47 protein-coding genes and 1 riboswitch (1 of these 48 only partly in view) are annotated in these 57,671 nt (G+C 63.8%); of the genes, 22 read left to right on the forward strand and 25 right to left on the reverse strand.

Annotation, left to right across the window (positions count from 1 at the left end; all coding sequences use genetic code 11):
* The 9 genes from NKH28_RS09295 to NKH28_RS09335 form a co-directional block, all read left to right on the forward strand.
* On the forward strand, positions 1-513 hold the 3' portion of the coding sequence (locus NKH28_RS09295; protein ID WP_352453795.1) for a GltB/FmdC/FwdC-like GXGXG domain-containing protein. 222 nt of this gene lie to the left of the window's left edge; the window shows 513 of its 735 coding nt (coding positions 223-735); its start codon lies off the left edge, out of view; it ends in the stop codon at positions 511-513.
* 6 nt (positions 514-519) lie between these two features.
* Complete coding sequence (locus NKH28_RS09300) at positions 520-1,848, forward strand: FMN-binding glutamate synthase family protein (protein WP_023673984.1); 1,329 nt, start codon at positions 520-522, stop codon at positions 1,846-1,848.
* A 33-nt stretch (positions 1,849-1,881) separates the two neighbouring features.
* On the forward strand, positions 1,882-3,189 hold the full coding sequence (gene glnT / locus NKH28_RS09305) for a type III glutamate--ammonia ligase (protein ID WP_023673983.1): 1,308 nt from the start codon (positions 1,882-1,884) through the stop codon (positions 3,187-3,189).
* 36 nt (positions 3,190-3,225) lie between these two features.
* Positions 3,226-4,479, forward strand: coding sequence for a sarcosine oxidase subunit beta family protein (locus tag NKH28_RS09310; RefSeq protein ID WP_352978555.1), 1,254 nt, complete (start codon positions 3,226-3,228; stop codon positions 4,477-4,479).
* A 17-nt stretch (positions 4,480-4,496) separates the two neighbouring features.
* A complete protein-coding gene (locus NKH28_RS09315; protein WP_352970938.1) occupies positions 4,497-4,772 on the forward strand; it encodes a sarcosine oxidase subunit delta in 276 nt (91 codons plus the stop codon).
* The gene (locus NKH28_RS09320) at positions 4,772-7,756 is read left to right on the forward strand and encodes a sarcosine oxidase subunit alpha (RefSeq protein WP_352978557.1); all 2,985 of its coding nucleotides are present in this window, start codon (positions 4,772-4,774) and stop codon (positions 7,754-7,756) included. Before NKH28_RS09315 ends, NKH28_RS09320 begins: the two co-directional genes overlap by 1 nt.
* Positions 7,749-8,378, forward strand: coding sequence for a sarcosine oxidase subunit gamma (locus NKH28_RS09325; protein WP_352978559.1), 630 nt, complete (start codon positions 7,749-7,751; stop codon positions 8,376-8,378). The genes NKH28_RS09320 and NKH28_RS09325 overlap by 8 nt, the downstream gene beginning before the upstream one ends.
* Before the next feature lie 261 nt (positions 8,379-8,639).
* Positions 8,640-11,009: a trimethylamine N-oxide demethylase gene (locus NKH28_RS09330; RefSeq protein WP_352978561.1), complete on the forward strand. Its 2,370-nt coding sequence runs from the start codon at positions 8,640-8,642 to the stop codon at positions 11,007-11,009.
* 397 nt (positions 11,010-11,406) lie between these two features.
* A complete protein-coding gene (locus tag NKH28_RS09335) occupies positions 11,407-13,116 on the forward strand; it encodes a trimethylamine N-oxide permease (RefSeq protein WP_352542214.1) in 1,710 nt (569 codons plus the stop codon).
* A gap of 146 nt (positions 13,117-13,262) precedes the next feature.
* On the opposite strand, the gene msuE is transcribed toward NKH28_RS09335, so the two are convergent.
* The 9 genes from msuE to NKH28_RS09380 form a co-directional block, all read right to left on the reverse strand.
* Positions 13,263-13,823: an FMN reductase gene (msuE, locus tag NKH28_RS09340; protein ID WP_352455213.1), complete on the reverse strand. Its 561-nt coding sequence runs from the start codon at positions 13,821-13,823 to the stop codon at positions 13,263-13,265.
* Positions 13,824-13,935: 112 nt separating this feature from the next.
* Positions 13,936-15,291, reverse strand: coding sequence for an LLM class flavin-dependent oxidoreductase (locus NKH28_RS09345; protein ID WP_352502051.1), 1,356 nt, complete (start codon positions 15,289-15,291; stop codon positions 13,936-13,938).
* 133 nt (positions 15,292-15,424) lie between these two features.
* Positions 15,425-16,918, reverse strand: a complete 1,494-nt coding sequence (locus NKH28_RS09350) for an aldehyde dehydrogenase family protein (protein ID WP_352978563.1) — start codon at positions 16,916-16,918, stop codon at positions 15,425-15,427.
* Positions 16,919-16,988: 70 nt separating this feature from the next.
* Positions 16,989-20,129, reverse strand: a complete 3,141-nt coding sequence (locus NKH28_RS09355) for an efflux RND transporter permease subunit (RefSeq protein WP_352978565.1) — start codon at positions 20,127-20,129, stop codon at positions 16,989-16,991.
* Between the two features lie 208 nt (positions 20,130-20,337).
* Positions 20,338-21,486 carry an efflux RND transporter periplasmic adaptor subunit gene (locus NKH28_RS09360; protein ID WP_352978567.1) on the reverse strand — a complete coding sequence of 383 codons (1,149 nt, stop codon included), beginning with the start codon at positions 21,484-21,486 and terminating at the stop codon, positions 20,338-20,340.
* A gap of 62 nt (positions 21,487-21,548) precedes the next feature.
* Entirely contained in the window at positions 21,549-22,157 is a 609-nt protein-coding gene (locus NKH28_RS09365; protein ID WP_352978569.1) for a TetR/AcrR family transcriptional regulator, read from the reverse strand.
* A gap of 237 nt (positions 22,158-22,394) precedes the next feature.
* Positions 22,395-24,035 (reverse strand): acyl-CoA synthetase, encoded by a 1,641-nt coding sequence (locus NKH28_RS09370; protein WP_352978571.1) that lies wholly within the window; start codon positions 24,033-24,035, stop codon positions 22,395-22,397.
* A gap of 90 nt (positions 24,036-24,125) precedes the next feature.
* A complete protein-coding gene (locus NKH28_RS09375) occupies positions 24,126-24,440 on the reverse strand; it encodes a type II toxin-antitoxin system RelE/ParE family toxin (RefSeq protein WP_352970966.1) in 315 nt (104 codons plus the stop codon).
* Between the two features lie 17 nt (positions 24,441-24,457).
* Positions 24,458-24,703: a type II toxin-antitoxin system ParD family antitoxin gene (locus tag NKH28_RS09380; RefSeq protein ID WP_352453248.1), complete on the reverse strand. Its 246-nt coding sequence runs from the start codon at positions 24,701-24,703 to the stop codon at positions 24,458-24,460.
* A 146-nt stretch (positions 24,704-24,849) separates the two neighbouring features.
* Here NKH28_RS09380 and NKH28_RS09385 point away from each other — a divergent pair, with 146 nt between their 5' ends.
* Entirely contained in the window at positions 24,850-25,815 is a 966-nt protein-coding gene (locus NKH28_RS09385; RefSeq protein WP_352978573.1) for a sugar-binding transcriptional regulator, read from the forward strand.
* Positions 25,816-25,896: 81 nt separating this feature from the next.
* The gene (locus NKH28_RS09390; protein WP_352978575.1) at positions 25,897-27,951 is read left to right on the forward strand and encodes a bifunctional aldolase/short-chain dehydrogenase; all 2,055 of its coding nucleotides are present in this window, start codon (positions 25,897-25,899) and stop codon (positions 27,949-27,951) included.
* Between the two features lie 69 nt (positions 27,952-28,020).
* Here the strand turns inward: NKH28_RS09390 and NKH28_RS09395 are convergent, their stop codons facing one another.
* The 3 genes from NKH28_RS09395 to NKH28_RS09405 form a co-directional block, all read right to left on the reverse strand.
* Positions 28,021-29,076, reverse strand: a complete 1,056-nt coding sequence (locus NKH28_RS09395; protein ID WP_352978577.1) for a substrate-binding domain-containing protein — start codon at positions 29,074-29,076, stop codon at positions 28,021-28,023.
* 46 nt (positions 29,077-29,122) lie between these two features.
* A complete protein-coding gene (locus NKH28_RS09400; protein WP_352978579.1) occupies positions 29,123-30,118 on the reverse strand; it encodes an ABC transporter permease in 996 nt (331 codons plus the stop codon).
* Positions 30,119-30,201: 83 nt separating this feature from the next.
* Positions 30,202-31,713, reverse strand: a complete 1,512-nt coding sequence (locus NKH28_RS09405) for a sugar ABC transporter ATP-binding protein (protein WP_352472280.1) — start codon at positions 31,711-31,713, stop codon at positions 30,202-30,204.
* Positions 31,714-31,848: 135 nt separating this feature from the next.
* Here NKH28_RS09405 and mtnK point away from each other — a divergent pair, with 135 nt between their 5' ends.
* The 10 genes from mtnK to dhaL all read left to right on the forward strand — a co-directional run bounded on the left by mtnK (position 31,849) and on the right by dhaL (position 42,541).
* The gene (gene mtnK, locus NKH28_RS09410; protein ID WP_352978581.1) at positions 31,849-33,120 is read left to right on the forward strand and encodes an S-methyl-5-thioribose kinase; all 1,272 of its coding nucleotides are present in this window, start codon (positions 31,849-31,851) and stop codon (positions 33,118-33,120) included.
* The gene (gene mtnA / locus NKH28_RS09415; RefSeq protein ID WP_352612266.1) at positions 33,117-34,211 is read left to right on the forward strand and encodes an S-methyl-5-thioribose-1-phosphate isomerase; all 1,095 of its coding nucleotides are present in this window, start codon (positions 33,117-33,119) and stop codon (positions 34,209-34,211) included. Before mtnK ends, mtnA begins: the two co-directional genes overlap by 4 nt.
* A 181-nt stretch (positions 34,212-34,392) precedes the next feature.
* Positions 34,393-35,277 (forward strand): helix-turn-helix domain-containing protein, encoded by an 885-nt coding sequence (locus NKH28_RS09420; protein WP_352768467.1) that lies wholly within the window; start codon positions 34,393-34,395, stop codon positions 35,275-35,277.
* 130 nt (positions 35,278-35,407) lie between these two features.
* Positions 35,408-36,067 carry a 2Fe-2S iron-sulfur cluster-binding protein gene (locus NKH28_RS09425; RefSeq protein WP_352472278.1) on the forward strand — a complete coding sequence of 220 codons (660 nt, stop codon included), beginning with the start codon at positions 35,408-35,410 and terminating at the stop codon, positions 36,065-36,067.
* 3 nt (positions 36,068-36,070) lie between these two features.
* Positions 36,071-37,057: an FAD binding domain-containing protein gene (locus NKH28_RS09430; RefSeq protein WP_352978583.1), complete on the forward strand. Its 987-nt coding sequence runs from the start codon at positions 36,071-36,073 to the stop codon at positions 37,055-37,057.
* A gap of 71 nt (positions 37,058-37,128) precedes the next feature.
* The gene (locus NKH28_RS09435; protein WP_352978585.1) at positions 37,129-37,599 is read left to right on the forward strand and encodes a nuclear transport factor 2 family protein; all 471 of its coding nucleotides are present in this window, start codon (positions 37,129-37,131) and stop codon (positions 37,597-37,599) included.
* 97 nt (positions 37,600-37,696) lie between these two features.
* Positions 37,697-40,006 carry a xanthine dehydrogenase family protein molybdopterin-binding subunit gene (locus NKH28_RS09440; protein ID WP_352978587.1) on the forward strand — a complete coding sequence of 770 codons (2,310 nt, stop codon included), beginning with the start codon at positions 37,697-37,699 and terminating at the stop codon, positions 40,004-40,006.
* Positions 40,007-40,122: 116 nt separating this feature from the next.
* Positions 40,123-40,268: riboswitch (FMN riboswitch) on the forward strand.
* 77 nt (positions 40,269-40,345) lie between these two features.
* Entirely contained in the window at positions 40,346-40,819 is a 474-nt protein-coding gene (locus NKH28_RS09445; RefSeq protein ID WP_352978589.1) for a 6,7-dimethyl-8-ribityllumazine synthase, read from the forward strand.
* A gap of 66 nt (positions 40,820-40,885) precedes the next feature.
* Positions 40,886-41,893 carry a dihydroxyacetone kinase subunit DhaK gene (locus NKH28_RS09450; RefSeq protein ID WP_352978591.1) on the forward strand — a complete coding sequence of 336 codons (1,008 nt, stop codon included), beginning with the start codon at positions 40,886-40,888 and terminating at the stop codon, positions 41,891-41,893.
* A 9-nt stretch (positions 41,894-41,902) separates the two neighbouring features.
* Complete coding sequence (gene dhaL, locus NKH28_RS09455) at positions 41,903-42,541, forward strand: dihydroxyacetone kinase subunit DhaL (protein ID WP_352472272.1); 639 nt, start codon at positions 41,903-41,905, stop codon at positions 42,539-42,541.
* Here the strand turns inward: dhaL and derI are convergent.
* From derI to NKH28_RS09470, 3 genes are read right to left on the reverse strand one after another with little or no spacing between them, the layout of a single operon-like run.
* Positions 42,538-42,981 carry a D-erythrulose-4-phosphate isomerase gene (gene derI, locus NKH28_RS09460; protein WP_023676015.1) on the reverse strand — a complete coding sequence of 148 codons (444 nt, stop codon included), beginning with the start codon at positions 42,979-42,981 and terminating at the stop codon, positions 42,538-42,540. The two genes, dhaL and derI, sit on opposite strands and share 4 nt — an antisense overlap.
* Positions 42,982-43,006: 25 nt before the next feature.
* Positions 43,007-43,765: a triose-phosphate isomerase gene (locus NKH28_RS09465; protein WP_352978593.1), complete on the reverse strand. Its 759-nt coding sequence runs from the start codon at positions 43,763-43,765 to the stop codon at positions 43,007-43,009.
* 10 nt (positions 43,766-43,775) lie between these two features.
* The gene (locus NKH28_RS09470) at positions 43,776-44,540 is read right to left on the reverse strand and encodes a DeoR/GlpR family DNA-binding transcription regulator (protein ID WP_023676017.1); all 765 of its coding nucleotides are present in this window, start codon (positions 44,538-44,540) and stop codon (positions 43,776-43,778) included.
* Between the two features lie 256 nt (positions 44,541-44,796).
* On the opposite strand from NKH28_RS09470, the gene fba reads away from it, so the two are divergent.
* Positions 44,797-45,861: a class II fructose-bisphosphate aldolase gene (gene fba / locus NKH28_RS09475; RefSeq protein ID WP_352978595.1), complete on the forward strand. Its 1,065-nt coding sequence runs from the start codon at positions 44,797-44,799 to the stop codon at positions 45,859-45,861.
* Positions 45,862-45,908: 47 nt separating this feature from the next.
* Here fba and NKH28_RS09480 read toward each other — a convergent pair whose 3' ends face one another.
* From NKH28_RS09480 to NKH28_RS09525, 10 genes are all read right to left on the reverse strand, one after another.
* Complete coding sequence (locus tag NKH28_RS09480; protein ID WP_352472317.1) at positions 45,909-46,847, reverse strand: sugar phosphate isomerase/epimerase family protein; 939 nt, start codon at positions 46,845-46,847, stop codon at positions 45,909-45,911.
* Entirely contained in the window at positions 46,847-48,364 is a 1,518-nt protein-coding gene (locus tag NKH28_RS09485; RefSeq protein ID WP_352542233.1) for a glycerol-3-phosphate dehydrogenase, read from the reverse strand. The genes NKH28_RS09480 and NKH28_RS09485 overlap by 1 nt, the downstream gene beginning before the upstream one ends.
* A 19-nt stretch (positions 48,365-48,383) precedes the next feature.
* A complete protein-coding gene (locus tag NKH28_RS09490) occupies positions 48,384-49,424 on the reverse strand; it encodes a 2-hydroxyacid dehydrogenase (protein ID WP_352978598.1) in 1,041 nt (346 codons plus the stop codon).
* Between the two features lie 7 nt (positions 49,425-49,431).
* Positions 49,432-50,994, reverse strand: a complete 1,563-nt coding sequence (locus tag NKH28_RS09495) for an FGGY-family carbohydrate kinase (protein WP_352978600.1) — start codon at positions 50,992-50,994, stop codon at positions 49,432-49,434.
* Complete coding sequence (locus tag NKH28_RS09500) at positions 50,994-52,118, reverse strand: ABC transporter ATP-binding protein (RefSeq protein WP_352978602.1); 1,125 nt, start codon at positions 52,116-52,118, stop codon at positions 50,994-50,996. Before NKH28_RS09500 ends, NKH28_RS09495 begins: the two co-directional genes overlap by 1 nt.
* Positions 52,115-53,233: an ABC transporter ATP-binding protein gene (locus tag NKH28_RS09505; RefSeq protein ID WP_352978604.1), complete on the reverse strand. Its 1,119-nt coding sequence runs from the start codon at positions 53,231-53,233 to the stop codon at positions 52,115-52,117. The genes NKH28_RS09500 and NKH28_RS09505 overlap by 4 nt, the downstream gene beginning before the upstream one ends.
* Before the next feature lie 4 nt (positions 53,234-53,237).
* A complete protein-coding gene (locus tag NKH28_RS09510) occupies positions 53,238-54,095 on the reverse strand; it encodes a carbohydrate ABC transporter permease (RefSeq protein ID WP_023676025.1) in 858 nt (285 codons plus the stop codon).
* Between the two features lie 9 nt (positions 54,096-54,104).
* Entirely contained in the window at positions 54,105-55,028 is a 924-nt protein-coding gene (locus tag NKH28_RS09515) for a carbohydrate ABC transporter permease (RefSeq protein ID WP_352452414.1), read from the reverse strand.
* A gap of 152 nt (positions 55,029-55,180) precedes the next feature.
* Positions 55,181-56,626 (reverse strand): ABC transporter substrate-binding protein, encoded by a 1,446-nt coding sequence (locus NKH28_RS09520; RefSeq protein ID WP_352455241.1) that lies wholly within the window; start codon positions 56,624-56,626, stop codon positions 55,181-55,183.
* A 44-nt stretch (positions 56,627-56,670) separates the two neighbouring features.
* Positions 56,671-57,645: a sugar-binding transcriptional regulator gene (locus NKH28_RS09525; RefSeq protein ID WP_023676028.1), complete on the reverse strand. Its 975-nt coding sequence runs from the start codon at positions 57,643-57,645 to the stop codon at positions 56,671-56,673.
* Positions 57,646-57,671: the final 26 nt, after the last annotated feature.

The raw sequence follows: 57,671 nt of genomic DNA on the forward strand, positions 1-57,671 counted from the left end.
TATTATTGCGGCGGCATGAACGACGGCGGCACCATCACCGTGCATGGCTCGGCCGGGCCCGGCGTCGGCGAGAACATGATGTCCGGCCAGATCGTCGTCAAAGGCGATGCCAGCCAGTATGCCGGCGCCACCGGCCGGGGCGGGTTGCTCGTCATCGAAGGCAACGCGTCGTCGCGCTGCGGCATCTCGATGAAAGGCATCGACATCGTCGTCCATGGCAATATCGGCCACATGTCGGCCTTCATGGCGCAATCCGGCAATCTGGTGGTGCTGGGCGACGCCGGCGACGCGCTCGGCGATTCCATCTACGAGGCGCGGCTTTTCGTGCGCGGCAAGGTCGAAAGCCTCGGCGCCGACTGCATCGCCAAGGAGATGCGGCCCGAGCATCTCGAATTGCTGCAAGGCTTGCTCGACCGCGCCGGCGTGACCGGCGTCAAGGCGGCGGAGTTCAAGCGTTATGGCTCGGCTCGTACCCTCTACAATTTCAATATCGACAACGCCGACGCGTATTGAGGCTCAATGACCTATCGCAACCCGCCGACGACGCCGCGCAAATCCGCGACCTTCGACGACTACACGCTTTCCGAGATCCGCCGCGCCGCGGCGACCGGCATCTATGACATCCGCGGCGCCGGCGCTAAGCGCAAGCTGCCGCATTTCGACGACCTTCTGTTCCTCGGTGCCTCGATCTCGCGCTACCCGCTCGAAGGCTATCGCGAGCGCTGCGACACCAGCGTCGTGCTCGGCTCGCGCTATGCGAAAAAACCGATCGAACTGAAAATCCCGATCACTATTGCCGGCATGAGCTTCGGCTCGCTGTCCGGCCCGGCGAAGGAAGCGCTTGGCCGCGGCGCGACGCTGTCCGGCACCTCGACGACGACCGGCGACGGCGGCATGACCGAGGAAGAGCGCGGCCATTCGAAGACGCTGGTCTACCAGTATCTGCCGTCACGCTACGGCATGAACCCGCGCGACCTGCGCCGCGCCGACGCGATCGAAGTGGTCGTCGGCCAGGGCGCCAAGCCAGGCGGCGGCGGCATGCTGCTCGGCCAGAAGATCTCCGACCGCGTCGCCGAAATGCGCACGCTGCCGAAAGGCATCGACCAGCGCTCGGCCTCGCGCCACCCCGACTGGACCGGGCCGGACGACCTCGAGATCAAGATCCTCGAACTGCGCGAGATCACCGACTGGGAGAAGCCGATCTACGTCAAGGTCGGCGGCGCGCGGCCGTATTACGACACCGCGCTTGCGGTGAAATCGGGCGCCGATGTCGTCGTCGTCGACGGCATGCAGGGCGGGACTGCGGCGACCCAGGAAGTGTTCATTGAAAATGTCGGCCAGCCGACGCTTGCCTGCATCAGGCCGGCCGTGCAGGCGCTGCAGGATCTCGGCATGCACCGCAAGGTGCAGCTGATCGTCTCCGGCGGCATACGCAACGGCGCCGACGTCGCCAAGGCGCTGGCGCTCGGCGTCGACGCGGTGTCGATCGGCACGGCAGCGCTTGTCGCGCTCGGCGACAACGACCCGCGCTGGGAGGCGGAATACAACGAGCTCGGCACCACCGCCGGCGCCTATGACGACTGGCATGAGGGTCGCGACCCGGCCGGCATCACCACGCAGGATCCCGAGCTAATGAAACGGGTCGATCCGATAGCGGCCGGCCGACGGCTGGCGAATTATCTTAAGGTGATGACACTTGAGGCTCAGACAATCGCCCGCGCCTGCGGCAAGAACAGCCTGCACAATCTCGAGCCCGAGGATCTTGTGGCCTTGACGATCGAAGCCGCCGCCATGGCCGGCGTGCCGCTGGCCGGCACCAACTGGATACCGGGCAAGAACGGCTTCTAAGACAAACCAAATGCCAGTAAGCGAGGAACTATAATGGGGAACGATCTCGCCGCCTTCGCCAAGGAAAAGGGCGTCAAATATTTCATGATATCCTACACCGACCTGTTCGGTGGACAACGCGCCAAGCTGGTGCCGGCGCAGGCGATCGCCGACATGCAGCGGGACGGTGCCGGCTTTGCCGGCTTTGCCACCTGGCTCGATCTGACGCCGGCGCATCCCGACATGCTGGCGGTGCCGGATCCGGCCTCGGTGATCCAGTTGCCTTGGAAGCCGGAGGTCGCCTGGGTCGCCGCCAACTGCATCATGGACGACAAATCGGTCGAGCAGGCACCGCGCAACACGCTGAAGCGGTTGATCGCGGAGGCTGCTGGCGACGGCATGCACATCAAGACCGGCGTCGAGGCCGAATTCTTCCTGATCTCGCCGGACGGCAAGACGATTTCCGACGAATATGACACGGCGTCGAAACCCTGCTACGACCAGCAGGCGGTGATGCGCCGCTACGACGTGATCGCCGAGATCTGCGACCACATGCTGGCGCTCGGCTGGGGCGCCTACCAGAACGACCACGAGGACGCCAACGGCCAGTTCGAGATGAACTGGGCCTTCGACGATGCGCTGGCGACCGCCGACAAGCATTCCTTCTTCAAATTCATGGTGAAATCGGTCGCCGAGAAGCACGGCCTGCGCGCAACCTTCATGCCTAAACCCTTCCAGGGCCTGACCGGCAATGGCTGCCATGCGCATATCTCGGTGTGGGACAAAGATGGCAAGACCAATGTCTTTGCCGATAATGCGATGGAGCTCGGCCTGTCGGCCAAGGGCAGGAATTTCCTCGGCGGCATCATGAAACATGCGTCCGCGCTTGCCGCCATCACCAACCCGACGGTCAATTCCTACAAGCGCATCAACGCACCGCGCACCATCTCCGGCGCCACCTGGGCGCCGAACACGGTGACCTGGACCGGCAACAACCGCACCCACATGGTGCGCGTGCCCGGCCCCGGCCGCTTCGAGCTGCGCCTGCCGGACGGCGCGGCAAACCCCTATCTGCTGCAGGCCGTCATCATCGCCGCCGGCCTTGACGGCGTCCGCTCGAAGGCCGACCCCGGCAGGCGCTACGATATCGACATGTACCAGTTCGGCCATACGGTCGAGGGCGCGCCGAAGCTGCCGCTCAACCTGCTCGACGCGTTGCGCGAGTTTGACAACGACAAATCGCTCAAGGCGGCGCTGGGTGAGGAATTCTCGTCGGCCTATCTAAAGCTCAAGCAGCAGGAATGGAATTCCTATGCTTCCCACTTCACCCAGTGGGAGCGCGACCACACGCTCGACATCTGATCCGGAATTGTTGCACGCCCGGCGCGAAACAGGTTCATGAAATACTCGATCTTCTCCCTCGCCCGGGCGGCATTTTCCGGCCATAAGAACTGGCAGCGCACCTGGCGCGACGCCAGCCCGAAGAGCCACTACGACGTGGTGATCATCGGCGGCGGCGGCCATGGCCTGGCGACGGCATGGTTCCTCGCCAGCGAATACGGCATCAGGAATGTCGCCGTGCTGGAAAAAGGCTGGATCGGCTCCGGCAATGCCGGCCGCAACACAACCATCATCCGCTCCAATTACGGGCTGCCCGGCAATACCGGTTTTTACGAGCTTTCGATGAAGCTGTGGGAGCGGATGGAGCAGGACCTCAACTACAACACCATGGTCAGCCAGCGCGGCGTCATCAACCTCTACCATTCCGACGCACAGCGCGACGCCTATGCGCGGCGCGGCAACACCATGCGCATCAACGGCATCGATGCCGAACTGCTCGATCTGGCGGCGGTCAGGAAGATGATGCCGTTCCTGAACTTCGACAATGCGCGCTTTCCAGTGCAAGGCGGGCTTTTGCAGCGACGCGGCGGCACGGCACGACACGATGCCGTGGTCTGGGGCTACGCGCATGCGGCGAGCGCGCTCGGCGTCGACATCATCCAGAACTGCGAAGTGACCGGTTTTGTCCGCGATGGCAGCGGCAAGGTGACCGGTGTCGAGACGAGCCGCGGCAGGATCGGCGCAGGCAAGGTCGGCATGGCGGTCGCCGGCTCCTCGTCGCGCGTCGCGGCGATGGCCGGCATGCGGCTGCCGATCGAAAGCCATGTGCTGCAGGCATTCGTCTCCGAGGCGATCAAGCCGCTGATCCCCAATGTCATGACCTTCGGCGCCGGCCATTTCTACGTCAGCCAGTCCGACAAGGGCGGCCTGGTCTTCGGCGGCGATATAGACGGCTACAATTCCTACGCCCAGCGCGGCAATCTGCCTGTCATGGAAGACGTCTGCGAAGGCGGCATGGCGCTGATGCCGATGATCGGCCGGATACGGCTTCTGCGTCAGTGGGGCGGCATCATGGACATGTCGATGGACGGCTCGCCGATTATCGACAAAACACCGGTCGACGGGCTCTATCTCAACGCCGGCTGGTGCTATGGCGGCTTCAAGGCGACGCCCGGCTCCGGCCTGGTCTTTGCGCATCTGCTGGCGCGCGACCAGCCGCACAAGGAGGCTGCCCGCTTTCGTCTCGACCGCTTCCGGCGAGGTGCGATGATCGACGAAAAGGGCCAAGGCGCCCAACCGAACCTGCATTGAAGGCTGGCTGAAGAAGCATGCGCATTGTCTGTCCCTTCTGCGGCGAACGCGAACTCGGGGAGTTCACCTATCTGGGCGACGCCAAGCCGGTGCGTCCGGCGGCCGGCGCCACCGACGACGAGGTCTTCGACTACGTCTATCTGCGCGACAACATCGCCGGGCCGATGAGCGAATACTGGTACCATGGCGGCGGCTGCCGGGCCTGGCTGAAGGTCGCCCGCAACACGCTGACGCACGAGATTTCGGCGGTCGAACCGGCTGCAGGCATTGGTGCCGCCGAGGTTGGGCGCTGATGGTTGGGCCCGCGCAGACACACCGGCTGGAGAGCGGCGGTCTCATCGATCGCGCCGCGCCGCTGGCCTTCCGCTTCGACGGCAAGAGCTTTGCCGGCTTCCAGGGCGACACGCTGGCCTCGGCGCTGATCGCCAACGGCGTCAAGCTGGTCGGCCGCTCGTTCAAATACCATCGGCCGCGCGGCATCCTGACCGCTGGTTCGGAGGAGCCCAACGCGCTGGTCGAACTGCGCAGCGGAGCGCGGCGCGAGCCGAACACCAAAGCGACCACGGCCGAACTCTATGACGGGCTCGAAGCCGCCAGCCAGAACCGCTGGCCGTCGCTGCGCCACGATCTGATGGCGGTCAACCAGCTGTTCGCGCCGATCTTCGTCGCCGGCTTCTACTACAAGACCTTCATGTGGCCGGCGAAATTCTGGGAAACGATCTACGAGCCAACGATTCGCCGCGCCGCCGGCCTCGGCCGCGCCCCCGGCGTCGCCGACCCCGACCATTACGACAAGGCCTGGGCGCATTGCGACGTGCTGATCGCCGGCTCCGGCCCGGCCGGGCTGGGTGCGGCACTGGCGGCCGGGCGCGGCGGCGCCCGCGTCATCCTGTGCGAGGAAGATTTTGCGCTTGGCGGCCGCCTGCTCGCCGACGGCGGCATGATCGACGGCGCGCCGGCGGCCGAATGGATTACGCGCACGCTGGCCGAACTCGCCGCACTGCCCGATGTCCGCATCATGACCCGCACGACATTGTTCGGCGTCTATGATGGCGGCACCTATGGCGCCATCGAGCGGGTCAACGACCACCTGCCCTCGCCGCCCGAGCACCAGGTGCGCCAGCGGCTGTGGCGGATCGTGGCCAAGCGCTGCGTCGTCGCCGCCGGCGCCATCGAGCGGCCGATCGTCTTTGCCGGTAACGACTTGCCGGGCGTGATGATGGCTTCGGCGATGCGGACCTATGTCGCGCGCTACGCGGTTACCCCTGCCAAGAGGATCGCGCTGTTCACCAACAATGAGGATGGCTGGCGCACGGTCGAGACCGCGCTTGGCGCCGGTTTGCAGATCGCGGCGGTCGTCGACGCGCGCCCGGACGTCTCCGCCGCGCATCGCGCGCTTGCCGCCAAGGGCGGCTTTGCCGTGCTCAACGGCTCGGTCAGCGGGGTCGAAGGCGGCAAGGACGGGGTCCGGAAAATCGTGGTGGCGCTGACCGGCGGCGCACGGGCGGAAGTCGAAGCCGACGGGCTTGCCGTGTCCGGCGGCTGGAACCCAGCGGTCGGGCTGACCTCCTATCATCGCGGCCGGCCGAAATGGCAGGACGATATCGCAGCCTTCGTGCCGGATGGTGCGCCGCCCGGCATGATGGCCGTCGGCGCCGCCAACGGCGCCTTCGGGCTGGGCGACTGCCTGCGCCAGGGCTTTGCCGCGGGTGCTGCGGCAGCGCAGAGTGCTGGACGCGGCGGCAATGCCGGCACATCGCCGGTCGCCGACAGCGAGGCGTTTTCGCTGACGCCGCTTTGGTATGTGGCCGGCAAAGGGAAAGCCTTAGTCGATTACCAGCATGACGTGACCGCGTCCGACATCGAGCTGGCGCAGCGCGAAGGTTTCGAATCGGTCGAGCATCTCAAGCGCTATACGACGCTCGGCATGGCCACCGACCAGGGCAAGACCTCGAACGTCGCCGGTCTCGCCATCATGGCGGCAATCAGCGGCAAATCGATCCCCGAAACCGGCACGACGATCTACCGCCCACCCTATGTGCCGGTCGCCATCGGCGCCTTCGCCGGCCATCATCGCGACGAAGACTTCCATGCGACGAGGCTGACGCCGTCGCATCACTGGGCAGCCGAACAGGGCGCGGTGTTCGTCGACACCGGCCTGTGGAAGCGCGCGCAATGGTATCCGCGCGCCGGCGAAAAGGACTGGCTGGAATCGGTCACCCGCGAGGTCAAGGCGGTGCGCTCCGGCGTCGGCTTCTGCGATGTCTCGACGCTCGGCAAGATCGACGTGCACGGCCCGGATGCCGGCGCCTTTCTCGACCGCGTCTACATCAACACCTTCTCCAGTCTCGCCGTCGGCAAAGCCCGCTACGGGCTGATGCTGCGCGAGGACGGCATCGTCTATGACGACGGCACGACGTCGCGGCTGGCCGAGGACCACTATTTCCTGACCACCACCACCGCCAAGGCCGGGCTGGTGATGCAGCATCTCGAATTCTGCCGGCAGGTGCTGTTCCCCGAATTCGACGTGCAGCTGACATCCGTCTCCGATCAATGGGCACAGTTCTCGATCGCCGGGCCGAAGACCCGGGACCTGCTTCGGGAAATGGTCGATCCGGCGGAGGATTTGTCGAACGAGGGCTTTCCCTTCATGGGGGCGCGGGAAGTCGCGCTTCGCGGCGGCATCAGAGCGCGGCTGTTCCGCATCTCGTTTTCGGGCGAAATGGCGTTCGAAATTTCGGTTCCCGCCCGCTATGGCGAGGCGCTGGTGCGCAATTTGATGCTGGCCGGCAAGCCGTTCGGCGTTACGCCCTACGGTACCGAGGCGCTCGGCGTCATGCGCATCGAAAAGGGCCATGTCGCCGGACCGGAGCTGAACGGCACGACGACCGCCGCCGACCTCGGCCTCGGCAAGATGATGTCGACCAAAAAAGATTTCATCGGCCGCGTCATGGCCGGGCGCGAGGCGCTGATTGCCCCAGACCGGCAGGTCGTGGTCGGCCTCAAGCCGGTCGATAAGACGCGCCGCCTGCGCTCCGGCGCGCATATCATTCCGAAAGGCGAGACGCCCGGTCCCGGCAACGACCAGGGCTATGTCACTTCGGTCTGCTTCTCGCCCATGCTCGACCAGTGGATCGGGCTGGCGCTTGTTGAGCGTGGCCGCGAGCGCATTGGCGAGATCGTCCATGCGCATGACCCGCTGCGCGGCGAAGACTACGACGTCGAGCTGTGCAGCCCGGTCTTCTACGATCCGGATGGAGGGCGCCAGCGTGGCTGAGTTTTCCTGGATTGCCCGCAGTCCGCTGGAGAAAGCGCTTGTTGTCGGCGCCAATGGCGCGCGCGGCACGGCGGCCGGCGTATCGCTCACCGAGATCCGCAATTTCGACCTGATCCAGGTGATGGCGCGGCGCGGCAAAGCGGCAGAACTGGCGAAGGCCGCCGAAACCCGCTTCGGCGTTGCCGCCCCGGAAACGCCCAAGGCGACCCGAACTCCCGACGCTACGTTGATCTGGTCGGGACCGGATCAGTTCCTGGTCCTGTCCAATGGCGGCAAGCACGCGAGCGAACCGCTGAACCAGGCGTTTGCGCAATCCGCCTCGTTGTCCGACCAGTCGCATGCGCGCGCGCTGATCAGCGTTTCCGGAGAAAAGGCGCGCGCGATGCTGGCCAAACTGTCGTCGCTAGACCTGCACCCCGCGGTGTTCCCGGCCGGCACCGCTGCGGCGACCTCGGTCGATCACACCAGCATCAATCTCTGGCGCGGCAATGACCGGCCGGACGGACAGGCGGTGTTCAATCTTCTGGTGTTCGCCACCTTCGCGGAAAGCCTGTGGCATACGATACTGGACGCTGCCGCCGAGTATGGCGTCGAGATCGGGCATTCCGAGGAATTGGGGTAGGATTGTGCGCCACCTTCCCTTCTCCCCTTGTGGGAGAAGGTGGCCGAGCGAAGCTCGGTCGGATGAGGGGTGCTCCAGCTTGGCTATGACGGCACTCCGTCCAACACCCCTCATCCGTCGCCTTCGGCGACACCTTCTCCCACAGGGGGAGAAGGGGGAGCTTGTGCCACCTTCACCTTGCCAAACCCGATCCCCCTGCTATTCTTCCCGCTAAAATAATTTCACACACAGGCAAACTTGTTTCTCGAAACCAAGGTTGAGATGAGCCAGTCGCCCTACCCCGCCGTCGTCGCCGGACCGCCCCGGCCGAGCCTGATCCTGCGGCCAGGCCAGATTACGCTGCCGGCCGGGATGGAGCGCTACTCGGTTCAGGGCAATGGCGCGGTGCTGATCGAGGTCGAGGCCGGCGACATTGTCACCGTGCGCGATGTCGAGGGCGGGCAGGCCTGCGAGCTGCTGGCATGGGACAGCAGCGAGGCGACCGATCCCGGCATTCTCGGCGAGAAATCGAACAGCAATGCCGCCGGCATCAAGGCGCTGCTGGCCGAAGGCGACCACAGCCTCGCATCCTTGCGCCGGGGGCTCGACCGGCGCCAGGTGCAGCTCGACCAGGCGAAGGCGGTTCGCGTTTTCGGCGGCGCCACCCCTGCCGGTACCGAACAGGCTTTTACCGTCGCCCGCGATGGGTCGATGCTGATTGCCGCGCCCGGCGGGCCGATGCTGGTCGACGGCCACGATACGGCGACGCCGCTTAGCGTCATCGTCCGCCGCGCCACCATCCGCCCGGCAGCGAAATCCAGGCTTGCCGACCCGCTGGCCGATCCCGTGCTCGACCTGCGCGTCCATTCGGCGACGGCGGAGGCCTACTTCGTCAAGGCGGGCGACTATCTGCAGATCATCGATGTCGACGGGCGCCAATGCACCGACTTCCAGTGCTTTTCGGCGCGCAAGCTGGACAAGGGCCGCGATCATCCGCTCGACGTGACGACGACGCGCACGCTGATGGGTTCGAGCTATCCGATGCCCGGTCTGCACTCAAAATACTACGACCAGGACATGGAGCCGCTGGTCGAGGTTGTGCAGGACACTTGCGGCCGCCACGATGCATTCGCGCTCGCCTGCGCGGCCAAATATTACGACGACATCGGTTATCCCGGCCATCCCAACTGCTCGGAGAATTTCAACCGCGCGCTGGCCGACAAGGGTGTCACGCCTCGCGCCGGCTGGATGGCGATCAACTTCTTCTTCAACACGGCCATCGACGCGCATAGCGTCGTGGTATCGGACGAGCCGTGGTCGCGGCCGGGCGACTATGTGCTACTCAAGGCGCTCACGGACATCGTCTGCGTCTCGTCCGCCTGCCCCGACGATACGACGCCGGCCAATGGCTGGAACCTGACCGACATCCATGTGCGAACCTATCCCGGCCAGCACAAATTCTCGCGAGCGATCGCCAGACGCATGACGCCCGATTCGGAACCGAAAATGACCCGCGAGACCGCCTTTCATTCGAGCTTTGCCAAGCACACCCGCAACTTCGTCGAGTACAAGGGCTATTGGCTCGCCAATTCCTTCGCCAAGCAAGGCCCGATCGATGAATACTGGGCCTGCCGGCAGGACGCCGTGATCATGGACCTGTCGCCGCTGCGCAAGTTCGAGGTCACCGGGCCGGACTCCGAGGCGCTGCTGCAATACACGCTGACCCGCGACATCAAGAAGCTCGGCGTCGGCCAGGTCGTCTATTCCGCCATGTGCTACGAGCATGGCGGCATGATCGACGACGGCACGCTGCTCAGGCTCGGCAAGGATAATTTCCGCTGGGTCGGCGGCGACGATCTATCCGGCCAATGGCTGCGGGAAACGGCGCAAAAACTCGGCCTCACCGTGCTGGTGCGCTCCTCGACCGACCAGATGCACAATGTTGCCGTGCAGGGACCGAAAAGCCGCGACGTCCTGCGGCAGATCATCTGGACCTCGCCGCTGCAGCCGTCGATCGACGAACTCGAATGGTTCCGTTTCGCCGTCGCCCGCATCGGCGGCGGCAACGGCATTCCGGTCGTTGTCTCGCGCACCGGTTACACCGGCGAACTCGGCTACGAGATCTGGTGCCATCCGCGCGACGCCGAAAAGGTGTTCGACGCGATCTGGCAGGCCGGCCAACCGCACGGCCTGAAGCCGATGGGGCTGCAGGCGCTCGATATGGTGCGCATCGAGGCCGGGCTGATCTTTGCTGCTTACGAGTTTTCCGACCAGACGGATCCGTTCGAGGCCGGCATCGGCTTCACCGTACCGCTGAAGACCAAGAGCGACGATTTCATCGGCCGCGAGGCACTGATCCGGCGCAAGGAAAACCCGCAGAAGAAGCTGGTCGGCCTCGACGTCGACGCCAATGTCGCCGTCGGCCACGGCGATTGCGTGCATATCGGCCGGGCGCAGATCGGCGTCGTCACCTCCGGCATGCGTTCGCCGGTGCTGAACAAGACCATCGCGTTGGCCAGGCTCGACGTCACGCATTCGGCGATCGGCACCGAGGTCGAGATAGGCAAGCTCGATGGTCACAGCAAGCGGCTGCCGGCGCGCGTCGTCGCCTTCGCCCATTACGACCCGCAAAAGACCAGGCCGCGCTCCTGACCGACGCTGCCTGGTTCTTCCCTTCTCCCTTGTGGGAGAAGGTGGATTGGCACGCAGCGCCAAGACGGTTGAGGGTGCTGGACGAAGTGCGGTTTTGCCAATCTGGAACACCCCTCATCCGACCGAGCTTCGCTCGGCCACCTTCTCCCACAAGAAGGGGAGAAGGAAAGACCGCACCCGTTGGCAGCGCCAGCGAAGCTCGACTGTTTCACAAACGCAATGTGCACAGCGTCACAAACCACTTGACGTGAAAGCGCCTTGGGTCAATCTTCACTGCTAAGAAAAAAATACTACTGAGCGGAAAACGCCTGAGGCCGTTCAACGTGAGCGTCGATGACGCCTCGCGAGATTGCGGCTGTTGCCGATGGGGAACATCAAAAATGGGGAATCCACGTAAATGAGCACGATAGTCACCACCTTGGTGCCGCCTGCCGAAGGGCAGCTGCACCGGAACATCGATTGGCGCGGCGCCTTCTGGGTGGCAAGCGGCGTTCCGGCCCTTGTCTTGTTTTCGATCGGCGGCATCGCCGGCACCACCGGAACACTGGCCTTCCTGATCTGGGCCGTATCCATGGTCATGGGCTTCCTGCAGTCCTTCACCTATGCGGAGATCGCCGGGCTGTTCCCGAACAAATCCGGCGGCGCCTCGGTCTACGGCGCCACCGCGTGGCTGCGCTATTCGAAATTCATCGCGCCGCTTTCGGTGTGGTGCAACTGGTTCGCCTGGTCGCCGGTGCTGTCGCTCGGCTGCTCGATCGCCGCCGCCTATATCCTCAACGCACTGGCGCCGGTGCCGCTGTTCACCGACACGTCGCCGGAGGTCGCCGCCTATATCGCGGCCCATGCCGGAACCAGCGCCGCCGACGCCATCACCGCGGTCACCGCGGCGGCGACGCCGGCGATCCGTAACTGGACGCTCTACGGTCACACGCTTGGCCCGGTTTCCTTCACCTTCAACGCCACCTTCTTCATCGGCGCGGTGCTGATGCTGATCATCTTCTCGATCCAGCATCGCGGCATCCTGGGCACGGCCAACGTGCAGAAATATATCGGCCTGCTGGTCATCATCCCGATGCTGATCGTCGGCGTGGTGCCGATCGTCACCGGCCAGATCAACTGGGCAAACTTCTCGCCGCTGGTGCCGCTCGCGGCAGCCTATGCGCCGGAGCCCGGCGCGTGGAACATCGCCGGCTGGACGCTGGTGCTCGGCGGCATGTTCATCGCGGCGTGGTCGACCTACGGCTTCGAGACCGCGGTCTGCTACACCTCCGAGTTCAAAAACCCGGGCACCGATACCTTCAAGGCGATCTTCTATTCCGGCCTGTTGTGCATGCTGCTGTTCATCCTGGTGCCGTTCACCTTCCAGGGCGTGCTCGGCTTGAACGGCATGCTGGCGACGCCGATCGTCGACGGCTCCGGCGTTGCCGATGCGCTGGCCGGTATGGTCGGCGGCGGACAGCTGATCCACAGCCTGCTGGTGATGCTGATGATCCTGGCGCTGGTGCTCTGCATCATGACGGCGATGGCCGGCTCCTCGCGCACGCTCTATCAAGGCTCGGTCGACGGCTGGCTGCCGCGCTATCTCAGCCATGTCAACGAGCACGGCGCCCCGACGCGGGCGATGTGGACCGACCTGATCTTCAACCTGATCGTGCTGGCCATCGCCTCGGCCGATGCAACAAGCTTCTTCTTCATCCTCGCCGTGTCGAATTGCGGCTACATCATCTTCAACTTCCTTAACCTCAATGCCGGCTGGATCCACCGCATCGACAATGGCCACATCGCGCGGCCATGGAGGGCGCCGAGCTGGCTGCTCGGCCTCGGCGCCATCTTTGCCTACGTCAACGCGGTCTTCATGGGCGCCGGCGCCAAGGTCTGGAACCCGATGGCATTGTGGGCCGGGCTGATCACGGCAGCCTTGATCATCCCGGTGTTCTGCTTCCGGCACTACATCCAGGACAAGGGCAAATTCCCCGACCACATGCTGGCCGATCTCGGCATGAGCTCGTCCGACCTTGCGGTGAAAAAGGCGGGGATGCTGCCCTATCTGACGCTGGTCGCCGGCGTCGTGGTGATGCTGCTCGCCAACTGGCTGTTCGTCATCTGACGGCTGCGTTGAGGGATCGGGCACGCAAGGCGCGCTCGATTCCTGCATTTTGTTCTTGCTTTGTGCCGGCAGCTATGCTACTAATTTTGGTATGGTGCTGATTCGCCCCGAGACCCGCCGCTGAGGCGGGTTTTTCTTTTTAGGGGCTATTCGGCAGCGGTGCCGGCGCGGGAGCGACCGCCAAGCGCTGCACCGATATCCTCGAGGACCTGTCCGACGCGCGCCTGGATCGTCTCGGACGCAAGCACGCCGTCGATGAAATCCCTGTCCGAAGCGTAGATCGCGGTCGGCAGCGTAAAGGCCTCGAAGAAGCCGAACAGCGGTCTCAGCTGGTGCTCGATGATCAGCGCATGCCGGTCGCCGCCGCCGGTCGCCAGCAGCACCACCGGCTTGCCCCTGAGCGCCGTTGGGTCGACAAGATCGAAGAAGTGTTTGAACAGGCCGGTATAGCTGCCCTTGTAGGTGGGCGAGCCAACGACGAGCACGTCCGCCGCGACGACGCGCTTGAGGATATCGCCCGCTTGCGCATCCAGTTCACGCGCCCATTTGGCGCCACCGAGGCTGGGGCCGAGGTCGACGACGTCATGCGTGCTGGCGGCCAGGCCATATCTGCCGGCTACCTCGTTCACGATACGATCGACGAAGCCGCGCGTCTTGGACGGCCGGGTGAAATTGCCTGAGAAACCGACAACGGCCGGATTGGTCATGATGCAAAGCCCTCGCGATGATTTCGGGCTGCCAGCCCGCTGCTGACCCTATGGACATTCGGGCCGAACGAAAAGAACGGATGCTTGCCACGGTCTAAAATCATTACCGGTTCTAGCCAGCTTTGCGGATCGCTGCCGTCTCAGGTTGGAAGAACCGGTTTGGCGGCCGCTTCAGGCCAAGATTTTCGCGCAGGGTCGATCCTTCGTATTCGCTCCTGAAAATGCCGCGCCGCTGCAATTCGGGCACGATTTTCTCGACGAAGTCATCCAATCCGGCGGGAAGATAGGGGAACATGACGTTGAACCCGTCCGAGCCTTCGGTGACCAGCCATTCCTCCATCTCGTCGGCGATGGTTTTCGAAGTGCCGACGAAGGCAAGACCGGAATAGCCGCCCAGCCGCTGCGCAAGCTGCCTGACGGTCAGGTTTTCCTTGCGCGCCAGTTCGATGACGCGCTCGCGGCCGCTCTTGCTGGCGTTGCTTTCCGGGATTTCGGGCAAGACTGAATCCGGATCGAACCGCGACGCGTCGTGGCCGAGCGCGATCGACAGCGAGGCGACGCCGCTCTCGTAGTAGACGAGGCTGTCGAGCTTGGCCCGCTTCGTCTGCGCCTCCTCGACGGTCTCGCCGACAATGACGAAGGCGCCGGGCAGGATCTTGATGTCGTCGCGCGACCGGCCAAGTTTTTGCGCACGTCCCTTGACGTCGGCAAAGAAGCGCTGCCCCGAGGCGAGATCGGCATGGGCGGCGAAGATCACCTCGGCCGTTTCCGCCGCGAGCTGCCGTCCGGCCTCCGACGCGCCGGCCTGCACGATGACCGGCCAGCCCTGCACCGGCCGCGCGATATTGAGCGGTCCCCGCACCGAAAGATATTCGCCCTTATGGTCGAGCACATGCAGCTTCGCCGGATCGAAATAGAGCCCGCTTTCGGCGTCGCGGATGAAGGCATCGTCGGCAAAACTGTCCCACAGGCCGGTGACGACATCGTAAAACTCCCGCGCCCGGCGATAGCGCTCGTCGTGCTCGACATGCTCGTCGAGGCCGAAATTCAGCGCGGCGTCGGGATTGGATGTGGTGACGATATTCCAGCCGGCGCGCCCGCCGCTGATATGGTCGAGAGAGGCGAAACGACGGGCGATGTGGTACGGCGCGTCGAACGTCGTCGAGGCGGTTGCGATCAGCCCGATACGATCGGTGACGGCGGCAAGCGCCGACAACAGCGTGAACGGCTCGAAGGACGTGACCGTGTGGCTGCGCCGCAGCGCCTCGATCGGCATGTTGAGCACGGCCAGGTGGTCGGCCATGAAGAAGGCGTCGAACTTTGCCGCTTCCAGCCTTTGCGCGAAGTGCTTGAGATGCGCGAAATTGAAGTTGGCGTCGGGATAGGCGCCCGGGTAGCGCCAGGCGCCGGTATGAAGGCTGACGGGCCGCATGAAAGCGCCAAGCCGCAATTGTCGATTTTCTGCCATGGAAAAACGCACCGATGACGACGAGCGTAACGCTCCAATTGCTCGAGCATGGGATGGCTTTGCGGCCATGGGAAGGAATTCTGTTTTGCAAAACCGGCGTCGGGGAGCATTTTTTGTGCGGGCGGCGGACAAATCAATCGATCTTGATGAACACGCCCTTGGTGTTGAGATATTCGGCGAGGTGCTCGGCGCCGCCCTCGCGGCCGTAGCCGCTCATCTTGTAGCCGCCGAAGGGCACGGCCGGATCGATGGCGTGATAGGTATTGACCCAGACCGAGCCGGCGCGGATCTTGCGCGACAGCTGGTGGGCGGTGGCGAGATTTTGGGTGAAGACCCCTGCAGCCAGGCCGTAAGGCGTGTTGTTGGCCCGCTCGACCGCCTCGTCCAGCGTATCGAACGGCAAGGCTGAAATCACCGGCCCGAAGATCTCCTCACGGGCGATCTTCATGTCGTCCGAGACGCCGGCAAAGACAGTCGGCGCGACGAAATTGCCGGCGCCAAGCGCGCCTTCCACAAGCCGGGTGCCTCCGGTGACGAGTTTCGCCCCTTCCGCGGTGCCGGCCTCGAGGTAACCGGTGACCCGTTGCAGCTGCTTTTCGGAGACGAGCGGACCGATCTCGGTCGCCGGGTCGATGCCGTCGCCGACCCTGAGACCCTTGGCGTATGCCGCGAGCCGCTCGACGAACTCGTCATGGACGGCGCGTTCGACGAAAAGGCGCGAACCTGCGATGCAGATCTGGCCGGAATTGGCGAACACCGACATCGCCGCCACCGGCACCGCCTTGTCGAGATCGGCATCGGCGCAGACGATGACCGGCGACTTGCCGCCGAGCTCCAGCGAGACGCGCTTGAGGTTGCCGGCCGAGGCCCGCACGATCGACTGGCCGGTCGCCGTCGAGCCGGTGAAGACGATCTTGTCGACGCCCATATGCTCGGCGAGTGCGGCACCTGCCTCGGTGCCGGTGCCGGTGACGATGTTGACGACGCCTTCCGGAACGCCGGCCTCGTTCATGATGTCGGCGATCAAAAGCGGCGTCAGCGGCGCCTCTTCCGATGGTTTCAGCACGATGGTGCAGCCGGTCGCCAGCGCCGGGCCGATCTTCCAGATCGACGCCGCCGTTGGCGCGTTCCAGGGAATGATGGCGCCGACGACGCCGACCGGCTCCTTGTGGGTGAACGAGACGATTTCGCCGGGCAGCGAGTTGTCGATCGTCTCGCCGTGCAGCGCCGTCGCCATGCCGGCATAGTAGCGCAGCATGCCGATGACCCGGTTGCGATTGGCGCGGGTGCGTATGATCGGCATGCCCATGTCGGTGGTGTCGGAGCGGCTGATCTCTTCCCAGTGCTTTTCGAAGAGGTCGGCGATCCTCAGCAGCAGCACCTGCCGCTCGTAAGGCTTGAACCGGCTCCACGGGCCCTCGAACGCCTTGCGCGCAGCAGTCACCGCCAAGTCGATGTCCTGGCGGTCGGCGCGCGGCACCGTGGCGATGACCGCGCCGGTGGCGGGATTGCGGCTCTCCATGGTCCGGCCGGAGCGGGCATCGACCCAGCCGCCGCCGATGAACATCTGGCGATGGCGCCCGTCGATCGGCAGCCGCAGCGGTGCCTTTGTCTGAGCCATGGTCATGACGGTCCTCCTCCGGCGCCTACGCCTGGTGGGCGGATTAAACCGCCGGAGGTCACATTTGCCAACAGCTCTATTCGGCCGCCAGGGCCAGTTGCGGCCTTTCGCTTTCTTCTGCTACCTTGGCCGCCTCTTCCGTTGCCACCACCTTCTTGGGCTCCCTGCCGAAGAACAGCGCATAGGCTGCCGGCAGGACAAGGATGGTCAGCACCGTGGCGACGAGAATGCCGCCCATCATGGCGTAGGCGAGCGGCCCCCAGAAGACGCCGCGCGAGATCGGGATCAGCGCCAGCACCGCCGTCAGCGCCGTCAGCACGATCGGCCGGAACCGGCGCACCGCCGAGCCGATGATGGCCTCGGAACGCTCCACGCCGGCGGCGATGTCCTGGTCGATCTGATCGACCAGGATGATCGAGTTGCGCATGATGATGCCGAGCAGGGCGATGACACCGAGGATGGCGACGAAGCCGAACGGCGCGCCGCTGATCAAAAGTGCCGCCGCCGCGCCGATGATGCCGAGCGGACCGGTCGCCAGCACCAGCATGGCCTTGCCGAAATGCTGCAGCTGGATCATCAGCAGCACGACGATGACGGCCAGCATGATCGGCGCTTTCGCCGCAATCGAGGCTTGGCTTTCGGCCGCATCCTCGGCGCCGCCCTGGATCTCGATCTTGTAGCCGGGTGCGAGGCTGGCGCGCAGGCCCTGCATCTCGCTGTACATTTTCATGGCGACATCGTTCGGCTGCACGCCGTCCGGCAGCGTGGCGCGTACGCTGATGGTCGGCAAGCGGTCGCGCCGCCATTCGACGCCTTGCTCCAGCACCGGGACCACCTTGGCGACCTGCGACAGCGGCACGGAGCCACCGAAATCGGTGGGGATGTAGACGGAGTCGACCGCCGACAGCAGGTGACGGCTTGCCTCCGGCTCACGGGCGACGATCGAAACCGTCTCCTCGCCGTCGCGGAAGTCATCGAGCGGCGCTCCCGACATGGCCGCCTGCAGCGTCTGGCGGATGCGCTGCGAGGTGACGCCGAGCGCACGGGCGCGATCCTGGTCGATCACCAGCTTCATCGTCGGCACCGGCTCCAGCCAGTCGTCGTGGATGGCGCCGAGCAGCGGATTTGCCTGGAACTTCGCCTTCACCTCGTCAGCGATGCGGCGCACCTCCTGGCGATCCGGACCCATGACGCGCATCTGCACCGGCCAGCCGGTCGGCGGACCAAGGAACAGGCGGTCGACCTTGGCGCGGATCGATGGGAAATCATCGGCCAGGATGGTGCGCAGCTTGACAATCAGCCGCTCGCGGGCCGGTTCGTCATTGGCCATCACCAGAAGCTGGGCGAAGTTCGGGTTGCGAAGCTGCTGGTCGAGCGGCAGGAAGAAGCGCGGCGCGCCTTCGCCGACATAGGTGGCGATGAAGCGCTTGTCCTTGTCGTCCATCATCCTGGCTTCGAGCGCCTTGGCCTGGGTCTCGACTTCCTTGATGCTGGTGCCTTCCGGCAGCCAGAGGTCGACAAGGATTTCCGGACGCGAGGATTGCGGGAAGAAATTCTGCGGGATGAACTGGAACGCCCACAGGCTGGTGGCAAACGTCATCAGCGTCATCACCAGGACGATGATGCGGTGGCGCACCGCCCATGCAACGGTCGAGCGAAGACGGCGGTAGAAGCGCGTGTCGAAGACATCGTGATGGTTGCCGGCGTGCTTGCGCTGCTTCAGGATCATGTGGCCGAGCCACGGCGTGAAATAGACCGCCGCGAACCAGGACACGACCAGCGCGATGCCGACGACGTAAAACAGGGTGCGCACATATTCGCCGGCCGTCGAGGCCGCGAAACCGACGGGGATGAAGCCGGCCGTGGTGATCAGCGTGCCGGTCAGCATCGGGAAGGCGGTCGAGGAATAGGCGAAGCTCGCCGCCTCGACCTTGACCAAGCCTTCCTCGAGCTTTCGCTCCATCATTTCGACGACGATCATCGCGTCGTCGACCAGGAGGCCAAGGGCGATGATCAGCGCGCCGAGCGAAATGCGCTGCAGGTCGATGCCGAGCTCGTACATGATGGCGAACGTGGCGGCCAGGACCAGCGGAATGACGATCGCGATCACCAGGCCCGAGCGCCAGCCGATCGACAGGAACGATACGAAAAGCACGATCAGCAGCGCTTCGCCGAGCGCTTCCATGAACTCGCTCACAGCCTCCTTCACGACATGCGGCTGGTCGGAAATCTGATCGACCGAAACGCCATAGGGCAGCGCCTCTTCGAAGCGCTTATAGGTCGCTTCGACGTCCTTGCCGACGTCGGTGACGTTGAAGCCCTTGGCCATTACGACGCCGAGCTGGACGCTGTCGTGACCGTTGAAACGGTATTTGCGCTGGTACGGATCCTCGAGGCCGGAGGTCACGGTGGCGATGTCGCCGAGGCGCGTCACCTGGTTGCCGGCGCGCAGGCGAAGCTCGCGGATGTCGGCCGCCCTGGTGACATCGCCCTCGACCGAAATGCGCACCGAACGCTGGCCGGTGTCGACCGAACCTGCCGGGTCGACATTGTTCTGGCCTTGGATCGCATTCTGCAGGTCGGTCAACGTCAGGCCGCGTTCGGCAAGCACCTTGGAAGAAACGTCGATGTAGAGCTTTTCCGGCTGGTCGCCGATGATCACGGCCTTCTCGACACCGGGCGTCGTCAGCAGCATGTCACGCGCCTGGATGGCGAATTTCTTCAGCTCGGGATAGCTGTAGCCGTCGCCGCTGATCGAATGCAGGGTGATGAACGTGTCGCCGAATTCGTCATTGAAGTAGGGCCCGAGCAGCCCTTGCGGCAGCTCATTGGCGATATCGCCGACCTTCTTGCGCACCTGATAGAAAGCATCGGCGACCTGCGCCGGATTGGTGTCGCCCTTGACCTGCAAGGTGATGATGGCGCTGCCGGCGCGGGTGTAGGAGCGAACGAAATCGAGGTGCGGCGTTTCCTGCAGCTTGCGCTCGATCTTGTTGACGACCTGGTCCTCCATCTCCTTGATCGAGGAGCCTGGCCAGATCGCCTGGACGACCATGACGCGGAAGGTGAAATCGGGGTCTTCCTTTTGGCCCATGCGCATCAGGCCGAGCGCACCGGCGACGATGATCAGCCCGAACAGGAAGCGGGCAATGCTCGGATGGCCGATTGCCCAGCGCGAAAGATTGAAAGACCGCTTTTGATTGGTGTCGATGGTCATCGGCGTCAGTCCGTTTCAATTTGATCAACAGAGCACGCGCTTTCGCATGCCCAAGGAACTTCCGATGTGGGCTTCCGGGCGGCGTGGCTTTCCGAGTTGAGAGATCTACATCGCGGTGGGACGCGAGGATCGACGTGGGGGTTACATCGACCTGAGATCTCGAAAATCGGGGGCGCCTGCCGCCCGGAAACCGTGAATTGCCTGGCCGTCAGCGCAAGCGCCTTGCAGCGTCATCGGCCGACGCCGACTGTTGCGCCGCATCACCGGTCAGCTTGACTTTCAGATTCTCGGTCATGAACTGCGTGCCGGCGGCGACGACGACGTCACCCGGCTTCAGCCCATCGGCGACGCTGACGCCGTCGGGGGTGAAGGCGGCGACCTTGACCGGATGCGCATGGACGGTTCCGCCGTTGCGGTCGACTGTCCAGACGATCGATTGGCTGTCCTTTTGCGCCAACGCGGCCAGCGGGATCGACACCAGCTGCTGCCGGTTGTCCACCGCGGCTTCGATGGAGGCGGTCATGCCTAGCAGCACGCGAGGATCGTTGGGCAGGCTGACGCGAACGGCAAAGGTGCGCGACTGCGGATCGGCGCTGCCGGCGACTTCCCGGACCTTGCCGTCGAGCGTCAGCGCCTCATCGGACCAGAAACCAGCCTTCACGGTCTTGCCCGGCTTGAATTCGGCGATATCGGTTTCCGGAACAGCGATCAGGACTTCCTTCTCGCCGTCGATGGCAACGGTCACCACCGGCGTGCCGGAGCCGACCACCTGGCCGACATCGGCGGCAACGGCGGTGACAATGCCGTTCTTGTCCGCCTTGAGATCGGTATAGCGGACCTGGTTCTGTGCCTGGGCAAGCTGCGAGCGGGCGGAGTCTCGCGTGGCGACCGCCTGATTATAGGCGAGCGTCGCCTGCTCGAGCTGCGACTTCGGCGCGAAATTCTTGGCGTAGAGCTGTTCGGCCCGCTTGCGCGTAAGCTCGACTGTCTCGACCTGACGGTCGGCAGCATCGAGGCTGGCCTGAGAGCTTCTCACCGAGAGCTCGTAGTCGGTGGGATCGACGCGGGCGAGAACGTCACCCGGCTTGACGCGGTCACCGATGTCGACAAGGCGCTCGGTGATCTTGCCGTTGATGCGAAAGCCGAGATTCATCTCGGTGCGGGCACGCACCGATCCGGAATAGGAAAGCTGACGGGTATCGCTCGCCTTGGCGATCTCGACCACCTTGACCGGGCGGATGATCTCGGTGACCTCGGCTTTCTCCTGCGAGCAGCCGGCGAGGCCGAGAGCGGCAACGACAATCAGTGCCAGGCCGGCGGCCGGTCGCCTGTAGGTGATGGACTTGGACAAAGACACTTTTCGTACTCCCGAATTGTGGAGATGAATTGCCGACATCACCGCCCGACGGGCGGCAATGGTCATTTCTTCAAGGCTCTGATGGCAAACTCGGTAAGCTCGTCCGGCGTCGCCCGGTTCTTCTTGGCGAGGCACTGGGCCATTATCTGCGGATGAGAGAGGCTGATAATGGCAGCGCCGAAACACCGGGAAGCGATCACCGGATCCTGATCGATGAACTCGCCGGTACCGATGCCCTCGCGGATCACTTCCGCGACCAGTTCATGGATGCTGTCGATGTGCTTTTCGATGACGTGCCAGTCGCGCTCGATGGCGACGATGACCATCTCGTGCACCTTCTCCTGGTCGATCATGGTTTCCAGCGTCCACTGATAGTGCGTATGCACGTAGCGGCGGAGCTTCTCGCTGGCGGTGCCGGAACCATGGCAGGCCTCGTAGCTCAACCGGTAGCAGGTCTCGAGCATGCGGCCGCAAACCGCCTGGTGGATTTCCACCTTGGAGGCGAAGAAGCGATAGATATTGGCAGTCGACATGCCGAGTTCGCGCGCAATGTCGGCGACGTTGGTCTTGCCGTAGCCGTAGTGGCGAAACAATCGCTCCGCGCAATCCAGGATGCGCGTGACATTTTCCTGGCGGGCGGAATCGGCGGTGGTGTCTAGGGTTTCAAGCATCTCGTTGGCCAAATTTACGACTGACGAATTTAGAATTTCGTCACTCGTAAATTGAAAACCATCACCTGTCAAGGCACGATTTTGGCTACTAGTGACAGATGGTGACATCCCCGGACGGAGTTGGCCCACGAAACGCATGTGGTTTCCGCCGGGCGCGCCTGCAACGCCGCCCCGTGTTTTTTGCGAAGGATCTTGAAAAGATGCTTTCCGAAATCGGTTCCGTTTTCGGATCAGGCCCTAAGGCTGCTTTGCCATCTCCCGCAGCCGGAACTTCTGGATCTTGCCCGTCGAAGTCTTCGGGATTTCCGCGAAGATCACCGCTTTCGGCACCTTGAAGCGGGCGAGCAGCGCGCGGCAGTGCTCGATTACCTCCGCCTCGGTCGCCGCCTTGCCCGGCTTCAGCTCGACATAAGCGACCGGCACCTCGCCCCATTTGTCGTCGGATCGGGCGACAACGCCGCAAGAAGCGACGGCGGGATGCTTGTACAGCGCCTCCTCGACCTCGATCGAGGAGATGTTTTCGCCGCCGGAGATGATGATGTCCTTGGAACGGTCCTTGAGCTGGATGTAGCCGTCCGGGTGCATGACGCCGAGGTCGCCCGAATGGAACCAGCCGCCGGCAAAGGCCTCATCGCTCGCCTTGCGGTTCCTGAGATAGCCCTTCATGACGATGTTGCCGCGGAACATCACCTCGCCGATCGTCTCGCCGTCAGCCGGCGTCTCTTGCATCGTCTGCGGGTCCATCACCGTCAGGCCTTCGAGCGCGGCATAACGTACGCCTTGCCTGGCCTTCTTCGCCGCCCTCGCCCCTTTCTCCAGCCGGTCCCACTCGCCATGCCATTCGTTGACGACGGCCGGGCCATAGGTTTCGGTCAGGCCGTAGAGATGGGTGACGGCAAAGCCCGCATCGGCCATGCCCGACAGCACCGACTCGGGCGGCGGCGCCGCGGCGGTGTTGAAGGTGACGGTCTGCGGGAACTGCCGCTTGTCCTCGTCCCTGGCGTTGATCAGCACCGACATGACGATGGGTGCACCGCAGAGATGGGTGACGCCGTGATCGGCTATGGCGTCGTAGATCGGCTTCGGCCGCACCCAGCGCAGGCAGACATGGGTGCCAGCCTGCACGGCAAGCGTCCAGGGAAAGCACCAGCCGTTGCAGTGGAACATCGGCAGCGTCCACAGATAGACCGGGTGCTTGCCCATCCCGGCATGGATGGTGTTGGCATAGGCCATCAGTGCCGCGCCGCGGTGGTGACAGACGACGCCCTTCGGATTGCCTGTCGTGCCGGAGGTGTAGTTGAGCGAAATGGCATCCCATTCATCGTCCGGCATCGACCAGGCGAAATCCTCGTCGCCGTCGGCGACAAACGCCTCGTAGTCCAGCGTGCCGATCCGCTCGCCCTTGGCATAGGGCGCATCGGCGGCATAGTCGGGATCGTCGTAATCGATCAGCAGCGGCCTGACCTTGGCCAGCGTCAGCGCTTGCCGAACCACGCCGGCGAATTCGCGGTCGACGATCAGCACCTTGCTTTCGGCGTGATCGAGCTGGAAGGCAATGACGGCGGCGTCGAGGCGGGTGTTGAGCGAATGCAGCACCGCCCTGGTCATCGGCACGCCGAAATGCGCTTCCAGCATCGGCGGTGTGTTCGACAGCATGACGGTGACGGTGTCGCCCTTGCCGATACCGCGCTTCGCCAGCGCCGAGGCAAGCCTCAGCGAGCGCTTCCAGAAATCGCGATAGGTCGTGCGTTGGCGGCCATGGATGATGGCGGTCTGGTCGGGAAAGGTTTTTGCCGCCCGCTCAAAATAGGTGAGCGGCGTCAGCGGCTGGTGGTTGGCCGGATTCCTGTCGAGATCCTGTTCGTAGGGATTGCCCATCCCGTCCTCCGCAATGTCTGGTCGAGCCTTCTTACCACCAGATCCTGAGCGCGTACTGGATTCGTGCACCGCCATCAGACCCTTCGCCCATTACTTGGGACGCCCCTCCCCGCCCTCACCCTCCGGCCACAAAGCGTCGATGTCCCGATGCCCTTCCACGATATTCGCCACTTCGAAAAAGTCGCCATTATAGCGGAAGAAAATCACGTATCCCCTGAAAGCGAAACTTCGGACGTCCGGCCGGAGTTCGGGACGAGCACGACCAATCGTCGCCGGCAAGCTCGCCAGATCACGGCATTTCTGGCGCAGAGCATCCACAAAACGCCCGCCAATCAACAGGCTGCCGCTTTCACGAGTGAGGTATTCAAGGATATTGACCAAATCTGCTTGTGCCGACGGCAGCATGCGCAGCCGTGGCACTCCTAAAAGCCTTCCCTTGCGAGTTGCTTGGCCTTGGCTTCCAAGGCGGCGTCAATATCCTGCTCGGTGGCTTCGCCGCCTTCAGCAAACGACTTGTCCACCATGGCACGGAGCGCCTTCAGCTTTTCCTCGCGCTCTTCGACAAGGCGCAGGCCCTCGCGCACGACTTCGCTGGCAGAACCGTAGCGGCCGCGCTTGACGATGTTGGAAACAAAGGTTTCCCAACGCTCTCCCAGTGATACGTTCATTGTCGGACCTCCTGATCGGTTTATTGTACCTAGATAACAATAAATGCGCAATTACTGACATCCGGGATGCCAAGTGTCGGATCAGGTGCGCAGCCTAAGGTTTGACTTTTGTCGAGAGCCGTGAATAATGTCAGCGAGGAGATGGCATGGCGATCCGACCGGCAGAACAGCTTATCCACAAGGCCGCCTGGCTTTACTATGCACACGGCCTGCGCCAGGACCAGGTGGCCAGCCAGCTCAAGATTTCCCGTGCCTCGGTGGCGATGTATCTGCGCAAGGCGCGCGAGACCGGCATCGTCAACATCTCGACCTCGACCCAGCTTTTCACCGACGACGTGCTGGCGCGCAAGCTGGAAGACGCGCTGAAGCTCGACGCGGTCTGGATCGCGCCGGAAAACGGCTATGTCGCCGACCCCTCGACCGACATCGCGGTGCTGGCGGCAAGCGTCTTTCTCGAGCTGGTCAGGAAGGGCGACCGTATCGGCGTCGCCTGGGGGCGGACCATCTACACCATCGCCGACATCATGTCCTATGCCGATCTGCAGGACGTCACCGTGGTGCAGCTCTGCGGCAATCTGGGCGCCCCCTATTCGTACCGGCCGGACCAGTGCACCATGGAAATCGCGCGCCGGCTCAACGCCAAGGGACTGAACTTCTACGCGCCGCTGGTTCTGACGACGGAAGAACTGGCACGCGGCCTGCGCGCCGAGCCGGTGATCCGCGAGCAATTGTCGGGCATCGGTGACTGCAACCTGGCGCTATACTCGGTCGGCTCAGTGGATACCGACAGCCATCTGGTCAAATGCGGCGCGCTGACGCCATGCGAAATGGCTGCATTGCGCAAGGCGGGTGCGGCCGGCGTCATTGCCGGGCAGATCATCGACGCCCGAGGCCAGGCGCTCGACTGCAGCTACAACCGCCGGCTGATTTCGGCAGAGCTGTCATCGCTGCGCAGCATCGAAAAGCGCCTTGTAGTGGTGCAGGAGGACAGCAAGTTCGAACCGCTCGTCGCGGCGATCGCCGGCGGGCTCTGCACCCATCTCGTCGTCGGCGCGCGCATGGCGCGACGGCTGCTCGACCATGCCGGAGCGGCAGCAAAAGAGGTCGCCTGATACCTAGAGCCGCCGACGCATTGTCATCAAGGCGTCGCGGTATTCCTGTTCACAACAAAAGAGAAATCGGACGAAGCTGACATGAAGAACCTGTGGAATGACGGCGAGGCGGAGAAGCTGGTCGCCGACTATGCAAAGAAGGGTGTGGCCCGCGACCTGGCGCTGCGCGTCTATACGACCAGGCTGCTGGGCGGCGAGCCGCGGCTCGTCCTCCATGGCGGCGGCAACACATCGTGCAAGATCAAGGCCACCGACCTTGTCGGCGACGAATGGGACGTGCTCTGCGTCAAGGGCAGCGGCTGGGACATGGGCGTCATCGAGCCGCAGGGCCTGCCGGCGGTCAAGCTCGGCGCGCTGTTGAAGGCGCGGTCGCTCAAGAAGCTCTCCGACGAGGACATGGTCGCGCTGCAGCGGGCGAACCTCATCGATCCGTCCTCGCCCAACCCTTCGGTCGAGACGCTGCTGCACGCCTTCCTGCCGCACAAATTCGTCGACCACACCCATTCGACGGCGATCCTGGCCATCGTCGACCAGGAGGACAGTGAAGCGCTGAGCCGGAAGGTGTTCGGCGAGAAAATGGGATTCGTGCCTTACATCATGCCGGGCTTCGATCTGGCCAAGGCGGCCGCCGATGTATTCGACGCCGATCCGACGGTCGAAGGTCTGATCCTAGACAAGCACGGCATCTTCACCTTCGGCGACGATGCCAGGCAGGCCTATGACCGGATGATCCATTATGTGAACGTCGCCGAGGATTTCATCGCTGGGAACGGCAAGCCGCGCACCGAAAAAGTGGCACTGCCGGCCAGGCTGGCCAAGCCCGCGGAGATTGCGCCGATGCTGCGCGGCGCGGTGGCGGTGGCACGCGGCGAAGGCCGCTTCGACCGGATGATCAGCGACTTCCGTACCTCGGATGCGATCGTCGATTTCATCAATTCGGCAAAAATTGCCGACTATGCCGGACGCGGCGTGTCGACACCCGACCTGTCGATCCGCATCAAGACCGGACCGATGGCACTGCCGGCGCCGGACGCGGACAAGGTCGGCGACTACAAATCCGTCATCCGCCAGCATGTCGAGAAATTCGCCAAGGACTATCGCGCCTATTTCGAAACCAATGATGCGCTCGACGACGTGAAGCGCACCATGCTCGACCCGATGCCGCGGCTGACGCTGGTGCCCGGCCTCGGCATGTTCGGCCACGGCCGCACGCTGAAGGATGCGAAGATCGCCTCCGACGTCGGCGAAATGTGGATCGAGGCGGTACGCGGCGCCGAAGCCGTAGGCGATTTCCGCCCGCTCTCCAAAGCCGACCTGTTCCCGCTCGAATACTGGTCGCTCGAACAGGCCAAGGTTGCCGCCAACAAGCCGAAACCGCTGACCGGCCAGGTGATGCTGGTCACCGGCGGCGCCGGCGCGATCGGTGCTGCCACGGCAAAGCTGTTCGCCGACAACGGTGCCCATGCCGTCGTCGTCGATCTCGATGGGTCAAGGGCTGCCGAGGCGGCAAAAAAGGCCGGCAACGGTTCGATCGGCATTGGCGCCGACATCACCGATCCGGTGCAGATGCGCGCCGCCTTCGACAAGGCGGTCGACGTCTACGGCGGCCTCGACATTCTCGTGTCCAATGCCGGTGCTGCCTGGGAGGGCCGGATCGGCGAGCTCGACGACGCCACCTTGCGCAAAAGCTTCGAACTCAATTTCTTCGCCCATCAGTCGGCGGCGCAGAATGCCGTGCGCATCATGCTCGAACAGGGCACCGGCGGCGTGCTGTTGTTCAATACCTCCAAGCAGGCGGTCAATCCGGGGCCGAAGTTCGGCGCCTATGGCATTCCCAAGGCGGCAGCGCTGTTTTTGTCCAGGCAATATGCGCTCGACTACGGTGCCCATGGCATCCGCTCCAATGCCGTCAACGCCGACCGCATCCGTTCGGGGCTGTTGACCGATGCCATGATCGCCAGCCGCTCGGGCGCACGCGGCGTGTCGGAGAACGAGTACATGTCGGGCAACCTGCTCGGGCAGGAAGTAACGGCAGAAGACGTCGCCCAGGCCTTTCTGCATCAAGCGCTGGCCGAGCGGACCACCGCCGATGTGACGACGGTCGACGGCGGCAACATCGCGGCGGCGTTGAGATAGATCTAAACACCGGACGAACAAAAAAGAGCGGCTCGCGAGCCGCTCTTTTCCTTTGCCGATAGTGAAAGACTACTTCGCGTTCGGGTTCGGCATCCAGGTCGGCATCGCGACATCGGCATGGGCGAATTGCGGCAGCTTGGCCGAGAGGTCCTCCATGTTCTTGATGTCCTTGTCGAGCAGATCCTTCTGGGTGATCAGCGTCGGCGGCACGATGACGTTGTGGCCAGGATCCTCGCCGGCCAAGAGCTGCGCCAGCGCACGCACCGAGACCTGGCCGACGACGGCCGGGTTGGTGGCGGCGGTTGCCGCCCAGGCGCTGTCCGGCTCGCGCATCGCGGCGATATCCGAGGTCGAGATGTCGGCCGAATAGATCTTGATGTCCTTGTTCAGCCCGGCCTCGTCGACCGCGATCTTCACGCCCTTGGCGAATTCGTCATAGGGCGCGAACATCACCTTGATGTCGGGATGGGCCGATAGCACCGAACGGGCCTGGTTGGCGACCGAATTGGCGATCGGATTGTCGAGCGTGCCGAACATGGCGGCTTCGTTGATGCCCGAATATTTCTTCTTGAATTCGACCCAGGTCTCGTTGCGGCGGTCGAGCGGCGCGATGCCGGCGACATAGACATAGCCGGCCTTCCAGCTCTCGCCATTGTCCTTGACCGCCTGTTCGAGCGCCAGGCGCGCGAGGTCGCGGTCGGACTGTTCGATCTGCGGGATCTTGGGGTTTTCGACATTGACGTCGAAGGCGACGACCTTGATGCCGGCGTCGACCGCACGCTGGGCGGCGTCCTTCATCGATTCCGTCAGTCCGTGCTGGATGATGATGCCCTGGACGCCGAGCGCGATAGCCTGGTCGACCATGTCCGCCTGAAGCGCCGCGTCCTGGCGGCTATCGAGCACGCGCAGGTCGACACCGAGCGCCTTGGCCTGCGCCTCGACGCCGGAAAGGTAGGCCTGGAAGAAGTCGCCGGTCGAGAGATAGCGGACCAGCGCTATCTTGACGGCACCCGGCTTGTCGAACGGCGGCGGCCTGTCCTGCGCTATTGCCGGCATCTGCATCAGCAATGTTGCGCCGGCAAGCCCGAGCGCTGCCTTCCCCAAAAGCCTTCTTGTGATGTTCACGTCGTTTCCTCCACTTGTTGAACCCAAAATATGACCCGGTCGAACCCTATCTCCTGCCCCTGCCGGAAAGGGCGAAGGTAAAGACAAGAGCGACCACGAGAACCACGCCCTTGACGAAATCCTGCGTGTAGTAAGGCGCGTTCATCATCGTCAGGCCTTGCAGCAGCACGCCGACAAACACCGCGCCGACAGCCGTGCCGAAGGCGTTCGGCTTGGCGGCGCCGAGAACCGCGTAACCGATGAGTGCCGCAGCCACCGCGTCGAGCAACAGATTATTACCCGAGGCGATGTCGCCGCGTCCAAGCCGGGCAGCGAGCAAAATGCCGCCGATCGAGGCAAAAACTCCCGAAATAACGTAGGCCCAGATTTTGTATGCCTTGACAGGCGCGCCGGCGAGTTCTGCGGCGCGTTCGTTGCTGCCGACCGCATACATCATGCGCCCGAAACGCGTGTATTCGAGAAAAAACCAGATCAGCACCGCCAGCACGAGCAGAACGACGACCGACACCGGAATGAGGTTCGGGATGAAGAAATCGAAGCGATGGCGGCCCAGCGCCAGGAACGCGGCGCCGAAGCTGCCGTTGGCGACCGAGCCGTCGGGCATGGTCATGCCGGTGGCGATCGAACGGCCTTCGGTCGGGATGCGCTGCAGGCCGACAAGCAGGAACATCATGCCGAGCGTCGCCAAAAGGTCCGGAACCCGCATATAGACGATCAGCCAGCCATTGATCAGGCCGACGACGGCGCCGATCACAAGACAGACGACGACCGCCACGACGGCGTTCTGCCCCAGCACCACCATGACATAGGCAGCCGCCATCATGGCGCTGGTGGCGACAGAGCCGATCGACAGGTCGAAGCCGCCGACGACCAGCGTGGCGGTGACACCGAGCGCCAGAACGCCGGTGATGGCGACCGACTGGAAGATGAAGACAGCACTTTGCGGCGAGACGAAACCATCGGCAGCGACGGCGAAATAGGCGATCAGCCCGAACAACAGAACGATGAAGCCGTAGCGAATAGCATTGTCGCGCAGCATCATTCAGCGCTCCCGCACGCCGGCACCGTCTTTATCCAACCCGAATTCATGCCCTCTCCATTCCAATTCTCATCGTCATCCCGCCGTCAGGCTGCGCTGTGCAACGGCCCGCCCGCCACTTCGGCCAGCAGACGCTCGAGATCGACATCGGTATTGCGGTGCTCGCCGACGATCGTCTGCTCCGACATCACCAGGATGCGATCGGCCGTCTCCAGGGCTTCGTCGAGTTCGGTGACGAACAGCAGCGTCGCGCGGCCGTGGGCGCTGGCCCGCAGCTTGGCGGCGATGTCGCGCCTAGCCGAAATGTCGACGCCCTGAAAGGGCTCGTCGAGGATGAAAAGCCTTGCCGCCTGCGACATCCAGCGGGCGACCATCACCTTTTGCTGATTGCCGCCGGAAAGCGACGCCATCTCGTCCCTCTCCGAGCGGCAGACGATGCCGAGCTCCTGGATCTGCTGGCGGGCAATGGCGCGTTCGATACGGCGTTTGAGAACACCGAGACGCGACATGCGGCTGTGGAACGGCAGGCTGATATTCTCCTGGATGTTGAAGTCGCCGACGATGCCATTTTCGCCTCGGTCCTTGGCGACGAGAAACACACCGGCGGCAATCGCTTCGCCGGTCGATGCCGGAGCATAAGGTTTCCCGTTCAGCACCATGGTCCCGGCCAGCGGCTGGCGCAGGCCGAACAGCGTCTCGGCGAGCACGGTCTTGCCGACACCGACAAGGCCGGTGATGGCAACGACCTCGCCATCGCCGAGGGTCAGCGAGATCGGCCTGGCGCCTTCAGCAATCCGCAGCGCGTCGGCAGTGAAAATTGCTTTGGCCGAATTCCTGGCGACGATCCGCTCGAGCTGGATCTTGCGGCCGAGCATGGCGTTGACCGCACCTTCGTAATCCAGCGGCTTCTTGTCGAAGATACCTGAGATAACCCCATCGCGCATCGAAATGATGCGATCGGCAAGCCGTCTGATATCCGACATACGGTGCGAGATGTAGAGGATGGCCACGCCTTGCTGGCGAAGCCGGTCGAGCAGCGCGAACAGCCGGTCGGCTTCGGCGCTGGACAGCGAGGAGGTCGGCTCGTCGAGGATCAGCACTTTCGGCCGGTGCGCCATGGCGCGGGCGATCGCCACCATCTGGCGGTCGGCCAGAGAGAGATCGCTGATCCGGGCCTTGAGGTCGATGGCCAGTCCCATGCGGTGGGCCACCGCCTTTGCCTCGCGACGCACCCGGCCTGGATTGAACAGGGTCGGCACGCCGCTGCCGCTCAACCTGTCGAGGGTAAGGTTGGTGGCGACGTCGAGGTCGGCGACGACACCGTCATTGATGTTCTGGTGGACGGTAACGACGCCGGCGCGGATCGCCTCCGCCGGCGTTTTCGGGTCGAACACGTGACCGGCAAGCGACATCGTGCCGCCGCCATGGTCGTAGACACCACTGATGATCTTGACGAGGGTGGATTTGCCGGCGCCGTTGGCGCCCATCAGCACGGTCACTTCGCCGGCACGCAATTCGAGCGAGACGCCGCCAAGCACCTCGATATGGCCAAAGGATTTCCTCAGGCCGTCGACGCGGAACACGGCATCATTGCCCATTCGTTCCTCCCTGACCATGACGCTATGGGCTATATCGGCAATTGTCAACACGATTGACAATTGCCAGCAGGCTTCCTAGCTTGGCCCGACCGCGTTGGCTCCGCTATCATCGGAGCACATGAGCGGGAGGTGAGGATGACTGGGAAATCGCCGTTCGAAGCACTGTCGGTCGAGACACTGGCGGGCCGTCTGGGTGCCAACGAGGCCCTGTGTTCGCAGATCGGCAAGGATACGAGCCAGTGGAAGGTTCGTGAAGTCGGCGACGGCAATCTGAACCTGGTGTTCATCGTCGAGGGTGCTGAGGGTGCGGCCGTCGTCAAGCAGGCCCTGCCCTACGTCCGGCTGGTCGGCGACAGCTGGCCGCTGCCGCTAAAACGCTCCTTCTTCGAATACCATGCGCTGACGCGGCAACAGGCGCGGGCGCCGGGTTCGGTGCCCGATATCTATCACTTCGACGAAGGCCAGGCGCTGATCATCATGGAGTATCTGTCGCCGCACATTATCCTGCGGCGGGCGCTGATCGAAGGCCGGCAATTGCCCAACATCGCGACAGACATCGGCTTGTTCATGGCCCGCACGTTGTTTCGCGGCTCCGACCTGCATATGGCGACCAAGGACCGCAAGGCCGATCTGGCGCTGTTCGCCGACAATGTCGAACTCTGCGACATCACCGAGAACCTGGTTTTCTCGGATCCGTATTTCGATGCCAAGATGAACCGGCACACCAGCCCGCAGCTCGACGGCATTGTCGCCGAGCTGCGCGCCGACCGCGACCTCAAGGTCGAGGCGCAGCGCATGAAGCACATCTTCGCTGCCAATGCCGAGACGCTGCTGCATGGCGACCTGCATTCCGGCTCGATCATGGTCACCGACACCGAAACGAGGATGATCGACCCCGAATTCGCCTTCTACGGGCCGATCGCCTTCGACGTCGGCATGCTGCTCGCCAATTTCTGGATGGCGTTCTTCTCGCAGCGCGGCCATGAACAGGACGGAAGCCGCGACGCCATGCGTGACTATCTGATCGGCGTTACGGTCGAGACATGGTCGGTGTTTCGCGCCGAGTTCTCGCATCTGTGGCGAACCGAGCGTACCGGCATGCTCTACCAGAAGAGCCTGTTCGAAGATCAGGGCGACAGGCTTGGCGCCGAGCAGGCGCTAGACCACATGCTGCATTCGATCTGGACCGATCTGCTCGGCTTTGCCGGCGTCGAGGTTCACCGGCGAATTCTCGGCCTTGCCCACAATGCCGATTTCGAGACCATTGCCGATCCGGATCTGCGCGCCAGATGTGAGGCAAAGGCGCTGAAATTCGGCCGTCACCTCGCCGTCAACCGGCGCCAGATCCACAGCATCGACGAGGTCAACCGGTTGGCCGCGCTGATCGAACGGGAGAGCAGGATTTGAACGTCGGCGACCGCCACTACCGCACCATCTGGCCGAGTGACGACGGGCGTTCGGTGGAGATCATCGACCAGCGCTGGCTGCCGCATGATTTCCGTATCGAAAAGATCGATACCGTCGCCGGCATCGCCACGGCAATCCGCGACATGTGGGTTCGCGGGGCGCCGCTGATCGGCGTCACCGCGGCCTATGGCGTCGCCATGCAGATGGCCGACGATCCGTCGGATGCAGCACTCGACGCCGTCTGGGCAACCTTGCACGAAACGCGCCCGACGGCGATCAATTTGCGCTGGGCGCTGAACGAAATGCAGCGCTTCCTGCTGACGCTTCCCCTGGCAGAACGTGCCGCGGCTGCCTATCGGCGTGCCGGCGAGATCGCCGACGAGGATGTCGGCCTCAACCGCGCCATCGGCGCCCATGGGCTCGAAATCATCAAGGCGATCGCGGCGCGCAAGCAGCCGGGCGAACCAGTCAATATCCTGACCCACTGCAATGCCGGCTGGCTGGCCACCGTCGACTACGGCACCGCCACCGCGCCGATCTATCTTGCGACGGAAGCCGGTATTCCAGTCCATGTCTATGTCGACGAAACGCGACCCCGCAACCAGGGTGCCCAATTGACCGCCTGGGAGATGGCCGGCCACGGCGTGCCGCATACGCTCATTGTCGACAACGCCGGCGGCCATCTGATGCAGCGCGGCCAGATCGACATGGTCGTCGTCGGCACCGACAGGACCACCGCCGACGGCGATGTGTGCAACAAGATCGGCACCTATCTCAAGGCGCTCGCCGCCGCCGACAACGACGTGCCGTTCTATGTCGCGCTGCCGTCGCCGACGATCGACTGGACCGTGGGCGACGGGCTGGCCGACATCCCGATCGAACAGCGCTCGCCCGACGAGGTCTCACTGGTCTGGGGCAAGACCGCTTCCGGCGAGATCGCCCAGGTCCGCGTATCCCCGGAAGGCACGCCGGCGGCCAATCCGGCCTTCGACGTGACGCCGGCGCGGCTGGTCACCGGCTTGATCACCGAACGCGGTGTCGCTACGGCCTCGCGCGAAGGCCTGAGGGTGATGTTTCCCGAGCGCGGATGATCGGCTTTTCCGGGAGGGCGCTCCGGATTTGCCTGATCTCACGATTTCTTGAACACGGCACGGTTAAAAACGCCCGTTGCCTGTCCCACATGGACGGCCGTATGCGTAGCGGCGGGGCGGCGCCCAACGCTCGAAGCCGGGGCTGCCCACGGCTCGGCGAGTGAACCAGCGGGATACCGCGATGTCATTCAGACCGTTGCTTGGTGACGGACGGGTTCGGAGCAAGGACGAGAAGTCGGAGCCCCTGCAAACCGCGTCATGGATCAGTTCCTCGATCGTCTTCGACAACCGGCGGTGGGCGTGCCGGGAGGCGGAGCTCCGCTGGACAGCCCCTCATCATCTGATCGTGCTGACCGAAGAAGGCGGCACGTCCCATACATCCATCCGGCACGAGGCACGATCCCTTTACGACGGAATGGACCGTCCCGGAGCCCTCACCTTCGTCCCGGCAGGCGCGGAACGACAGGGCTTCTATCGCGATGTAAACCTCTCCTATTCAGCCCTGTGGATCGATCCCGATATCGGGCTTCCCGGATGCGAACGCCTGAGGAACCTGCCTATACTGGTAAACAAGAAAGACGCGGTCGTCGCCACGCTCTTGAGTTCGCTTCGTGACGAGATGGCACTCGGCCACAAGCCAGACACTGCCTATGTCGAGCATCTGGTCGCCCTCGTCAGTCTCCGCGTGGCCAACCTGAGCCGGGAGCAACCGCGGTTTGTACGTCACGGCTGTCTCAGCCGCCGGGCACTTGGTCGCGTTCGGGATTACATCGATGCGCATATGAATTCCGACATTTCGCTAAGCGAGCTGGCAGCCGCCGCGGGCATGGCCGTCGACAGTTTTGCGCGTCGCTTCAAGGCGACGACCGGCCTTGCACCCTACGCCTATGTGATCGAGGAACGGGTGCGGCGAGCGGAGGCGCTGCTGCGCGAAACGGGTTTGTCGATCGGTGTCATTGCCTTTCGGCTCGGCTTCTCAAGCCAGAGCCACTTCACCACGACCTTCCGACGTCTGAGGGGCATGACGCCTCGTGCCTATCGGGTGAATTCTTCTCCAGAATCCTGATAGTGCCGCCGGTTTCTTGAAAGAAAGCCGCCGCCCGCACTCCCACCTCCAGTGTCGTTGGGTGACAGAACCCGAGGGTTCGCTCGGGTCAAGTTGCCGTCTGCGCCTCATTGCGGCTGGGAGATCATGCATGGCCAAAACGGACAACAGGAGCGGGCCGACGCGTCGGATGGTATTGGAAGGCGGTGTTGCGACTGGGGTGCTGCTGGCTACCGGACTACCGGTTGACGCCGAGCCGGCCGAGACCGTCACGGCGGCTGCATCGTCCTCGCCGCTACCGACGATGACGATGTCGTTACGGATCAACGCGAAGGATCTTGCCGTCGAGCTCGACCCGCGGACGACGCTGCTCGACGCCCTGCGCAACCATCTCGGCCTCACCGGCTCGAAGAAGGGCTGCGACCACGGCCAGTGCGGCGCATGCACGGTGCTCGTCGATGGGCGCCGGATCAATTCCTGCCTGACGCTTGCCGCAATGCATGAAGGCGACGAGATCACCACTATCGAGGGCCTTGCCGAGGGTGACCGGCTGCATCCGGTCCAGGCCGCCTTCGTCGCCCGCGACGGTTTCCAGTGCGGCTACTGTACGCCAGGCCAGATCTGCTCGGCGGTTGGCATGCTGGGCGAGGCGCGGGCCGGCTGGCCAAGCCATGCGAGCGCCGACGTGGCAGCGGCTTCCGTCGCTCTCACCGATGCCGAGATCCGCGAGCGGATGAGCGGCAACATCTGCCGTTGCGCCGCCTATCCGAACATTGTCGCTGCAATCCGCGACGCGGCAGAGGAGGCATGAGCAATGCAGTCCTTCACTTATGAACGTGCGGCGAGTGCTGAGCAGGCGGCGGCCGCGGTTGCGGCCCGGCCGGACGCCAAGTTCATCAGCGGCGGCACCAACCTGCTCGACCTGATGAAGCTCGAGATCGAGCGCCCAGCGCATCTCGTCGACATCAGCCGGCTGCCGCTTGATCGGATCGAGGAGACGGCGGAAGGCGGGCTTCGGGTCGGCGCCCAGGTCCGCAATAGCAATCTCGCCGCCGACCCGCGGGTAAGGTCGCGCTACCCGATGCTCACGCAAGCGCTGCTGGCGGGAGCGTCCGGACAGATACGCAACAAGGCCTCGACAAGCGGCAATCTCCTGCAGCGCACGCGCTGCCCTTACTTCTATGACCGCAACATGCCCTGCAACAAGCGCCAGCCGGGTTCGGGCTGCGCGGCGCTTCAGGGCTTCAACCGCATGCACGCCGTACTCGGCGCGAGCGAAGCCTGCATTGCGGTCCATCCCTCCGACATGGCGGTCGCCATGTCCGGGCTCGACGCCAGGATTGAGACCGTCTCGCCCGGCGGCGAGACCCGCACGATCCCGATCGGCGATTTCCATCGGTTGCCCGAGGCGACGCCCCAGGTGGAGACCGTGCTCGGCCACGGCGAAATAGTCGTCTCGGTTGCCCTGCCGCCGCCGCCACCCGGCCGACAGGTTTACCGCAAGGTGCGCGACCGTGCTTCCTACGCCTTCGCGCTGTTGTCGGTGGCAGCAATCGTCGAGAAAAGCGGCGACCGTATCCGAAGCACTCGGATCGCCATGGGCGGCGTGGCAGCGAAACCCTGGCGCGCGACGGAGGCGGAGCGCGCGCTGGCAGGCGCGGCGGCATCCGACGGTGCCTTTAGCGACGCGGCCGAAGCCGCGCTCGCCGGAGCCGTCGGTCATGGCGCCAATGGTTTCAAGATCCCGCTGGCGAAACGGACGATACGGCACACGCTGGCTGCTGCCGCCGAGAGTGCATGAGGCGATGCGATGACAGAGACGACGACCCCGAACCGCTGTTCCCAGATGCCGGCGCCGAGCAGGAGATCGATATGAAACTCACGCGACGCGCCGTTGCCGCCGCGGCTGGCGGCCTTCTCGTCTCTGCCGCCACAGCCTGGGGCGCCACATCCGACCCGGGAGCTCGTCACGGGCTCGAGGCCGCCGTAGACGCCTTCTTTGCCGGCTGGGCCTCTGGCGACTGGACGGCATTCCTTGACTGTTGCGATGAGACGATGACCTTCCAATTCCCTGTCGGCGAGCAACGAGGCCGACACGGACCGCCAGAGGGCAAACGGGCACTCGCAGCCTGGACCGCCGCGCATCAAGCGCAGGGGAACAGGATCACGAAATCGACCGTCGATCTCAAGCTCTTCGCCGCCGACTGGGTCATCGTCTGCGATCGCGGGAGCGGGACAATCGGTGGCGCGCCCTACACTGGCCTGCATGCGATCTTCATGCGAGCCGGCCCAACAGGGAGGCTGGTCGAGTTTCGCGAGTATTTCGGCGAGATCGCCGCGTGAGCTCCGGCCGCCGCGCGACGAACATAAAGGTGCGAGGAAGCGCGTCGTCGCGGCCTCGATGCCTCCGAACTCCAGATGAAAAATCTTTAGGTGACTTATGAACGAGACCATACCCGGACTGCCCGGCTCCGCCACCCATTCAAGGGTGAAACCTCGTGCCGATGCTGGCATCATCGGGCGGCCGATCGACCGCATCGACGGTCCGCTCAAAGTGACGGGCGGCGCCACATACGCTTACGAGAATGAGCTGGATGGTACAGCCTATGGCTACATTCTCGGCGCCTCCGTCGCCAAGGGCCGCATCGCCGAGATCGACACGGCCGAAGCCGAACGGGCGCCGGCAGTGCTGCTCGTCATGACGCACCGGAATGCGCCGGCCCAGCCGGATTTCGGCCCAACGGTCACGCCAACGGTGCCGGAGGTCTTCGCGCGCCCCCGGCCCGCGCTCAACAGCGATCAGGTACGGTATTACGACGAGCCGGTCGCGCTGGTCGTTGCGGAGACGTTCGAGGCGGCGCGCGCTGCTGCGGGCCTCATCAGAGTACGCTACGACGAGGAGCCGGGCCTCTACGATCTACCGGGACATATCGCCGACGCCTACGCGCCAAAGCGGACCAATGCCGGCTTCGAGACCGACAGCGTGGTCGGCGACTTCGAGCGCGCCTTTGCGACGGCGCCGATCAAGATCGATTCCACTTACGGGACCCCCTTCGAACATCACAATCCGATGGAGCCGCATGCGACGCTTGCTGCCTGGTCAGGCAACGAGCTGACGATCCGTACATCGGCGCAGACCCTCGCGAACTTCCGGGCCGGGGTCGCCAGCACGCTTCGCATCCCGCTCGAGCGAGTGCGCATCGTCAGCCCCTTCATCGGCGGAGGCTTCGGCTCCAAGCTGATTGCCCATGCCGACACGATCCTGGCCGCACTTGCAGCGCAGGTGCTGCAGCGCCCCGTGAAGATCGCGCTGACGCGACAACAGATGTTCGCCAATGCCGGTCATCGCGCAGAGATGGTCCAACAGGTACGTCTCGGCGCGGACACTGACGGGCGGCTCACCGGGATGGCACACGATGTCTGGTCGGCAACGTCCAGCTTGGAGGAGTACTGCGAACAAACGGCAGTTTTTGCGCGCTCGCTCTACGCGGCGCCGAACCGTCTCACCCGCCATCGCCTGGTTCCGCTGGACATCAACCGCGGCGAATGGATGCGCTCGCCGGGCGAAGCGCCCGGCATGCTGGCTTTCGAATGCGCCATGGATGAGCTCGCCGAGCGCGCCGGTCTGGACCCGATCGAACTCAGGATCCGCAACGAACCGGCACAGGATCCCGAGCGCGGCGTGCCGTTCTCCACCCGCAATCTCGTCGCCTGCATGGAGGAAGGCGCCCGCCGTTTCGGCTGGGAGCGGAGAAACCCGACACCGGGCCGAACTCGGGAGGGCCGCAAGCTTATCGGCCACGGCATGGCGGCGGCGATCCGTCCGAACTATATCGGCGCGGCGACGGCGCGGGTTGCGATCGACCGGGACGGTCGGGTGACGGCGCGGCTCGACATGACCGATATTGGGACCGGCACCTATACGATCCTGACCCAGATTGCCGCCGAGAGCCTCGGCCTGCCGATCTCGTCCGTCAAGGTGGAGCTCGGCGACAGCCGCTTCCCGCGTACCGCCGGCTCCGGCGGGTCCTGGGGCGCAGCAAGCGCGGGTTCGGCCTTGTATAATGCGTGCAACGTCCTCAAGAAACAGATCCTGGAGGCGGCGCTGTCGAACGAAGCCTCGCCGTTGCGCGGCGCGAACGCCACCGAGGCAAGCTTTGCCGACGGCGAGGTCAGGGTCGGCCAGCGATCGGCGAGCCTGGCCGATCTTATCCGAGGGATCTCTCCCGACGGGCTCGAAGCCGAAGGCTCCGTAGCCGCGGGCGCCACCACCCAGTCATACAAGACCTATTCGCAGCATTCCTATGGCGCGCATTTCGCAGAGGTCGCTGTCGATTGCGATACCGGTGAAATCCGCATGCGCCGGATGCTGGCTGTGATCGGCGCGGGCCGTATCCTCAACGCCAAGACCGCGCGCTCGCAAATCATCGGCGGCATGACCTGGGGGATCGGTGCAGCGCTGATGGAGCAGACGGTGCTCGACCCGCGCTACGGCCACTTCGTCAATCACGATCTTGCCGAGTATCATGTGCCGGTCAATGGCGATGTCCCCGATATGGAGGTCGCCTTCCTCGAGGAAGACGACGACAAGGCCAACCCGCTTGGCGCAAAGGGTCTCGGCGAGCTCGGCGTGTGCGGTGCGGGGGCTGCTGTCGCCAACGCCGTTTACAACGCGGCCGGCGTGCGAGTGCGTGAATTTCCCATCACCTTGGACAAGGTGCTGCCTGCCTTACCTGTGATCGCCATTTGACGCTCTCCTCCCTCGCCCTCAACGGTGACCAGGTCGAAACGGATCGCTATTTCTGCGCCATCGATGACGATGCCGGTGGTTGACAGCGCTTTCCGGCCCTTCCATACAAACGCCGTCAATGTTCTCAGGGCGGGGTGAAAGTCCCACCGGCGGTAAGGGTCTCGGCCCAAGCCCGCGAGCGCTTTCCGGTTAGCCGGAGGGGTCAGCAGATCCGGTGTGATTCCGGAGCCGACGGTCACAGTCCGGATGGAAGAGAACGAAATGGAAGACGGTCCGCTTTCGCGGTTCGGACTCCGTATCGTGCGTCCTGATTCTGGTTCGAAACGGAAGGATGGACCCATGAATCAGCATTCCCACAACGACTATGAAACGATCCGCGTTGCCGTTGTTCGCGCGCGTTGGCATGCCGATATTGTCGACCAATGCGTTGAAGCATTCGAGGCGGAACTGGCGGTTCTCGGAGAGAAACGCTTTGCCGTCGATGTCTTCGATGTGCCTGGCGCTTATGAGATTCCCCTGCATGCAAAGACGCTTGCCGTGACCGGCCGCTATGCCGCTATCCTCGGCGCCGCGTTCGTCGTCAATGGCGGCATCTACCGGCACGAGTTTGTTGCAAGCGCGGTCATCGACGGCATGATGAATGTGCAATTGTCGACTGGCGTGCCGGTGCTTTCGGCGGTGCTGACGCCGCACAACTACCATGATAGCGCGGACCATCACCGCTTCTTCTTCGAGCATTTCAAGGTCAAGGGCAAAGAGGCGGCCAGTGCCTGCGTGCAACTGCTGGCAGCACGCGAACACATCGCGGCGTGAAACCTCCACCGCCGGGTGGAAATCCCGGTAAGGCGCTGTAGTATCTCACGAAGCAGGAGGATGCCGGTGCAGACCAAGAAGATCATCAATGACGGCAATCGCTCCGTCGACGAGATGCTGGAGGGTATTCTGGCCGCGCATCCGCGCCACCTCAGAAGCGCGGACGGCAGTCCGCGCGCCATTATCGCCCGCGACGGACCGCGCCCAGACAAGGTCGGCCTTGTCATCGGCGGCGGCTCGGGCCATGAGCCGACCTTCCTCGGCTTCGTCGGCAAGGGGCTGGCCGACGCCGCCGCGATCGGCAATGTGTTCGCCTCGCCGCCGCCGGACCCGATCCTCGAATGCGCCCAGGCGGCCAGCGGTGGCGCCGGCGTGCTGTTCATGTACGGCAACTATGCCGGCGACGTGATGAACTTCGACATGGCCGCCGAAATGGCGGCAATGGACGACATCGAGGTGCGCACCGTGCTGACCACCGACGATGTCGCCTCGGCGCCGCGCGACCAGAGGCAGAAGCGGCGCGGCGTCGCCGGCAATTTCTTCATCTTCAAGGCCGCCGGTGCCGCATGCGACCAGATGCTGTCATTCGATGAATGCGAGCGTATCGCCAGGAAGGCCAACGATCACACCTTCACCATGGGCGTGGCGCTGTCGCCCTGCTCGCTGCCGCAGACCCGCCGGCCCAATTTCGAGATCGGACCGGACGAGATGGAGATCGGCATGGGCATCCATGGCGAGCCAGGCATCGCGCGCGGAAAGTTGAAAACGGCCGACGAGATCACCGACGAAATGCTGGACAAGGTCCTCGACGAGATGGCGCCGGCGCGCGGCGATAAGGTCGCCGTTCTGGTCAATTCGCTCGGCTCAACGCCGTTGATGGAGCTCTACATCATGAACCGACGCGTCAAGCAGAGGCTGGATGACGTCGGTATTTCCGTCCACGCGACCTGGGTCGGCAATTACTGCACCTCGCTCGAAATGGCCGGCGCCTCGGTGACGCTGATGCATCTCGACGGCGAGTTGCAGGCGATGCTCGACCATCCTTGCGACTGCGCCATGTTCCGCGCCGGCTGAGAAAGCATCATGACCTCGATCGATTCAGTCGGCTTGAAAAGAATGTTCGATGAGATCGCGGCGGCGATCGACGCCGACAAGGACAGGCTCTGCCAACTCGACGGCGTCATCGGCGACGCCGACCATGGCATCGCCATGGCACTAGGCTTCACAGCTGCGCGCGATGCACTAGCGCAACTCGACCTCGCGGCGACCGAGCCGACGGCGCTGCTCAACACTGCGGCGAAATCCTTCCTCAACGCGGTCGGCGCCTCGTCAGGCCCGCTCTATGCGACCGCCTTCATGCGCGGTGCCGCCGCCGTCAAAGGCAAGGCAATTCTGGAGGACGCTGACACCATCGCCATGCTCCGGGCGATGGCGCAAGGCATCCAGGATCGCGGCAAGGCCGAGCTCGGCGAAAAGACCATGGTCGACGCCTGGCTGCCGGCTGCGCAAGCAGCGGGTGCCGCGCAGGAAGCCGGCAAGAGCCTGTCCGAGAGCCTGGAGGCTGCACTTGCAGCGGCCGAACGAGGTGCCGAGGCGACCAAGGACATGATCGCCGCCAAGGGCCGCTCATCGCGGCTCGGCGAGCGCTCGCTCGGGCATATGGACCCCGGCGCCGCATCGGCCGTGACGATTATCAGAGCGATGTGGAACAGTCTGGCTTAACCCCGCTTCGCCGCGTCGAGCCTGTCGATCGCCTGGACATTGCCGGCCGACGGTCCCTTCTCATCGAATTCCGATGCAAGCCATGCATCGACGATCGACTTGGCCAGTTCCGGGCCGATGACGCGGGCGCCCATGGTGATGATCTGGGCGTTGTTGGATTTTGCCGCGCGCTCGGCCGAATAGGTGTCGTGGGTGAGTGCGGCGCGAATGCCGGGCACCTTGTTGGCGGATATGGATACGCCGATGCCGGTGCCGCAAAACAGGATGCCGCGATCGTTTTCGCCGTCCAGGATGGTCTGCGCGAGCTTCTGTGACAGGTCGGCATAGTAGCCCGACTGGCTGAGGTCGCTAACCGTGAGGCCGGGCTTGGTAGCGAGGTGAGCGGCAATGACGTCGAGCAGCGGCTTACCGGCGCTATCAGCTCCAATGGCAATTTTCATGTTCCGTTTCCTTCCTGTTTGATGTTCAGATCGCCGCCGAGGCGCGCTTGAGGATGTCGATATAGCCGTCCGCCTGCCGGGCCGAGCGGCCGATGAACAAGCCGTCGATGTTGGGCTGGCCGACCAGTTCGGCGGCATTTTGCGGATTGACGCTGCCGCCATAAAGCACCGGCGGCACCGCCGGCAGCAGGTCGCGTGCGATTTTCTTGATTAGCGCCTGCTGCCTGTCGGCATAGTCCGAACTGGCCGGCACGCCCTTGTCGCCGATCGCCCAGACGGGCTCATAGGCAAACAGGATCGTCGCCGCCTTCGCCGCGCCTTCGAGAAACTGCAGCGCGCCGTGCACCTGCAAGGCCAGCACCGCAGCGGCCTGCCCGCTGTCGCGTTGAGCCAGGGTCTCGCCGACGCAGATGAGTGGCACGAGACCGTGCTTCACCGCCGCCGCAGTCTTCAGACCGACGGCGTTGTCGGTCTCGCCGAAATGCTCGCGCCGTTCGCTGTGGCCGAGCTCGACCATGTCGAGGCCGCAGTCTTTCAGCATGACCGGCGAGATCTCGCCGGTCCAGGCGCCGGCGTCGGCCCAATGCATGTTCTGCGCGCCGACCTTGATGCGCGTCGGCGACAGCGCTTTCTTGACCTCGCGGATCGCCGTGAAGGGCGGGATGACGAAAGGCTGGATGCGCTCGTCGAAACCGGGGACGAACTCCGCCAGCGCCTCGGCGAAAGCCATCGCCTCGGCGAGCGTCTTGTTCATTTTCCAGCTGGTGCCGACCCAATAAACCATACGTGCCCTCCTATTCTGCGATCACTGTCAGCGAAACGCCGGCACCATCCAGCGCGGCGCGCATCTGCGGCTGCGGCTCGCGGCCGGTGAAGACCGTGTCAAAGGCCTTGAGATCTGTCAGGAAGTGCAAGGCAGTGCGGCCGAATTTCCCATGATCGACCAGCAGATATTTGCGCGCTGCTGCGGCCATCATCAACCGTTTGGTCTGGACCACTTCCTGATCCTGGTGAAAGGCAGAGGCACCATGGATGGCCGATGACGACAGGAACGCGACATCGGCGCGCAATGATTTCAGCGTGTCCTCGGCGAGCAGGCCGAAGAAGCCGTGAAACTTCTTGTTGTATTGGCCGCCGAGCGCAATCAGGTTGATGCCGGCAACGCCCGCCAAATCCTGGATGACAGCCAGATTGTTCGAGATCACCGTCAGCGGACGCAGATCGGCAAGATGCCGAGCAACGCCGCCCGCGGTTGAGCCGTCGTCGATGATCACCGTCTGACCCGGTTCGATCATCGTCACGGCAGCGGCGGCGATGCGCTTCTTCTCGTCGCCGGCCAGCCGCTGGCGGTAGCGGAAATCGCTCTCGAAAAGGCTGCTCGGCTGGATCGAGGCGCCGCCGCGCACCTTGCGCAGGAAGCCGCTTTCCTCGAGCTCGTCGAGGTCGCGGTGGACAGTCATCTTTGACACGCCGAAGCGTGAGGCAAGATCGTCGACACTGGCGGTGCCGATGTCCATCAGAAAATCCATGATGCCTTGCCGACGGCCGTCGCTCTTCATTTCCGCGGCTTCCTCGTGCAATCCGGTTCCGAGACATAACAGCAAACGTCGCACAAGCCACGAAATTTTTTGTGATAATGTTATATCTCTATGGGATATTATGACGCTTCTGGTCGCGTCCTGTAACAAGAATTGCTGCCGGCCGAGCGCCCAGCGGTTGCGGTGCCGCGGAAATCCGGCCAGAAGCATCAGGGGCTCGACGACAACCGAACGGCCCGCAAACACTGGCTCGAAACCGGATACGGGAGACTACTGAGTGGCTCGCATCACACTGAGACAATTGCTCGATCATGCCGCCGAATACGGCTATGGCGTGCCTGCCTTTAACATGAACAATATGGAACAGGGCCTCGCCATCATGGAGGCAGCCGAGGAGACCAAATCGCCGGTTATCCTGCAGGCGAGCCGCGGCGCGCGAGCCTACGCCAACGATGTGGTGCTAGCCAAGCTGATCGACGCGCTGGTCGAAATCCATCCCAATATCCCGGTCTGCATGCATCTCGACCATGGCAACAACGAAGCGACCTGCGTCACCGCGATCCAGCACGGCTTCACCTCGGTGATGATGGACGGATCGCTGAAGGAAGACGGCAAGACGCCGGCCGACTACGCCTATAATTCCGGCATCACCCACCGCGTCGTCGACATGGCGCATTGGGGCGGCGTCTCGGTGGAAGGCGAGATCGGCGTTCTCGGATCGCTGGAGATGGGCGGCGGCGAGCAGGAGGACGGCCATGGCGTCGAGGGCGTCATCAGCCACGACCAGCTGCTGACCGATCCCGTGCAGGCCGAACAGTTCGTGCGCGACACCCGTGTCGATGCGCTGGCAGTCGCCATGGGCACCAGCCACGGCGCCTACAAGTTCAGCCGCAAGCCGGACGGCGCTGTACTGGCCATGAACGTCATCGAGGAAATCCACCGCCGTCTGCCGAGTATGCATCTCGTCATGCACGGCTCGTCCTCGGTGCCGGAGGAGTTGCAGGAGATCATCAACAAATATGGCGGCCAGATGAAGCCGACATGGGGCGTGCCGGTCGAAGAGATCCAGCGCGGCATCAAGCACGGGGTGCGCAAGATCAATATCGATACCGACAACCGCATGGCGCTGACCGGCGCAATCCGCAAGGTGCTGACCGAGAACCCGAGCGAATTCGATCCGCGCAAATATCTGACGCCGGCAATGGCCGCGATGCGGAAGCTGTGCAAGGAGCGCTTCGAGCAATTCGGCACCGCCGGCAACGCACCGAAGATCAAGCCGCTGCCGCTGTCGGAAATGGCCAAGCGCTACAAGTCCGGAAGCCTCGATCCGAAATTTGGCTGACGTATTCCGGCTCTGAGCAGGAGCTGCCTCAGCTCCTGCTCATCCGATCATGCTCGCGGCAAGAGATCGGCCCTGCCGGTCTCGATAAAGGGTGCCCAGTAGTCGACCGACTCGCGGATCATGGCGATGACCTGGTGGTCGACGGGCTCGCGCTCGCGGAACGACAATTCGAGGCAGATCTCGTTGTCGACGCCGCCGCCACGGCGAACCGTCTCCAGCAGCTTTTCCGGCGTGATGCGGCCGTCCTTGTTGTGAGCGGCAATGAACGGCCAGTGACCACCCTTGTTCATCGACGACTGCTTGACGTGGATGATCGGCGATTGCCTGGGAAAGGCTTCGGCCCAGGCATAAGGGTCGGTGTCCGCCGGATTGCTCGAGGTCACGTCGCCATGGTCGATGTCGACCATCATCTTGAACGGGACGGCCATGCCGGCCGCTTCGATCTCGCGCTGCAGTGCCCGGCAGCTTTCGATCGTATGGCCGAATTCGCGGCCGACCGACATCGGCTCCCAGAACAGGTAGGTCAAGCCGGCTGCTTTGGCATGCTCGGCGACCTCGCGCCAGCATTCCAGCGCGATGTCGAAAAGCCGCGCGCGACGTTCAGGATTGTCGTAATCCCGGTGAGTGAAGATCGCGAATTGCGTGCCCATGCCTGCGGCGCCGAGCTCGGCCGAAACTTCTGAAAAGGTCTTGAACCAGTCGACGTAGTAGCGCCGCACGTCGGCATCGGGATGGCCGAAATGATTGAGCCGGCCGTAAGGGCCGGTCATCGCGGAGGTCACGCGCACACCGGTGCGGTCGAGCGCGGAGCGGAACAGGCGGACGAATTTGGCGATCGTCGCCGCCGGCCAGCCGGGATTGACGAATTCATGGGTGAGTTGGACGTCCCTGATACCGATCTGATAGGCGATCGCGTCGATCAGGTCGTCCGGCTCCGCAAAGCGGTTGACCAGCGGATTGGTGTTGAGCGAAAGCGTAAAGGCCATCAGCCGGCCTTTGCCAGCCGGCTCGAGCACCAGTCCTCGAAGGCGGTTCTTTCCGCGGCAGACAGATGCAGGCCGTGCTTGGTGCGCCTTTCGAGAATATCGGCGGCGGTCTCGGCCCATTCATGCTCGAACAGGTAATTGGCTTCGCGCTCGAAAAAATCCTTGCCGAAGCGCCGGCCCAGTTCGGCGAGCGAGGTGGCCGCGCCGACCAGATCGCGCGTCCTTGTGCCGAAGAGCCTGCCGTAATGCTTGACCAGCGATGCCGGCATCCAGGGAAATTCATGGCCGAGGTCGCCGAGGAACTGCTCGAAATCGGCATTGGCGATATCGCCGCCCGGCAGGTGCCCTTTCGAGGTCCACGGCTTGCCCATTTTCGGAAAGAACGGGGCGATACGGTCGAGCGCGTGCTCGGCCAATTTGCGGAAGGTGGTGATCTTGCCGCCGAAGACCGAAAGCAGCGGCGCCTGCCCAGCCGGTGCGTCGAGTTCGAATATGTAATCGCGGGTCACCGCGCTCGGATTGTCGGCATTGTCGTCATAGAGCGGCCTGACGCCGGAAAACGAGTAGACGACGTCGCTTCGTGCGAGCTGGCGCTTGAAGTAGCGATTGACTGCCTTGATCAGGTAATCGATCTCGCTCGCATCGGCGGTCACGTCCTCCGGCCGCCCTTCATAGGGAATGTCAGTGGTGCCGATCAGCGCCAGATCGTCCTGATAGGGATTGATGAAGATCACCCGCTTGTCGCTGTTCTGAACGAGATAGGCCTGCCGCCCTTCCCAGAATTTCGGCACAACGATGTGGCTGCCCTTGACCAGGCGCACGTTGCGCCTGGAATTCTGGCCGCCGACGCGGTTGATGACGTCGTTGACCCAGGGTCCGGCGGCGTTGATCAGCGCCCGTGCCCGGACTGTGGTCCTGACGCCGGTTCGACCGTCGCGCATCTCCACCGACCACAGGCCGTTTTCGCGGCGGGCGGCGGTGCAGGCAGTGCGGGTGAATATCCTGGCCCCACGCTCCGCGGCGTCGAGCGCATTGATGACGACGAGGCGGGCGTCGTCGACCCAGCAGTCGGAATATTCGAAGCCGCGCTTGAAGCTGTCCTTGATCGGCGCGCCTTCTGGCGCGGTGCGCAGGTCGAGCGTACGCGTGGCCGGCAGCCGCTTGCGGCCGCCAAGATGGTCGTAGAGGAACAGGCCGAGCCGCACCAGCCAGGCCGGCCGGTCATCGGGGCTGTGTGGCAGCACGAAGCGCATCGGCCAGATGATGTGCGGCGCGGATTCGAGCAGCACCTCGCGTTCGATCAGCGCCTCCCGCACCAAGCGGAACTCGTAATATTCGAGATAGCGCAAACCCCCATGAACGAGCTTTCCCGATCGCGAACTGGTGCCCTCGGCAAGATCGTCCTTTTCGCAAAGAATGACCGACAGGCCCCGGCCCGCCGCATCGCGCGCGATTCCGGCGCCATTGACACCGCCGCCGATGACGAAGAGGTCGACGATTTCGGTTTCACCGTTCATCTCGCTCTATGCCCTGTCGTCAGCATGGATTGACCGGAGGCAGCCCGGCGATGTAGCGGCGCACTTCCTCGGCCGCCTGCTCGGCCGCGTAGGTCACGGTGCGTACCGACGCGCCGGCGATATGCGGCGTCAGCGTCACGTTCGGCAGTTGCAACAGCGGCCAGTCGGCAGGCACCGGCTCGACGGCGAACGTCTCCAGCATAGCGCTGCCGATCTGCCCCGAGACGAGCGCCTCGTAGAGCGCATCGTAGTCGACCAGCGGTCCGCGCGCGGTATTGACGAAGATTACGCCGGGTTTCATCCGGGCGATGGCGTTCTTGCCGATCAGGCCGCGCGTCTCCTCGGTGACCCGGGAATGCAGCGTGACCACATCGGAGCGCGACAGCAGATCGTCCAGCGCAACCAGTTCGACGCCGGCATTGCGGTCCTCGGCGCTCAATTGCACATAGGGATCGCAAACCAGGATGCGGCAGCCGAAGGCGCGCAGCAGGCGAACCAGCCTGGTGCCGATATTGCCGTAGCCGATGACACCGACGGTCATTTCGTTGAGCTCGCGGCCGGTGCGATCGGCGCGGTAGAGATCGCCGCGCCATTCGCCCTTGCGCAAGGCTTCGTGACCGACGCGGATCAGCCGCGTTTCAGCGAGAATGGCGCCGATGGTGAACTCGGCCACGGCGCTGGCGTTGCGGCCGGGCACATTGACCACGATGATGCCGTGGGCCTTGGCGGCGGCCATGTCGATGTTGATCGGTCCGCCGCGCGAGACCGCAACCAGCTTGAGCGTGGGCAGGCGCTGCATCATGCTTTCGGAGAGCGGCGCAAGCTGGGTGACGAAGATTTCGGCGTCGCCGATGAAATCCACCACCTCGTCGGGATCGCCGAAATACTCCTTGACCTTGTCCAGACCAAGCGCGGCATTGCCGAATTGCATCGGCTCGTCGGGCCAAGCGGTCTCAATGCTGCGGATGTCGAGATTGTCGCCGCAGGCCGCCTCGATTTTCTCGCGAAACACTTCCGGAAGCATGAAGCGGTCGCCGATGATCGCAATTTTCTTGGGCATGCTCTTCTCAATTCACGTCGGTTTGCCTGGACGCGGCCATCGAGTGCCAGACCGGCCGCAGCGCCTCATGCGCCAATGTGTAGGACGGAGCCATCGCCTCATAGGCAGCGGCGAGTTTCCGATCGCTGGGTTCGGCCGTACGGAGCAAAGGCGTGACCCATTCGCTGACGCAATCGTCCATTGATGCGTATTGGCCGACGCAGACCGCAGCAATCATTGCGGCGCCCGCAGCACCGGCCTCCTCGCGCTCGCTGGTGCGAATGTCGGCTCCGACCGCAGCACCCAGGATCTTGCGCAGAGCCGGGCTCCTGGCCGCTCCGCCGGTCAGGCGGATTTCCTTGGGCAGTGGCCCCATGGCGGCGTAGCAATCGCGTGCCGCGAAAGCCAGCCCCTCGAACACCGCGCGGACCATGTCGGCATAGCCGTGCCTGGACGAAATGCCGATGAAGCCGGCCCTGGCATTGGCATCGACGAACGGCCCGCGCTCGCCGGCCTCCGAGACATAGGGCTGGTAGAGCAGCGAGCCTGGCTCGGACGACGATATCCACTGGTCGACCAGCGCGATCATCTCGCCATTGGTCCGCGTAATACCTTGCGAGGCGAGAATGCCGGAGGCGAGGCCAAGGACCCAGTCGATATTGAGCGTTGCCGCCATGTTCGACTGCATCTGCGCAAAGACGCCGGGTGCCGGCATCGTCATCGTGTAGCCGGTTGCAGCCTCGTTGAGCAGAACCTCGTCCGGCGTTTCGGCAAGCCGCATATGCATTCCGGTGGAGCCGATGATCGAGCATCCCGGCTTGCGTTCGCGATCGAACAGGCCGGCGCCGAGCGCCGTGCAGGCGACGTCGACATAGGCCAGAACGACCGGTGTGCCGGCGAGCAGGCCGGTCGCATCGGCTGCTGCCATCGACAGCGAGGTGCTTTGCCTGGTGCCATCGACGATGGGCGGCAACAGATGCCGGAGATCGGTGACGCCGAGTACCTCAAGCACATCATCGCAATAGCCGCGCGTGCGGAAGTCGCCGAAGGTGAAGGTGCCCTCGGACGGGTCGGTGGCGCGGTGGCCGGTCAACTTGAAATAGAGCCAGTCCTTGCAGTGGAACGCCGTCGCTGCATTGGCAAGCATCGCGGGCATGTGGCGCTTCATGAACACGAACTGCGATCCCTGCTGGCAGGCAGCGAGCCCGCTGCCGGTCTTTTCGAAGCGCAGCCGGTCCTCCGGCCGCGCGCGGATCTCCTCGACGACCGCGGCAGCGCGCGCGTCGAGCCACAGCCAGCCCTTGGCAACCGGCTCGCCATCCTTGTCGATCAGCCAGGTACCGTCGCCCTGCCCGGTCACGGCGATGGCAATGGTCCGGCTGGCGAGATCCGGCACCTTGTCGGCAAGCTCGCGCAAGGTCGTCGCGGTATCGGCCCAGGTGCGTGTCAAGTCCTGCTCGGCGCCGCCGCCCGGCAGTGTCTCGTATTTATTGGGCAGCGCGGCGGACGCGATCTGCCTGCCCGCCGTGTCAAAGGCGACGGATTTTATGACAGACGTGCCGGCGTCGATGCCGATCAGCACATCCTGCATCAAGCAAGCTCCGTGCCGTGCGAAATGGCATTGCCGCTCGCCTGATCGAAGACGTGAAGGTTTTTCGGATCGATGCTGATCTTGATCGGCGCGCCAAGCTCCAAGCAGGTTCGGTCATGTTCGACCAGGACCAGCGAACCGCCGGCGAAATCGGCGGCGATATGGGTCTGGTCGCCGAGCCATTGATTGGCCGAAACCGTCGCCGTCACACCATCCTTCGAGCGGCGGACCGCATAGGGTCTGACGCCGATGACGACGCGCTGCCGGTTGAGCAATTCGTCGCGAACCGGGCCGCTGAACGCATCCTTGTCGTAGTCGAGCGAAAGCCCGTCGGGCAGCTTGAGACTGATCTTGCCGGCAGCCGTGCCGACATAGGCCTCGAAGACATTCATCGGCGGCTCGCCAACGAAGGTGCCGGTGAACAGGTTTGCCGGCCGCTCCTTGAGCCTGTCAGGCGTATCGAACTGCTGCAGCACGCCGCCCTCCATGACGGCGATGCGGTCGGCAAGCGCGTTGGCCTCGGTCTGGTCGTGGGTGACCAGGATCGCGGTCAGGCCGCGCTCCTTGATGAAATGCTTGATGCGGCCGCGCAGCACGGCGCGAAGCTGCGGCTCGAGCTGGCCCATCGGCTCGTCCAGCAGATGCAGGTCGGCCTCGCGGATCAGCGCCCGGCCGAGGCTGGCGCGCTGCTGCTGGCCGCCGGAGATCGAACTCGGATAGCGCTCGAGAATGTCCTCGATGTCGAGCAGCTTGGCGATATTGGCAACCTTTGCATCGACCGCACTCTTCGCCAGCCTGGCGGCCTTGAGGGCGAAGGCCATGTTCTCGCGCACGGTCAGCGGCGGGTAGAGCGAATAGCCCTCGAAGGCCATTGCGACGTTGCGCCTGACCGGCGGCAACGTGTGCACTTTGCGGCCGGCAACCGCGATGGCGCCGCGCGAGACCTCTTCGAAGCCTGCGATCATGCGCAATGTCGAGGTCTTGCCGCAGCCGGACGAGCCGAGCAGCGCCACGATCTCGCCCTTGGCGATTTCCATCGTCAGGTTCTTGACGGCGTGTACGCCGCGGTCGATCGGACCGTAGAACTTGTCGACGCCCGAAATGGTGATTGCGGTCGGGCTCATGCCGCTTCTCCACTGCGCAAATTGACGACGTTTTTCGAGCCGATGCGCTCGCCGCTTGCACGATCGAACAGCAGGGCGCTTTTGCTATCGACGGCGATATGCGCCCTGCCCTCGGATTGGCCCGGTGTCCCGGACGGACGCGAGACCAGGATTTCACGGCCGCGCACGGTACGCACCAGCGTGACGATCTTCTCGTTGAGCGGCGTCTCAGCCTCGACCGTCACCGGGATGGCGCCGAGCGTGCGTTCATCGACAAACGCCAGCGCCTCCGGCCGCAAACCGATCACGCAGTCGCGGCCGACCGCCGTCTCATGAGCGCCGGCAAGATGGACCTGGACGTTGGACAGGCCGACATAGATGCCCTTGGCGTCCCGCGCCGGCTTGACGTCCAGAAGGTTGATGGTCGGGTCGCCGAACAGCCGGGCAATCTCGACATTGGCCGGCTCGCGATAGATCTGCTCGGGCGTGCCGAGCTGTTTGACGACGCCCTGCGACATCACCGCGATGCGGTCGCCGAGCGCCATCGCTTCCTTGTAGTCCTGGGTGACGTAGATGACGGTCGCGCCACGATCCGCCAGCAGTCTTGGCAGTTCCAGCCGCATTTCGAAGCGCAATTTGGCATCGACGTTGCGCAAGGGATCATCGAGCAGCAGCACCGGCGGCGAGCCGACCAGGGCGCGGGCAAGCGCGGTGCGTTGCTTCTGGCCATTGGACAGCGCCCGCGGCTTGTGGCTGAGCACATGGCCGATTTTCAACAGCTTGGCGACGCTCTCGACGCCGGTCTTTATCGTGCCTTGCGATGAGTGCTTCGCCTGCAGCGGCGTCGCAATGTTATCGAACGCCGTCATATGCGGGAACAGCGCGAAGTTCTGAAATGCCATGCCGACGCCGCGGAACTCGGCGTCGAGATCGGTCATGTCCTCGCCGCCGATGAGTATCTTTCCCTCGTCGGGGTCGATGACGCCGGCCACCAGCCGCAGCAGAACGGTCTTGCCGGCGCCGGACGGCCCGAACAGGACCAGCGTTTCGCCGTCGGCGACGGTCAGCGACAGATTGTCGAGAACAGTCTGGCTTTTATAGCGCTTGACGATGTTTCGCAGTTCGAGGCTTGCCATCGGACTATCCTTTCACCGCGCCAAGCGACAGGCCTTCGACGAGATAGCGTTGCGCATAGAGCGCGAGCGCCAGCGTTGGCGTGATCGACAGCACGATCGCCGCCGAGATCTGGCCATACTGGATGCCCGAGGAGGTGATGAAGGCGAGCGCGCCGACCGTCACCGGCTGCTTGTCGGCCGAGGCGAGCACCAGCGCAAAAACGAAATTGTTCCAGGCAAAGATGAAGGCGAGCAGACCGGCAGCGGCAATGCCTGGGCCGGCGAGCGGCAGCGCGATCTTGCGGAAGGTGGCAAACCAGGAATGTCCGGCAATGCGGTAGGCGTATTCGATGTCGGCGGGAATGTCCTCGAAATAGCCGCGCACGATCCACAGGATCAACGGCAGGCAGATCAGCTGATAGACCCAGATCAGCCCGATATAGGTGTTGGCCAGCCCGAGCTTCTGGAAATAGAGGGTGAGCGGCAGGAGCACCAGCAGCGCCGGCGCGAACCGGAACGACAGCAGCGTAAAGGCAATGTCCTCCGAGCCGCGGAATTTGTGCCGCGCAAAGGCGTAGGCCGCCGGAACGCCGAGCAGCAACGCGACGGCAACCGAGGTGACCGACAGGAAGACGGAATTCCAGAGGTTGCGCATGAAGGCGATGTCGAGCGTGCCGGCCGCCGTCATCAGCTTGCCGGTGATCAAGGCAGTGTAGTTGGCGAGCGTCGGCTCGAAGACAAGCTGCGGCGGAATCCGCAGGATTGTTTCGTTGGTCTGGAACGACATCATCAGGATCCAGACGATCGGGAACATGAAGAAGATCACGACCAGCGCCAGGGCAATGCCGCGCAGGATGCGTTCGAGAAGCGAGGTGTGTTCCACGCCAGCCTCCTATGCCTGGCCGCGAGCGCGTTCGCGCAGCCGCAGCCAGTTCTTGATGAAAATGTTCGAGAGGAAATAGGTGATCGCCCAGAGGATGATCATCAGTGCCGCCGAGCGGCCGACATTGGTCGACTGGAAGAAATTGAGATAGGCCTCGACCTGGAACACGGTCAGCGTGTCGCCCGGACCGCCCTGCGTCATGGCGTAGATGATGTCGAACTGCTGGATGGAATCAAGCAGGCGGAACAGGGTCGCCGTCAGGATGTAGGGGGTCAGCATCGGCAGTGTGATGCGGAAGAAGACGAAGCTGCGTGGCACGCCGTCGAGTGCTGCCGCCTCGAAGGGCTGCGTCGGCAGGCTGCGCAGGCCTGCAAGCAGCAGGATCATGATGAAGGGGGTGTAGACCCAAATGTCGACGAGCACGACGGTGAGCAGCGCCGTCGAAGGAGACGAGGCCCAGCGGAAATCCTGCAACCCGATCAAGCTGGCGAGATAGCTGAGCACGCCGAAACCGGGATTGGTCATCAGCTTCCACATCAGCGCGGCGAGCGCCGGCGCCGTCATCAGCGGCATCAGCAGCATGATCGAGATGAAGTTGTTCAGCGTCGAGCGCTTTTGCAGCAGCATGGCGATGCCGAGACCGAGAAGCAGTTCAAGCACAACGGTGATGCCGGCGTAGAGCAGCGAGATCTCCAGGGTGTTCCAGAACTTCGGGTCGGTGAAGAAGGAGATATAGTTGTCGCCCCAGTTGAACTGCCGCGCCCAGGGTTGGCTCAACCGGTAGCGCTGGAACGAATAGACCACCGACGTCAGGAACGGGATCAGGATGCCGATGCAGACCAGCAGAGCCGGCAGGCTGAGGAGATAGGGCAGCACCCGCTTGCTGATCCTGAAGCCCGACGGCCTGTTTCTTTGTATTGTCGCCGCAGTCATCGGCTGCTCCGTCATCCTGTTGCTTCGCCGTCCCGGCCGCCCAAGGGAGCAAGGCGGCCGGTCGGGCGAGCAGGCGGCACCTTTCGGGACCGCGTCGCAAACGTATCACATCTCAAAGGCTGGCCCGCGGACGGGCCAGCCTTGGCCGCGGCTTAGCCGAGCCCGGCTTCCTTGAGCTGGCTGTTGATGCTCTCGGCCAGCTTGTCGAGGCCCTCGTCGACCGGCACTTCCTTGGCCACCATCTTCTGCAGCGTCGCCGCCCATTCGGTGGTGAGATCGAAGAACAGCGGCTGCGGGGTGAACTTGATGCTGGCGCCCGGCGCCGAGACGTCGAACATCTCGACATAACCCGGATAGCTCTTGTTCAGCTTCTCGCGGAACATCTCGTCGTTCCAGACCGACTGACGAACCGGATTGACGAAGTCCATCTTGGTCGCACCGAACAATGCATGCTCGGGTCCGGATGCCCATTGCATGAAGTACCAGGTGGCGTCCTTGTCCTTGGAGAAGTTGGACATCGACAGCGACCAGATCCAGATATTGGGCGTCGGCGCCTTGGCGGCAGGATTGGCCTTGAATGCCGAAAAGGCGAGCTTGCCGGCCATCTTGTTGTCGCCGCCATTCATGAAGTAGCCAAGGATGTCGGCGTCGTAAATCATCGCCGAAGCACCTGCACCGAGATCGGTGCCGACCTGGTACCAGGTGTAGGTCGACCAGTCCTTCGGGCCGCTCTCCTGGATCATCTGGACCCACTGCTTGTGGAAAGCCTTGGATTCGGCGGTGCTCATCGCGGCCGACAGCTTGCCGTCAGCCGAGACGTTCAGGTCCTTCTGGTCGAAATTGGCGTAAGCCGACAGGAATCCCGGGTGGATCGTCGCCCAAGAGCGCGAGCCGCGCACGCCGATGCCGTAGACGCCGCCACCGACGTCCTTGGTGAGCTTCGCCGCCGTAGCGACCATCTCATCCATATTGCCGGGAACGCTGACGCCGACCTTGTCGAACATGCCCTTGTTGTAGGTGATGTTGTTCTGCTCGAAGCCCCACGGAATGCACCATTGCTTGGCGTCCGCCGAACCGAGCGCGCCGCCCGGCTGGCCGTTCCAGGCGCAGGAGTTCTTGACGCCCGGCAGAAAGTCGTCCCAGGCATATTTCGGGTTGGTCTTGGCCGGATCCTTGATCCATTCGTTGAGGTCGGTGATCCAGCCGGCCGGACCGTAGGTCCAGGTCATGTAGGCGCCGGTCATGAAGGCATCGTATTCGGGCGAGCTGGCCGACAGCGCGGCGGTAACCTTGTCGAAATAGACGTCTTCGGGGAACACGTCATAGACGACTTCCATGCCGGTCAGCTTCTTGAAATTGTCGAGGTTGGCAATCATCGCATCGGCGTAAGGATGCTTGTTGAGCAGCAGCTTGATGGTCTTGCCCTTATGCGCCTGCCAGTCGAAATCAGCCGCCAGGGCGCGGGTCTGCCCGAAATTGAGCAGTGTGCCGGCGGTGCTGGCGGCAAGGCCCATTGCACCGAGGCCCTTGATCAGCCCACGGCGGTCGACTTGTCCACGCAGGAATGCGTCGATGAGGTCTTTCTCTTTCTCATGCATTTCTCTTCTCCTCCACAGGGTAGTTTCAACGAAATGGTTGCCGGCTACCCGACCGGCGTCTGTTCCACGAGCGATCGCGCCGTCCGCTCGTCGGTTATCAAGCCTTTGAGATAACGGCCCTCCAGCACTGACTTGATGGCGCGAACCTTCACCTTGCCGCCGGCGACGGCGACAATCCTGCGGTTGCTGATGTCTTCGCGCGCCAGTGCCAGCGCCCGGTCGGAAAGCGTCGTCGCAACGGCCTTTCCGGCATCGTCGAAGAAATGGCCGAGCAGTTCGCCGACACCGCCGTTGCGGCGGATCTCCTCCATCTCGCCCTTCTCGATCATGCCGGTGGCGACAAGCGAGGCCTCACGTTCGGCGGTGCCGATGCCGGCGATGAGCAAGTCGGCGGACTTGGCGAGGTCGAAGACATCGCTGACGCCTTTCTGCCCGAGCAATACTGTTCGATCCTCGACCGTGTTGGCGAACATCGGTACGGGCATCACATAGGCCTCCGCGCCGGTGCGTTCGGCGACACGGTGGATGACGTCATGCGGATTGGCGGAGAACTTGCGCGTCAGGCCGCCAAGCAGCGAAACGAAACGGATCCTGCCCGCCGATATGCGCGGCAGATATTCGACGCAGGCGGCAAGCGTGCGGCCGTGGCCGACGCCGATCAGCGCCTCTTCGCCGCGTTCGATCTCGCGCTTGAGAAACTGCGCGCCGGCAATGCCGAGCGCCTTGAGCGGCAGGTCTTCGGCATCGAAGTCCGGAACCACCTCGCAGTAGTCGAGGCCGTAGCGGCCGGACAACTCATCCTCAAGCTCCACGCATTCTGAGACTTCGCCGTCGATGTAGACTTTGACCAGGCCTTCCTGATTGGCCTTGGTGATCAGGCGATGCGCCTTGAGACTGGTCAGGCCGAGCCGCTTGGCGACCTCCGACTGGGTCAGGCCGCCGGCATAGTGAAGCCAGGCGGCACGGGCGGCCATCCCGGTCTCATCGTCGCGCAGCAGGCCGTTGCCAAAACCAACCATTTCCGCCCTTTGATATTTTTATCAGT

It is taken from the genome of Mesorhizobium sp. M1227 (assembly GCF_040318315.1).
GTDB lineage: Bacteria > Pseudomonadota > Alphaproteobacteria > Rhizobiales > Rhizobiaceae > Mesorhizobium.

Bases quoted from the DNA above. Each gene is read 5' to 3' on its own strand.
- NKH28_RS09300 (WP_023673984.1), top strand. From the start codon at position 520: ATGACCTATCGCAACCCGCCGACGACGCCGCGCAAATCCGCGACCTTC.
- glnT (WP_023673983.1), top strand. From the start codon at position 1,882: ATGGGGAACGATCTCGCCGCCTTCGCCAAGGAAAAGGGCGTCAAATAT.
- NKH28_RS09310 (WP_352978555.1), top strand. From the start codon at position 3,226: ATGAAATACTCGATCTTCTCCCTCGCCCGGGCGGCATTTTCCGGCCAT.
- NKH28_RS09315 (WP_352970938.1), top strand. From the start codon at position 4,497: ATGCGCATTGTCTGTCCCTTCTGCGGCGAACGCGAACTCGGGGAGTTC.
- NKH28_RS09320 (WP_352978557.1), top strand. From the start codon at position 4,772: ATGGTTGGGCCCGCGCAGACACACCGGCTGGAGAGCGGCGGTCTCATC.
- NKH28_RS09330 (WP_352978561.1), top strand. From the start codon at position 8,640: ATGAGCCAGTCGCCCTACCCCGCCGTCGTCGCCGGACCGCCCCGGCCG.
- NKH28_RS09335 (WP_352542214.1), top strand. From the start codon at position 11,407: ATGAGCACGATAGTCACCACCTTGGTGCCGCCTGCCGAAGGGCAGCTG.
- msuE (WP_352455213.1), bottom strand. From the start codon at position 13,823: ATGACCAATCCGGCCGTTGTCGGTTTCTCAGGCAATTTCACCCGGCCG.
- NKH28_RS09345 (WP_352502051.1), bottom strand. From the start codon at position 15,291: ATGGCAGAAAATCGACAATTGCGGCTTGGCGCTTTCATGCGGCCCGTC.
- NKH28_RS09350 (WP_352978563.1), bottom strand. From the start codon at position 16,918: ATGACCATGGCTCAGACAAAGGCACCGCTGCGGCTGCCGATCGACGGG.
- NKH28_RS09355 (WP_352978565.1), bottom strand. From the start codon at position 20,129: ATGACCATCGACACCAATCAAAAGCGGTCTTTCAATCTTTCGCGCTGG.
- NKH28_RS09365 (WP_352978569.1), bottom strand. From the start codon at position 22,157: ATGCTTGAAACCCTAGACACCACCGCCGATTCCGCCCGCCAGGAAAAT.
- NKH28_RS09370 (WP_352978571.1), bottom strand. From the start codon at position 24,035: ATGGGCAATCCCTACGAACAGGATCTCGACAGGAATCCGGCCAACCAC.
- NKH28_RS09375 (WP_352970966.1), bottom strand. From the start codon at position 24,440: ATGCTGCCGTCGGCACAAGCAGATTTGGTCAATATCCTTGAATACCTC.
- NKH28_RS09380 (WP_352453248.1), bottom strand. From the start codon at position 24,703: ATGAACGTATCACTGGGAGAGCGTTGGGAAACCTTTGTTTCCAACATC.
- NKH28_RS09385 (WP_352978573.1), top strand. From the start codon at position 24,850: ATGGCGATCCGACCGGCAGAACAGCTTATCCACAAGGCCGCCTGGCTT.
- NKH28_RS09390 (WP_352978575.1), top strand. From the start codon at position 25,897: ATGAAGAACCTGTGGAATGACGGCGAGGCGGAGAAGCTGGTCGCCGAC.
- NKH28_RS09400 (WP_352978579.1), bottom strand. From the start codon at position 30,118: ATGATGCTGCGCGACAATGCTATTCGCTACGGCTTCATCGTTCTGTTG.
- NKH28_RS09405 (WP_352472280.1), bottom strand. From the start codon at position 31,713: ATGGGCAATGATGCCGTGTTCCGCGTCGACGGCCTGAGGAAATCCTTT.
- mtnK (WP_352978581.1), top strand. From the start codon at position 31,849: ATGACTGGGAAATCGCCGTTCGAAGCACTGTCGGTCGAGACACTGGCG.
- NKH28_RS09420 (WP_352768467.1), top strand. From the start codon at position 34,393: ATGTCATTCAGACCGTTGCTTGGTGACGGACGGGTTCGGAGCAAGGAC.
- NKH28_RS09425 (WP_352472278.1), top strand. From the start codon at position 35,408: ATGGCCAAAACGGACAACAGGAGCGGGCCGACGCGTCGGATGGTATTG.
- NKH28_RS09430 (WP_352978583.1), top strand. From the start codon at position 36,071: ATGCAGTCCTTCACTTATGAACGTGCGGCGAGTGCTGAGCAGGCGGCG.
- NKH28_RS09435 (WP_352978585.1), top strand. From the start codon at position 37,129: ATGAAACTCACGCGACGCGCCGTTGCCGCCGCGGCTGGCGGCCTTCTC.
- NKH28_RS09440 (WP_352978587.1), top strand. From the start codon at position 37,697: ATGAACGAGACCATACCCGGACTGCCCGGCTCCGCCACCCATTCAAGG.
- NKH28_RS09445 (WP_352978589.1), top strand. From the start codon at position 40,346: ATGAATCAGCATTCCCACAACGACTATGAAACGATCCGCGTTGCCGTT.
- dhaL (WP_352472272.1), top strand. From the start codon at position 41,903: ATGACCTCGATCGATTCAGTCGGCTTGAAAAGAATGTTCGATGAGATC.
- derI (WP_023676015.1), bottom strand. From the start codon at position 42,981: ATGAAAATTGCCATTGGAGCTGATAGCGCCGGTAAGCCGCTGCTCGAC.
- NKH28_RS09465 (WP_352978593.1), bottom strand. From the start codon at position 43,765: ATGGTTTATTGGGTCGGCACCAGCTGGAAAATGAACAAGACGCTCGCC.
- NKH28_RS09470 (WP_023676017.1), bottom strand. From the start codon at position 44,540: ATGAAGAGCGACGGCCGTCGGCAAGGCATCATGGATTTTCTGATGGAC.
- NKH28_RS09480 (WP_352472317.1), bottom strand. From the start codon at position 46,847: ATGGCCTTTACGCTTTCGCTCAACACCAATCCGCTGGTCAACCGCTTT.
- NKH28_RS09485 (WP_352542233.1), bottom strand. From the start codon at position 48,364: ATGAACGGTGAAACCGAAATCGTCGACCTCTTCGTCATCGGCGGCGGT.
- NKH28_RS09490 (WP_352978598.1), bottom strand. From the start codon at position 49,424: ATGCCCAAGAAAATTGCGATCATCGGCGACCGCTTCATGCTTCCGGAA.
- NKH28_RS09495 (WP_352978600.1), bottom strand. From the start codon at position 50,994: ATGCAGGATGTGCTGATCGGCATCGACGCCGGCACGTCTGTCATAAAA.
- NKH28_RS09500 (WP_352978602.1), bottom strand. From the start codon at position 52,118: ATGAGCCCGACCGCAATCACCATTTCGGGCGTCGACAAGTTCTACGGT.
- NKH28_RS09505 (WP_352978604.1), bottom strand. From the start codon at position 53,233: ATGGCAAGCCTCGAACTGCGAAACATCGTCAAGCGCTATAAAAGCCAG.
- NKH28_RS09515 (WP_352452414.1), bottom strand. From the start codon at position 55,028: ATGACTGCGGCGACAATACAAAGAAACAGGCCGTCGGGCTTCAGGATC.
- NKH28_RS09520 (WP_352455241.1), bottom strand. From the start codon at position 56,626: ATGCATGAGAAAGAGAAAGACCTCATCGACGCATTCCTGCGTGGACAA.
- NKH28_RS09525 (WP_023676028.1), bottom strand. From the start codon at position 57,645: ATGGTTGGTTTTGGCAACGGCCTGCTGCGCGACGATGAGACCGGGATG.